Source organism: Paenibacillus sp. BGI2013, assembly GCF_002843485.1.
Classification (GTDB): domain Bacteria; phylum Bacillota; class Bacilli; order Paenibacillales; family Paenibacillaceae; genus Paenibacillus; species Paenibacillus amylolyticus.
Genome location: NZ_PJFA01000022.1, coordinates 1 through 56,621 on the forward strand (window position 1 = coordinate 1; position 56,621 = coordinate 56,621).

At 45.8% G+C, this 56,621-nt stretch carries 70 protein-coding genes, 2 rRNA genes and 1 other annotated feature (1 of these 73 running past the window's edge); of the genes, 71 read left to right on the forward strand and 1 reads right to left on the reverse strand.

What is annotated here, in order from left to right; translation table 11 throughout:
* The 10 genes from CXK86_RS29930 to pssA form a co-directional block, all read left to right on the forward strand.
* A 23S ribosomal RNA gene (locus CXK86_RS29930) occupies positions 1-119 on the forward strand; the annotation flags it as partial.
* A gap of 143 nt (positions 120-262) precedes the next feature.
* Positions 263-379 (forward strand): 5S ribosomal RNA (gene rrf, locus CXK86_RS29935).
* Between the two features lie 178 nt (positions 380-557).
* Positions 558-1,733, forward strand: a complete 1,176-nt coding sequence (locus CXK86_RS29940; protein WP_076254732.1) for a GNAT family N-acetyltransferase — start codon at positions 558-560, stop codon at positions 1,731-1,733.
* Positions 1,734-2,194: 461 nt separating this feature from the next.
* Entirely contained in the window at positions 2,195-2,656 is a 462-nt protein-coding gene (locus CXK86_RS29945) for a CtsR family transcriptional regulator (protein WP_036671579.1), read from the forward strand.
* A gap of 31 nt (positions 2,657-2,687) precedes the next feature.
* A complete protein-coding gene (gene mcsA / locus CXK86_RS29950; protein ID WP_036607138.1) occupies positions 2,688-3,212 on the forward strand; it encodes a protein-arginine kinase activator protein McsA in 525 nt (174 codons plus the stop codon).
* 28 nt (positions 3,213-3,240) lie between these two features.
* The gene (gene mcsB / locus CXK86_RS29955) at positions 3,241-4,311 is read left to right on the forward strand and encodes a protein-arginine kinase McsB (protein WP_036607140.1); all 1,071 of its coding nucleotides are present in this window, start codon (positions 3,241-3,243) and stop codon (positions 4,309-4,311) included.
* Between the two features lie 184 nt (positions 4,312-4,495).
* Entirely contained in the window at positions 4,496-6,958 is a 2,463-nt protein-coding gene (locus CXK86_RS29960) for an ATP-dependent Clp protease ATP-binding subunit (protein WP_101315040.1), read from the forward strand.
* A gap of 272 nt (positions 6,959-7,230) precedes the next feature.
* The gene (gene radA / locus CXK86_RS29965) at positions 7,231-8,598 is read left to right on the forward strand and encodes a DNA repair protein RadA (protein ID WP_101315041.1); all 1,368 of its coding nucleotides are present in this window, start codon (positions 7,231-7,233) and stop codon (positions 8,596-8,598) included.
* Positions 8,599-8,611: 13 nt separating this feature from the next.
* Positions 8,612-9,688, forward strand: coding sequence for a DNA integrity scanning diadenylate cyclase DisA (disA, locus tag CXK86_RS29970; RefSeq protein WP_036607144.1), 1,077 nt, complete (start codon positions 8,612-8,614; stop codon positions 9,686-9,688).
* Positions 9,689-9,733: 45 nt separating this feature from the next.
* A complete protein-coding gene (gene pssA / locus CXK86_RS29975; protein WP_017692048.1) occupies positions 9,734-10,465 on the forward strand; it encodes a CDP-diacylglycerol--serine O-phosphatidyltransferase in 732 nt (243 codons plus the stop codon).
* Between the two features lie 126 nt (positions 10,466-10,591).
* Here the strand turns inward: pssA and CXK86_RS29980 are convergent, their stop codons facing one another.
* Positions 10,592-10,987, reverse strand: coding sequence for a nucleoside triphosphate pyrophosphohydrolase family protein (locus CXK86_RS29980; RefSeq protein WP_017692049.1), 396 nt, complete (start codon positions 10,985-10,987; stop codon positions 10,592-10,594).
* 173 nt (positions 10,988-11,160) lie between these two features.
* Between CXK86_RS29980 and CXK86_RS29985 the strand changes: the two genes are divergently transcribed.
* The 61 genes from CXK86_RS29985 to sat all read left to right on the forward strand — a co-directional run.
* The gene (locus CXK86_RS29985) at positions 11,161-12,246 is read left to right on the forward strand and encodes a PIN/TRAM domain-containing protein (RefSeq protein WP_047841132.1); all 1,086 of its coding nucleotides are present in this window, start codon (positions 11,161-11,163) and stop codon (positions 12,244-12,246) included.
* An 82-nt stretch (positions 12,247-12,328) separates the two neighbouring features.
* Positions 12,329-13,024: a 2-C-methyl-D-erythritol 4-phosphate cytidylyltransferase gene (ispD, locus tag CXK86_RS29990; protein ID WP_036607150.1), complete on the forward strand. Its 696-nt coding sequence runs from the start codon at positions 12,329-12,331 to the stop codon at positions 13,022-13,024.
* Complete coding sequence (ispF, locus tag CXK86_RS29995; RefSeq protein WP_076254730.1) at positions 13,021-13,497, forward strand: 2-C-methyl-D-erythritol 2,4-cyclodiphosphate synthase; 477 nt, start codon at positions 13,021-13,023, stop codon at positions 13,495-13,497. Before ispD ends, ispF begins: the two co-directional genes overlap by 4 nt.
* Before the next feature lie 33 nt (positions 13,498-13,530).
* Positions 13,531-14,988, forward strand: coding sequence for a glutamate--tRNA ligase (gltX, locus tag CXK86_RS30000; RefSeq protein WP_036671577.1), 1,458 nt, complete (start codon positions 13,531-13,533; stop codon positions 14,986-14,988).
* A 538-nt stretch (positions 14,989-15,526) separates the two neighbouring features.
* Positions 15,527-16,186 (forward strand): serine O-acetyltransferase, encoded by a 660-nt coding sequence (gene cysE / locus CXK86_RS30005; protein ID WP_036607155.1) that lies wholly within the window; start codon positions 15,527-15,529, stop codon positions 16,184-16,186.
* Positions 16,187-16,228: 42 nt separating this feature from the next.
* Entirely contained in the window at positions 16,229-17,629 is a 1,401-nt protein-coding gene (gene cysS / locus CXK86_RS30010) for a cysteine--tRNA ligase (protein ID WP_017692055.1), read from the forward strand.
* Positions 17,626-18,105 (forward strand): Mini-ribonuclease 3, encoded by a 480-nt coding sequence (locus CXK86_RS30015; RefSeq protein WP_076254727.1) that lies wholly within the window; start codon positions 17,626-17,628, stop codon positions 18,103-18,105. The genes cysS and CXK86_RS30015 overlap by 4 nt, the downstream gene beginning before the upstream one ends.
* Positions 18,106-18,148: 43 nt before the next feature.
* Positions 18,149-18,895: a 23S rRNA (guanosine(2251)-2'-O)-methyltransferase RlmB gene (gene rlmB / locus CXK86_RS30020; RefSeq protein ID WP_017692057.1), complete on the forward strand. Its 747-nt coding sequence runs from the start codon at positions 18,149-18,151 to the stop codon at positions 18,893-18,895.
* Between the two features lie 5 nt (positions 18,896-18,900).
* On the forward strand, positions 18,901-19,422 hold the full coding sequence (locus CXK86_RS30025) for an NYN domain-containing protein (RefSeq protein WP_036607162.1): 522 nt from the start codon (positions 18,901-18,903) through the stop codon (positions 19,420-19,422).
* Between the two features lie 171 nt (positions 19,423-19,593).
* On the forward strand, positions 19,594-20,238 hold the full coding sequence (gene sigH, locus CXK86_RS30030) for an RNA polymerase sporulation sigma factor SigH (RefSeq protein WP_017692059.1): 645 nt from the start codon (positions 19,594-19,596) through the stop codon (positions 20,236-20,238).
* A gap of 304 nt (positions 20,239-20,542) precedes the next feature.
* Complete coding sequence (gene rpmG / locus CXK86_RS30035) at positions 20,543-20,692, forward strand: 50S ribosomal protein L33 (protein ID WP_072735843.1); 150 nt, start codon at positions 20,543-20,545, stop codon at positions 20,690-20,692.
* Between the two features lie 17 nt (positions 20,693-20,709).
* On the forward strand, positions 20,710-20,901 hold the full coding sequence (gene secE / locus CXK86_RS30040) for a preprotein translocase subunit SecE (protein ID WP_017692060.1): 192 nt from the start codon (positions 20,710-20,712) through the stop codon (positions 20,899-20,901).
* Between the two features lie 21 nt (positions 20,902-20,922).
* Positions 20,923-21,456 (forward strand): transcription termination/antitermination protein NusG, encoded by a 534-nt coding sequence (nusG, locus tag CXK86_RS30045; protein ID WP_036607165.1) that lies wholly within the window; start codon positions 20,923-20,925, stop codon positions 21,454-21,456.
* 68 nt (positions 21,457-21,524) lie between these two features.
* On the forward strand, positions 21,525-21,950 hold the full coding sequence (rplK, locus tag CXK86_RS30050) for a 50S ribosomal protein L11 (RefSeq protein ID WP_017692062.1): 426 nt from the start codon (positions 21,525-21,527) through the stop codon (positions 21,948-21,950).
* Between the two features lie 94 nt (positions 21,951-22,044).
* The gene (gene rplA, locus CXK86_RS30055) at positions 22,045-22,737 is read left to right on the forward strand and encodes a 50S ribosomal protein L1 (RefSeq protein WP_017692063.1); all 693 of its coding nucleotides are present in this window, start codon (positions 22,045-22,047) and stop codon (positions 22,735-22,737) included.
* A gap of 68 nt (positions 22,738-22,805) precedes the next feature.
* Positions 22,806-22,952: a sequence feature (ribosomal protein L10 leader region), on the forward strand.
* Positions 22,953-22,976: 24 nt separating this feature from the next.
* Positions 22,977-23,480 carry a 50S ribosomal protein L10 gene (gene rplJ, locus CXK86_RS30060; RefSeq protein WP_047841127.1) on the forward strand — a complete coding sequence of 168 codons (504 nt, stop codon included), beginning with the start codon at positions 22,977-22,979 and terminating at the stop codon, positions 23,478-23,480.
* A 72-nt stretch (positions 23,481-23,552) separates the two neighbouring features.
* Complete coding sequence (rplL, locus tag CXK86_RS30065; protein WP_017692065.1) at positions 23,553-23,912, forward strand: 50S ribosomal protein L7/L12; 360 nt, start codon at positions 23,553-23,555, stop codon at positions 23,910-23,912.
* Positions 23,913-24,008: 96 nt separating this feature from the next.
* A complete protein-coding gene (locus CXK86_RS30070; protein ID WP_036671575.1) occupies positions 24,009-24,629 on the forward strand; it encodes a class I SAM-dependent methyltransferase in 621 nt (206 codons plus the stop codon).
* A gap of 393 nt (positions 24,630-25,022) precedes the next feature.
* Positions 25,023-28,568, forward strand: coding sequence for a DNA-directed RNA polymerase subunit beta (gene rpoB / locus CXK86_RS30075; protein WP_036671573.1), 3,546 nt, complete (start codon positions 25,023-25,025; stop codon positions 28,566-28,568).
* 113 nt (positions 28,569-28,681) lie between these two features.
* Positions 28,682-32,296: a DNA-directed RNA polymerase subunit beta' gene (gene rpoC / locus CXK86_RS30080; RefSeq protein ID WP_036607173.1), complete on the forward strand. Its 3,615-nt coding sequence runs from the start codon at positions 28,682-28,684 to the stop codon at positions 32,294-32,296.
* 204 nt (positions 32,297-32,500) lie between these two features.
* A complete protein-coding gene (locus tag CXK86_RS30085; RefSeq protein WP_036607175.1) occupies positions 32,501-32,752 on the forward strand; it encodes a ribosomal L7Ae/L30e/S12e/Gadd45 family protein in 252 nt (83 codons plus the stop codon).
* A 150-nt stretch (positions 32,753-32,902) separates the two neighbouring features.
* Positions 32,903-33,325 carry a 30S ribosomal protein S12 gene (rpsL, locus tag CXK86_RS30090; protein WP_017692070.1) on the forward strand — a complete coding sequence of 141 codons (423 nt, stop codon included), beginning with the start codon at positions 32,903-32,905 and terminating at the stop codon, positions 33,323-33,325.
* An 87-nt stretch (positions 33,326-33,412) separates the two neighbouring features.
* Positions 33,413-33,883, forward strand: coding sequence for a 30S ribosomal protein S7 (gene rpsG, locus CXK86_RS30095; protein WP_017692071.1), 471 nt, complete (start codon positions 33,413-33,415; stop codon positions 33,881-33,883).
* A gap of 49 nt (positions 33,884-33,932) precedes the next feature.
* Positions 33,933-36,011, forward strand: a complete 2,079-nt coding sequence (gene fusA / locus CXK86_RS30100) for an elongation factor G (RefSeq protein ID WP_036607177.1) — start codon at positions 33,933-33,935, stop codon at positions 36,009-36,011.
* A 95-nt stretch (positions 36,012-36,106) separates the two neighbouring features.
* Positions 36,107-37,297 carry an elongation factor Tu gene (gene tuf / locus CXK86_RS30105; RefSeq protein WP_017692073.1) on the forward strand — a complete coding sequence of 397 codons (1,191 nt, stop codon included), beginning with the start codon at positions 36,107-36,109 and terminating at the stop codon, positions 37,295-37,297.
* Between the two features lie 436 nt (positions 37,298-37,733).
* A complete protein-coding gene (rpsJ, locus tag CXK86_RS30110) occupies positions 37,734-38,042 on the forward strand; it encodes a 30S ribosomal protein S10 (RefSeq protein ID WP_017692074.1) in 309 nt (102 codons plus the stop codon).
* 46 nt (positions 38,043-38,088) lie between these two features.
* Positions 38,089-38,712: a 50S ribosomal protein L3 gene (gene rplC / locus CXK86_RS30115; RefSeq protein ID WP_017692075.1), complete on the forward strand. Its 624-nt coding sequence runs from the start codon at positions 38,089-38,091 to the stop codon at positions 38,710-38,712.
* Positions 38,713-38,737: 25 nt separating this feature from the next.
* Positions 38,738-39,361, forward strand: a complete 624-nt coding sequence (gene rplD, locus CXK86_RS30120; protein ID WP_076254723.1) for a 50S ribosomal protein L4 — start codon at positions 38,738-38,740, stop codon at positions 39,359-39,361.
* Positions 39,361-39,651, forward strand: a complete 291-nt coding sequence (gene rplW / locus CXK86_RS30125) for a 50S ribosomal protein L23 (protein WP_017692077.1) — start codon at positions 39,361-39,363, stop codon at positions 39,649-39,651. The genes rplD and rplW overlap by 1 nt, the downstream gene beginning before the upstream one ends.
* Before the next feature lie 30 nt (positions 39,652-39,681).
* On the forward strand, positions 39,682-40,512 hold the full coding sequence (rplB, locus tag CXK86_RS30130; RefSeq protein WP_017692078.1) for a 50S ribosomal protein L2: 831 nt from the start codon (positions 39,682-39,684) through the stop codon (positions 40,510-40,512).
* 71 nt (positions 40,513-40,583) lie between these two features.
* Complete coding sequence (gene rpsS, locus CXK86_RS30135; RefSeq protein ID WP_017692079.1) at positions 40,584-40,862, forward strand: 30S ribosomal protein S19; 279 nt, start codon at positions 40,584-40,586, stop codon at positions 40,860-40,862.
* 35 nt (positions 40,863-40,897) lie between these two features.
* The gene (gene rplV, locus CXK86_RS30140) at positions 40,898-41,230 is read left to right on the forward strand and encodes a 50S ribosomal protein L22 (RefSeq protein ID WP_036607180.1); all 333 of its coding nucleotides are present in this window, start codon (positions 40,898-40,900) and stop codon (positions 41,228-41,230) included.
* A gap of 15 nt (positions 41,231-41,245) precedes the next feature.
* Complete coding sequence (rpsC, locus tag CXK86_RS30145) at positions 41,246-41,911, forward strand: 30S ribosomal protein S3 (protein ID WP_036607182.1); 666 nt, start codon at positions 41,246-41,248, stop codon at positions 41,909-41,911.
* A 2-nt stretch (positions 41,912-41,913) separates the two neighbouring features.
* Entirely contained in the window at positions 41,914-42,348 is a 435-nt protein-coding gene (gene rplP / locus CXK86_RS30150; RefSeq protein WP_017692082.1) for a 50S ribosomal protein L16, read from the forward strand.
* The gene (gene rpmC / locus CXK86_RS30155; protein WP_017692083.1) at positions 42,338-42,535 is read left to right on the forward strand and encodes a 50S ribosomal protein L29; all 198 of its coding nucleotides are present in this window, start codon (positions 42,338-42,340) and stop codon (positions 42,533-42,535) included. The genes rplP and rpmC overlap by 11 nt, the downstream gene beginning before the upstream one ends.
* 48 nt (positions 42,536-42,583) lie before the next feature.
* On the forward strand, positions 42,584-42,850 hold the full coding sequence (gene rpsQ / locus CXK86_RS30160) for a 30S ribosomal protein S17 (protein WP_017692084.1): 267 nt from the start codon (positions 42,584-42,586) through the stop codon (positions 42,848-42,850).
* A gap of 35 nt (positions 42,851-42,885) precedes the next feature.
* Positions 42,886-43,254 (forward strand): 50S ribosomal protein L14, encoded by a 369-nt coding sequence (rplN, locus tag CXK86_RS30165; RefSeq protein ID WP_017692085.1) that lies wholly within the window; start codon positions 42,886-42,888, stop codon positions 43,252-43,254.
* A 39-nt stretch (positions 43,255-43,293) separates the two neighbouring features.
* Positions 43,294-43,647, forward strand: a complete 354-nt coding sequence (gene rplX / locus CXK86_RS30170) for a 50S ribosomal protein L24 (protein WP_017692086.1) — start codon at positions 43,294-43,296, stop codon at positions 43,645-43,647.
* A 32-nt stretch (positions 43,648-43,679) separates the two neighbouring features.
* Positions 43,680-44,222, forward strand: coding sequence for a 50S ribosomal protein L5 (rplE, locus tag CXK86_RS30175; RefSeq protein ID WP_017692087.1), 543 nt, complete (start codon positions 43,680-43,682; stop codon positions 44,220-44,222).
* Positions 44,223-44,295: 73 nt separating this feature from the next.
* Positions 44,296-44,481, forward strand: coding sequence for a type Z 30S ribosomal protein S14 (locus CXK86_RS30180; protein WP_013312154.1), 186 nt, complete (start codon positions 44,296-44,298; stop codon positions 44,479-44,481).
* A 32-nt stretch (positions 44,482-44,513) separates the two neighbouring features.
* Positions 44,514-44,912, forward strand: a complete 399-nt coding sequence (gene rpsH / locus CXK86_RS30185; protein WP_017692088.1) for a 30S ribosomal protein S8 — start codon at positions 44,514-44,516, stop codon at positions 44,910-44,912.
* A 30-nt stretch (positions 44,913-44,942) separates the two neighbouring features.
* On the forward strand, positions 44,943-45,485 hold the full coding sequence (rplF, locus tag CXK86_RS30190) for a 50S ribosomal protein L6 (protein WP_017692089.1): 543 nt from the start codon (positions 44,943-44,945) through the stop codon (positions 45,483-45,485).
* 117 nt (positions 45,486-45,602) lie between these two features.
* The gene (gene rplR, locus CXK86_RS30195; protein ID WP_017692090.1) at positions 45,603-45,971 is read left to right on the forward strand and encodes a 50S ribosomal protein L18; all 369 of its coding nucleotides are present in this window, start codon (positions 45,603-45,605) and stop codon (positions 45,969-45,971) included.
* 27 nt (positions 45,972-45,998) lie between these two features.
* On the forward strand, positions 45,999-46,496 hold the full coding sequence (gene rpsE, locus CXK86_RS30200) for a 30S ribosomal protein S5 (protein WP_017692091.1): 498 nt from the start codon (positions 45,999-46,001) through the stop codon (positions 46,494-46,496).
* Between the two features lie 13 nt (positions 46,497-46,509).
* On the forward strand, positions 46,510-46,695 hold the full coding sequence (gene rpmD, locus CXK86_RS30205) for a 50S ribosomal protein L30 (RefSeq protein WP_017692092.1): 186 nt from the start codon (positions 46,510-46,512) through the stop codon (positions 46,693-46,695).
* A gap of 43 nt (positions 46,696-46,738) precedes the next feature.
* The gene (gene rplO, locus CXK86_RS30210; protein ID WP_017692093.1) at positions 46,739-47,179 is read left to right on the forward strand and encodes a 50S ribosomal protein L15; all 441 of its coding nucleotides are present in this window, start codon (positions 46,739-46,741) and stop codon (positions 47,177-47,179) included.
* The gene (gene secY / locus CXK86_RS30215; RefSeq protein WP_017692094.1) at positions 47,179-48,477 is read left to right on the forward strand and encodes a preprotein translocase subunit SecY; all 1,299 of its coding nucleotides are present in this window, start codon (positions 47,179-47,181) and stop codon (positions 48,475-48,477) included. The genes rplO and secY overlap by 1 nt, the downstream gene beginning before the upstream one ends.
* Positions 48,478-48,567: 90 nt before the next feature.
* Positions 48,568-49,212 (forward strand): adenylate kinase, encoded by a 645-nt coding sequence (locus tag CXK86_RS30220; protein ID WP_036607188.1) that lies wholly within the window; start codon positions 48,568-48,570, stop codon positions 49,210-49,212.
* Between the two features lie 3 nt (positions 49,213-49,215).
* Positions 49,216-49,968 (forward strand): type I methionyl aminopeptidase, encoded by a 753-nt coding sequence (gene map / locus CXK86_RS30225; RefSeq protein WP_036607191.1) that lies wholly within the window; start codon positions 49,216-49,218, stop codon positions 49,966-49,968.
* Positions 49,969-49,978: 10 nt separating this feature from the next.
* Positions 49,979-50,287, forward strand: coding sequence for a KOW domain-containing RNA-binding protein (locus tag CXK86_RS30230; RefSeq protein ID WP_036607194.1), 309 nt, complete (start codon positions 49,979-49,981; stop codon positions 50,285-50,287).
* A 3-nt stretch (positions 50,288-50,290) separates the two neighbouring features.
* Entirely contained in the window at positions 50,291-50,506 is a 216-nt protein-coding gene (gene infA, locus CXK86_RS30235) for a translation initiation factor IF-1 (protein ID WP_017692098.1), read from the forward strand.
* A gap of 152 nt (positions 50,507-50,658) precedes the next feature.
* The gene (gene rpmJ / locus CXK86_RS30240) at positions 50,659-50,772 is read left to right on the forward strand and encodes a 50S ribosomal protein L36 (RefSeq protein WP_003333770.1); all 114 of its coding nucleotides are present in this window, start codon (positions 50,659-50,661) and stop codon (positions 50,770-50,772) included.
* A gap of 20 nt (positions 50,773-50,792) precedes the next feature.
* Positions 50,793-51,161 (forward strand): 30S ribosomal protein S13, encoded by a 369-nt coding sequence (gene rpsM, locus CXK86_RS30245; RefSeq protein WP_036607200.1) that lies wholly within the window; start codon positions 50,793-50,795, stop codon positions 51,159-51,161.
* 19 nt (positions 51,162-51,180) lie between these two features.
* Positions 51,181-51,576, forward strand: coding sequence for a 30S ribosomal protein S11 (gene rpsK, locus CXK86_RS30250; RefSeq protein WP_017692100.1), 396 nt, complete (start codon positions 51,181-51,183; stop codon positions 51,574-51,576).
* Positions 51,577-51,712: 136 nt separating this feature from the next.
* Positions 51,713-52,657 (forward strand): DNA-directed RNA polymerase subunit alpha, encoded by a 945-nt coding sequence (locus CXK86_RS30255; RefSeq protein WP_017692101.1) that lies wholly within the window; start codon positions 51,713-51,715, stop codon positions 52,655-52,657.
* A 34-nt stretch (positions 52,658-52,691) separates the two neighbouring features.
* A complete protein-coding gene (gene rplQ / locus CXK86_RS30260; protein WP_017692102.1) occupies positions 52,692-53,057 on the forward strand; it encodes a 50S ribosomal protein L17 in 366 nt (121 codons plus the stop codon).
* Positions 53,058-53,216: 159 nt separating this feature from the next.
* Positions 53,217-53,990: a tRNA pseudouridine(38-40) synthase TruA gene (gene truA / locus CXK86_RS30265; protein WP_076216861.1), complete on the forward strand. Its 774-nt coding sequence runs from the start codon at positions 53,217-53,219 to the stop codon at positions 53,988-53,990.
* 205 nt (positions 53,991-54,195) lie between these two features.
* Positions 54,196-54,633, forward strand: coding sequence for a 50S ribosomal protein L13 (gene rplM, locus CXK86_RS30270; protein WP_024633564.1), 438 nt, complete (start codon positions 54,196-54,198; stop codon positions 54,631-54,633).
* Between the two features lie 19 nt (positions 54,634-54,652).
* Positions 54,653-55,045, forward strand: coding sequence for a 30S ribosomal protein S9 (gene rpsI / locus CXK86_RS30275; RefSeq protein WP_017692105.1), 393 nt, complete (start codon positions 54,653-54,655; stop codon positions 55,043-55,045).
* Between the two features lie 801 nt (positions 55,046-55,846).
* Positions 55,847-56,539, forward strand: coding sequence for a phosphoadenylyl-sulfate reductase (locus CXK86_RS30280; RefSeq protein WP_076254721.1), 693 nt, complete (start codon positions 55,847-55,849; stop codon positions 56,537-56,539).
* Between the two features lie 23 nt (positions 56,540-56,562).
* Positions 56,563-56,621: the start of a sulfate adenylyltransferase gene (gene sat, locus CXK86_RS30285; RefSeq protein ID WP_036607210.1), read on the forward strand. Its footprint extends 1,111 nt past the window's final position; 59 of the gene's 1,170 nt are visible here — the first part of the coding sequence; it begins with the start codon at positions 56,563-56,565; its stop codon lies beyond the right edge, outside the window.

The window sequence follows — 56,621 nt, forward strand, 5'->3', positions numbered from 1 at the left end:
TCAAGATGAGATTTCCCAGTATGTAAGACCCCTTGAAGACGACGAGGTAGATAGGCTGGGGGTGGAAGTGCAGCAATGCATGGAGCTGACCAGTACTAATCGGTCGAGGGCTTATCCAATAGCAAGTGATAATTCGCATGTTTCGTTTCGAATCTAGTTTTCAGAGAACGATCTCTGAAATGAAAATTGGTACATCACAGAACGTGTGTATGATTTTCAGTTCCATATCTGATTTTAAGAAGCTATGCTTCGACAAATCGCGTTTGGTGGCGATGGCGGAGGGGTTCCACACGTACCCATCCCGAACACGACCGTTAAGCCCTCTAGCGCCGATGGTACTTGGACCGCAGGGTCCTGGGAGAGTAGGACGCCGCCAAGCGAAGAACCACTGCCGATGTTATTCGGTGGTGGTTTTTATTTGTTTATTTTAGGGGATGCGGAAGCATCTCTTATTTGACTTTGTAAGAATCCTCTGACACACTCTAAGGGGTACATATATCAGATATCAGGCCATGATTTGGATTGATATAACTCTAGCGAATGGGGTGTAGGACAACATGGAAATTCAGAAATTGACGGTAGATGATTTTGAACCGGCGATGGCACTCTCCGAATATGCTTTTCAAGTAGTAATGAGTGAAGAACAGAAAGAAAAACGGCGGAGTCAATTTTCGTCACAGGATATATGGGGTGTATATGAGGACGGGCAGCTAGGAGCCAAACTTCACATCATTCCTTTTCAAACCTATATTCATGGCAGATCGTTCGAGATGGGCGGTATTGCGGGTGTTGCCACCTGGCCAGAGTATAGACGCAAAGGCTGGGTAGCGGGTCTGCTGAAGCATGCGTTGGAAGAAATGAATCGTAACAAACAGAGCATATCATTCTTGCATCCATTCTCTTTTGGTTTCTATCGGAAGTATGGATGGGAGACGTATGTTGAATTTAAACGTTATAAAGTACCTACAGCTCATTTGCCTCAGAAAAAAGCGACACCTGGAACAATTCGGCGTGGGGATCCGGGCCTCAGCATATTAAAGGAAGTATACAGTGCTTATGCTGAGCGTTATAACGGAACTCTGGTTCGGGATGATGCAAGGTGGGAGAATTCAGTTCTTGTTAATGGGACCAGCCAGAAGGCTGTATATTACGATGAAGCTGATGCAGCACAAGGTTATCTTTTATATGAGGTTAAGGAAAATAAATTTACCATTAAAGAGATCATCTATCTGAATGAAGAGGCTAGGCAAGGGCTGTGGACCTTTATTGCTAACCATGATTCCATGATCCAGGAAGTTACGTTGCAGGCGCCTGCCAGTGATACGCTTGCCTTCCAATTGGATAACCCACGGATTCAGCAGGAGATTGTACCTTATTTTATGGCGCGTATCGTTAGTGTAGAGCAGTTTATATCCCAGTATCCATTTGCAAGCCAGGACTCACCGGTTCAGATTGTACTTCAGGTAGAAGATGCCCACGCTCCATGGAATGAAGGGGTATGGCAATTAAACGTAGCAATGAACGGAACAGCGTCCATATGGAAAACATCGGAGCCAATTACTGATGATCAGATCATTAAGGTGGATATTCAATCCCTTACCGCGGTGCTCATGGGATATCGCAGACCAACGGAAATGGCACGAATCGGAAGAATTCACGGACCGAACACAGCAATCAAGGCTTTGGAACAAGCGATTCCTGAACGGGAAACCTATTTGCTCGATTTCTTCTGATGACTATTCCCACTGCTCCATTTAACTTGATTAGCTTATATAGAAATACGGCGTGATTGAAAGACAAATGGACTTCTCCAGCAATTTTGGGGAGGTTTTTTTGTGTCTGGGGAATATTTCGTGTAAAATCGTAAAAAATGAATAGTGACCCCACTTGGCAAAACCACAAAATATGTTATAATGGTTATAAAGTCAAAGAAAGTCAAAGTCAACTAAAGGTTTAATACTTAAGTAGCTTTCTTTCTACAATCTGATGCATGATCGCCAATATACGGGATTCATTTCATCGGAGGATCAAGGGAATATTAAAGGACCTTCGTGCTTCCTTCGCTCTCCTGTTAACACCTGTGGAAGCAAGATTCGCTGTTTCCCTGATTGGTTAAATGGGTAGAGAAGGTGTACTCTGTGGGGGCGTGTGGGTCCTTATTGACTTAACGTTTCAGACAGTGGAGGATGATTGGATGCGTAATATCTCTGATATTATCGAACGATATCTGAAGAGTATTTTGCATGAAAGTCCCGAAGGAATGGTTGAAATTCAGCGTAATGATCTGGCAGATCAATTCTCATGTGTACCTTCCCAGATCAATTATGTCATCAGCACACGTTTTACACTCGAGAAGGGATACCTGGTAGAGAGTAAACGCGGCGGTGGTGGTTATGTTCGCATACAGCGCATTGAATTACCGGCCCAATCAGCTCTGCATAATCATTTGCACCATAGTATTGGTGAAGAGATCGGGCAGACAGCTGCCGAAGGTCTGATCTATCAACTGGAAGAAGCGCGCTTCTTGAACAAACGGGAAGCCGGGTTGATGCGAGCTGCTGTATCTAGAGAGGTTATATTGGTCAAACTTCCTTACCGGGATCAAATTCGTGCCAGAATGTTGAAGGCGATGTTAATATCTTTGCTCGGTAAATGAAAACTATCGGGGTCAAAGGAGGTACATCAATATGCTGTGCCAAGAATGCAATAAACGTCCGGCGACACTTCATTTTACGAAGATCGTAAATGGAGAGAAGACGGAATTCCATATTTGTGAGTCATGTGCCCGTGAAAAAGGGGAAATGATCCCTGGAACAGCAGGTGGGTTTTCCATTCACAACTTGTTGTCCGGATTGCTTGATTTTGATCCAGCCGGCAAAAGTGGATCGGCAGGAACACCACCTGCAAAAGCTCTTCAATGTGAAGAGTGTGGTATGACGTACGCACAATTTAGTAAGATAGGCCGGTTCGGCTGCAGTTCATGTTATAAATATTTTGACAGTCGTCTGGATCCTTTGTTCAAGCGGGTTCATGGTAATACGTCCCATGTAGGCAAAGTGCCTGCACGAGCTGGTGGTCGCATCAAGGTGAAACGGCAAATCGCTGATCTGAAGCGTGAGCTCCAAGAGAGCATCGCGCAAGAGGAATTTGAAGAGGCGGCCCAGATCCGTGACCAGATCAGAGGACTTGAAAAAGGAATAGCTCAGGAGTAAAGTTTGTCATGAGTAGGAGGGATGCGTAATGCCTAATCTGCGCTTTACAGAGAAGGCGCTCAGCGACTGGATGCGCAGTGATGCGGCTGATTCCGAAATTGTCATTAGCAGCCGTGTCCGGATTGCACGCAACCTTCAGCATGTTCCGTTTCCGATGCTGGCTTCCAATGAGCAATCGGAAGAGGTGCTGAATAAGCTGAGCGAAGTACTTCAATACGATGACGTTCATGCCTTTGGGGATTTTCATACGTTGGATCTGATCGATATTGACGAACTCGACAAACGGGTGCTGGTGGAGAAACATCTCATCAGTCCAAGTCTTGCGAATGAATCCAGGAATGGTGCGGTTATTCTCAGTGAGGATGAGTCAGTCAGTATTATGATTAACGAAGAGGATCATCTTCGTATCCAGTGCCTCTATCCGGGGTTCCAGGTGAAAGAAGCCTGGGAGAAAGCTTCCGCAATAGATGATGCTTTTGAAGCGCACGTGGATTATGCTTTTGATGATCGCAGAGGATACTTAACCAGCTGTCCTACTAATGTAGGTACAGGTGTTAGAGCATCGGTTATGATGCACTTGCCTGCCCTGGTGATGACACAACAGATAGGCCGTATTCTAACCGCAGTTTCCCAAGTGGGATTGACGGTAAGAGGAATATACGGTGAAGGTAGCGAGGCGATGGGTAACCTGTTCCAGATCTCGAACCAGATTACATTGGGACAGACCGAACAGGAAGTCATTGAGAACCTGCATGGTGTTGTGTTACAGATGATTGGTCATGAACGTACAGCCAGAGAACGGTTAATTACCGACTCCAGACTGCGGATTACGGATCGTGTCATGCGTTCTTATGGCATATTGTCTCATGCAGCTATTGTTGATTCCAAGGAAGCTGCACAGCGCTTATCGGATGTACGCCTTGGCGTGGATCTCGGATTGTTGGATGGACTGTCCATCACGGTAATGAATGAGTTGAATGTGATGACACAGCCGGGATTTTTGCAGAAAACATTCGGGGAAGATATGCGCACAGATGAGCGTGACATATACCGTGCTCAGTTGATTCGTGATACGATTAATGCAGCGAAGCAGTCCTAGTTTAGCCTGATATAGTATTGAATTATGGTTTCATGCCGCATTGCGGCTTTTATATAATAAGGCATGTACAAATGCCGAATGACTTTATTCGCAGCACGGCTGCAAACAAAAATGATATGAAGAATACGACGGTTATTTCATTACATGACCTCGTTTTATCCAAAACCATGGAGGTGCAGGAGATATGATGTTTGGAAGATTTACGGAACGGGCCCAAAAGGTGCTCGCACTCGCGCAGGAAGAAGCTGTCCGTCTCGGTCATAATAACATCGGTACTGAGCATATTTTGCTCGGCCTCATTCGTGAAGGCGAAGGCATCGCAGCCAAAGCACTGATCGGCCTGGGACTCGGATTGGAAAAAATTCAGGATGAAGTAGAAACGCTAATTGGCCGTGGCCAAGAGCAACCTACCAACATTGCATATACGCCACGTGCGAAAAAAGTAATTGAACTGTCTATGGATGAAGCTCGTAAATTGGGCCACACTTATGTAGGCACAGAGCATATCCTGCTTGGATTGATTCGTGAAGGCGAGGGTGTTGCAGCACGTGTGCTCAATAACCTAGGAATTAGCCTGAACAAAGCACGTCAACAAGTGCTGCAATTGCTTGGCAGCAGTGAAGCTGTATCCAGCCATAATGGCACACCTGCCAATGTAAGCACACCAACGCTGGACAGTCTGGCACGTGACCTCACGGCATACGCCAGAGAGAATAACCTTGACCCGGTCATTGGACGTAGTAAAGAAATTGAACGTGTCATCCAGGTGCTCAGCCGTCGTACGAAGAACAACCCGGTATTGATCGGTGAGCCAGGTGTAGGTAAAACAGCGATTGCTGAAGGCCTTGCACAAAAAATCATTGCAAATGAGATTCCGGAAACATTGCGCGACAAACGTGTAATGACCCTGGATATGGGTTCTGTAGTCGCTGGAACCAAATATCGTGGTGAGTTCGAAGATCGTCTAAAAAAAATCATGGATGAGATTCGCCAAGCAGGTAACATTGTCCTGTTTATCGACGAATTGCATACCTTGATTGGCGCAGGCGGAGCTGAAGGTGCCATCGATGCTTCTAACATTTTGAAACCGGCTCTGGCCCGTGGAGAATTGCAGTGCATTGGTGCAACAACGCTGGATGAGTATCGTAAATACATCGAGAAGGATGCAGCGCTTGAGCGTCGTTTCCAACCGATTACTGTAGATCAGCCTTCTCCGGAAGAAGCGATTCAAATCTTGCACGGTTTGCGTGACCGTTATGAGGCGCATCACCGCGTGAAAATTACGGACGAAGCAATTGTGCAGGCGGTTAAACTGTCTGACCGTTACATTACAGACCGTTTCCTGCCAGATAAAGCGATTGACCTGATTGATGAAGCGGGTTCCAAAGTAAGATTGAACTCTTACACGATCCCACCAAACCTGAAACAACTGGAAAGCCGTCTGGAAGATATCCGTAAGGAAAAAGACGCTGCAGTTCAAAGTCAGGAGTTCGAAAAAGCAGCAGCTCTGCGTGATACGGAACAAAAAATCCGTGAAGAGCTGGATGTAACGAAGAACCAGTGGAAAGAGAAACAAGGTCGCACCGATTCCGAGGTTACTCCTGAGGATATCGCACAAGTGGTAGCCAGCTGGACAGGAATTCCTGTGAACCAACTGAAAGAAGAAGAGACACAGCGTCTGATGAATCTGGAGTCTATTCTACATGAACGTGTCATCGGTCAGGATGAGGCAGTGAAGTCTGTCAGCCGTGCGGTTCGTCGTGCTCGTGCGGGACTTAAAGATCCAAAACGTCCGATGGGTTCATTCATTTTCCTCGGCCCTACAGGGGTAGGTAAAACAGAACTTGCTCGTGCTCTGGCTGAAGCGATGTTCGGCGATGAAAATGCAGTAATCCGGATTGATATGTCCGAGTATGGTGAGAAGCACTCGACTTCCCGACTTGTCGGAGCGCCTCCAGGATATGTTGGGTACGAAGAAGGTGGCCAGCTGACAGAGAAAGTTCGTCGCAAACCATATTCCGTAGTCCTGCTCGATGAAATCGAGAAAGCACATCCAGAAGTATTCAATATCTTGTTACAAGTGCTTGAGGATGGTCGTCTGACGGATTCCAAAGGTCGCGTCGTTGACTTCCGCAATACGCTGATCATTCTAACATCCAACGTGGGTGCCGAAGCGATCAAACGTAACTCTACACTGGGCTTCACTGCAGTTGTAGATGCAGGAGCAGATTATGACAACATGAAGGGGAAAGTGATGGATGAGCTGAAGAAAAGCTTCCGTCCAGAGTTCCTTAACCGGATTGATGAAATTATCGTGTTCCATTCACTCGAAGAAAAACACATCGCTGAAATTGTTACGCTTATGAGTGAAGAACTTCGGAAACGACTGCTCGAACATGAGGTCGATTTCGAACTCACTGATAATGCCAAGTCTTTCCTTGCGAAGTCAGGCTTTGATCCAGCTTACGGTGCGCGTCCGCTTCGTCGGGCAATCCAGAAGCATATCGAGGACAAATTGTCCGAAGAGTTGCTCACAGGTAACGTAACCAAAGGGGATTCATTGCTCATCGACGAAGAGAACGGTGCACTGTCTGTTACGAAAAAAGACGTGGTCGTTCCGACCAATGAGGAAATCGAAACTAAATAATATTTAGCAAGCTTTGGAGTTAAACTTCAGCTTGTATTGATCCATAATCCTTAATCAAATCCTTCCCGGCTTCGGCCGGGGAGGATTTTTTGCACTTTGGACAGAAGACGGACATGATTATGTCAGGAACATGTGTAAAGTTTGCGATAATCCTTTACGAAAAATCTCAAACAATGGTAAACTTTTAGTAACCCTGCACGTCAGGGAGTTTGGGTGAAATTCGTCGAATAATGCAAAATGCTGTTATAAAATTAAATTATAGGAGTGCTGAAGTGGCCAAAGTTAAAACCAAGTTTCAATGTACGGAATGCGGCTATGAAGCCCCCAAGTGGTACGGTAAGTGTCCGGGTTGTCAGTCATGGAATTCAATGGTGGAAGAAACAGAGACGGTGGTCAAAACACAAGGGAGAAATTCTCCTCTGTTTGACAGTAAAGATAAACCGCTTCCTATCATAGATATAGATAGCGGTCAGGAACCGCGTGTACAGACTGGAATCGGAGAGTTGAACCGGGTATTGGGTGGCGGAATCGTTCCGGGTTCACTCATTCTGGTGGGCGGAGATCCGGGTATTGGTAAATCAACGTTGATGTTGCAGACGTCTCATGCTTTGACGCATTCGGGTTTGCGTGTGTTATATGTTTCCGGTGAGGAATCAGTCAAGCAAACCAAATTGCGGGCAGACCGTCTCGGGGCACTCTCTGCCGAGTTGTATGTACTGTGTGAAACCAATATGGAACGTGTAGAGGAAGCGGTGGATCAGATCCAGCCGCATTTTCTGGTCATCGACTCCATTCAGACGGTATATCTTCCCGAAGTTACCAGTGCGCCTGGTAGTGTTGCACAGGTAAGGGAATGTACGTCAAGGTTCATGCGGATTGCCAAAGGCAGAGGCATTGCAACGGTTCTTGTGGGGCATGTTACCAAAGAAGGTGCCATTGCTGGTCCACGTATGTTAGAACATATGGTGGATTGCGTGCTTTATTTTGAAGGAGAACGGCATCATACGTATCGCCTGCTGCGTGCGGTGAAGAACCGTTTTGGTTCCACCAATGAGATTGGTATTTTTGAAATGGGCGAGGATGGACTTCGTGAGGTGGGCAATCCGTCCGAACTCTTTTTGTCGGAACGTCCACTGGGTGTAGCAGGTTCAACGGTAGTTGCCAGTATGGAGGGGACACGTCCTCTGCTCGTGGAATTACAGGCGTTGATCTCGACGACCCATTTTCCTTCTCCTCGCCGTATGGCAACAGGGGTAGATCTGCATCGATTAAATCTGATCATTGCAGTGCTGGAGAAACGGATGGGCATGTTTTTACAGACCCAGGATGCGTATCTGAACGTGGCTGGTGGAGTACGATTGGATGAGCCCGCTGTAGACTTGGCGGTTGCCGTCAGCATTGCATCCAGTTTGAGAGATGTACCGACCAAGCCGGATGACGTCATCTTTGGCGAGATCGGTCTGACAGGTGAAGTTCGAGCCGTATCACGGGCCGAACAACGAGTGAAGGAAGCCGCAAAGCTGGGCTTCAAACGAGTCATTTTACCAGAAAAAAGCTTAAAGGGCTGGAAACATCCTCGCGGGATACAACTGATCGGTGTGAATACCGTGGCAGATGCACTAGCGGTTGCTTTAGATTAGGGGGCATAACAAGATGAAAGATATGAGCCAACTGGATAATATGAATGAGTTGTTAAGGCTGATCGCACCAGGTACACCTTTCCGCGAAGGTCTGGAAAATGTGCTGCGCGCCAAGACGGGCGCACTGCTTGTTGTAGGATACAGCCCTGAAGTAATGGAAGTGGTGGATGGGGGATTCTCAATTAACTGTGATTTCTCCCCAAACTATCTGTACGAACTCGCCAAGATGGATGGAGCCATTATTCTTAGCGAGGATTTGAAGCGTATTCTTTACGCCAATACCCAGTTAATCCCGGATTCATCTATCTCTTCATCAGAGACGGGGATTCGTCACCGGACGGCAGAGCGTGTAGCAAAGCAAACGGGTAAATTGGTCGTATCCATATCACAGCGCCGGAATATCATTACCTTGTATCAGGGAACACTTCGTTATTCCCTCAAGGAAATCGGGGTTATTTTGACCAAAGCGAATCAAGCGATCCAAACCCTGGAGAAATACAAAGCGGTATTAACACAGTCCCTTACGAATCTGAGTGCTTCGGAATTTGAGGAATTAGTAACGATTCCTGAAGTGGTTAATGTGATTCAGCGTACCGAAATGGTGATGCGGATCAAAACGGAAATCCAACGGTACATTCATGAACTCGGGAATGAGGGACGACTCATTTCCATGCAAATGGAAGAACTTGTGGGTACAACGGAAGAAGAAGCCTGGTTATTGTATAAAGACTATGCCCGTGACGACAGTGATGACAAAATCCGTGAAATTATCGTGGGACTGAAAAGATTGTCGGACGATGAGTTGCTGGATGCACATCATATTGTCCGTCTTCTCGGCTATCCATCATCAGCGGCTACTTCTGAGGATTCGGTTGCCCCTCGTGGATTCCGGGTATTAAATAAGATCCCCCGCCTGCCCAATGTTATTATCCATAACCTGGTGGATCAATTCGAACAATTGCCTCATGTTATTATGGCTACAATTGAAGAACTGGACGAAGTGGACGGTATTGGTGAAGTTCGTGCCCGGACCATTAAGGAAGGCCTCAAACGTTTGCAGGAGCAAATGTTTATCGACAGACAGATGTAAGGGTTTGCCTATATAAAGGCTTGAAATGGATGAGGTGAAACAACGATGCTAACCAGATTCATTCCGAATCTCTTTACCCTGGGTAATCTGTTTCTTGGAATGATGGCAATTTTGCTTGCGATTGATGGAAATTACAGTTTGGCTGCCATTATGGTCATTGTAGCGATGCTGCTGGATGGTTTGGATGGCCGAGTGGCACGTGCACTCAATGCTCAAAGTGAATTCGGTAAGGAACTTGATTCCTTGTCTGACATGGTTTCCTTTGGTGCAGCACCAGCCCTGATCATATTTATGGTGTCGTTTCAAGATTCGATGCCGATCCTCGCCTGGATTGCAACAGCGGCTTTTCCGATTTGTGGAGCCATTCGTCTTGCTCGATTTAATGTTCGTCCGGGAATTCCCGGGTACTTCACAGGTCTGCCGATACCGGCAGCCGGCGGGGTACTGGCCACACTGTCCTTGTTCAATAAGGATATTGGCCCGGTTAGCATGATGATTGCTACGTTGCTGTTATCGTATCTGATGGTGAGTTCGCTTAAATATCCCAATTTCAAAAAGGTCGGTTTGCCACGCAAGGCAATCTGGATTGCACCATGGGTTGTGTTATTTGCCATAGCTGTAGCCGTTATTTTCCCAGAGCAGTTATCCAAATTGATCTTTATTCCGCTGGTGTTATACGCCTTGTATGGAATGAAGCATAATGTGCGAACAGCGGCCTCGCGTAGTCGGGCGAAAAAGCGCAAGGATGAGAAATCTTCCCGTCCTTCCGATCGTTAAGTCGCCTTGGGGACAGACACTATACAAAGAAAGCACGTACTCTCCTGAACTGGAGAATGCGTGCTTTTTGTTTATTCAGATCTATTTACGGTAAAAGAAACCCTTACGGACGACATACATATCTTCTTACGACAGATTAAACATCCCTAACGTTGAACACTTCTGTGATTCGTGATTTACGACCTCTTCCATGTTAATGTCCAGCAGATTGCAGAGAGCCGACATGTAGAACAGGTTACGCCCTAGCTCAGAGCTGATGACCTCTCTGCAGTTCTCACACAACTCACCTTCCACATGCGTTTCCAGCAGGCCCTTGGTTTGAGCGATATCGCTCTCCGGGGCATATTTCTGCTTGGTGGCGTGCAGCTCGATGCAGCCGCATTCGGTAATGGCTTTGGACACGGCACGGTTAACAGACGCTCCGGCTTGTCCCGTTTTGGACAGTACATCAATCAGGCTGCGATGACGCAACAACAGTTCAGAAACTTGATCCTGGAAAGCCTGTAAACTTAGCGTACTCATTTTGCCACTCACCTCGGGATATGAATTGAATTCATTATATGCCAATAATTTACCTACTTTCAACTGACGATTGCAACATTTCCAAAAAGTTCTTCCAGATGGGATTAGCAATTCAGGAATTGGATCATACTGGATATAAAGATCAAGATACATTGAAGGAGGTGCAGGGACTAATGTGGAAAAAAGGCATTTTAACTTTTACAGGATTGTGCGGTGCATGGTTCGGCTACACGGCATATCATCTGGCAGGAAAATCGGTCCCATGGATGGCGGAGTGGATTCAGTCAGCAGGATTACTGGGAGCTGGTATATCGACGCTGCTGGGAGCTGTAATGTTTATGGCTGTATGTAATATTGGTGGAACATTGATGGCAGACAGGCTGCATAGTGGAATTGATTCATTGGCAAAAGTACCTATGAATGAATTGGCTGCAGGTGCTGCAGGTACCGTTGCAGGATTGCTCGTGGCCTTGTTACTTTACCCTGTTGTGGGATGGATGGGGACGGCAGGAGAGGTGCTGCAAGTGGCGCTGACGGTGATTAGTGCTTATTCCGGTTATACCCTTGCCATGGCGAAGAAAGACGATCTGGGGGCCTTCTGGATGTCTGGACGATGGGGTCATCCCGAGGTGGACGAGGATAGACGGATGGAAGAACATAAAATTCTGGATACCAGTGTTATTATCGATGGGCGTATCGCTGATATATGCAAAACCGGATTTATTGAAGGTACGATCGTAATTCCGGAATTTGTTCTGGAGGAGTTACAGCATATTGCTGATTCATCGGATCTGCTCAAGCGGAACAGAGGACGGCGTGGACTGGACATTTTGAACAAAATCCAGAAGGAACTTGATGTAAAAGTCCTGATCTACGAGGGGGATTTCGAGGAAATCTCCGAGGTGGACAGCAAACTGGTTAAACTGGCTAAAGTGCTTCAGGGCAAAGTGGTCACCAATGACTTTAACCTGAACAAAGTGTGCGAACTCCAAGGTGTATCTGTGTTGAACATTAATGATCTCGCCAATGCGGTTAAGCCGGTTGTTCTGCCAGGTGAGGAGATCATGGTGCAGATCATCAAGGATGGCAAGGAGCATGGTCAAGGTGTAGCCTATCTGGATGATGGCACAATGATCGTTGTGGAGGGCGGACGCGAGTATATCGGCATGATGATGGAAGTGCTGGTGACCAGTGTGTTGCAGACTTCAGCGGGACGAATGATTTTTGCCAAGCCGAAACTGTTGGAAAAAGCCCAATAAAGCGGTATGATGGGTAGTGTATCGTTGAATGATATTGTATATCTTTGGACGATAAACTGACAGACAAGGCAGGGATTGCGGCATGGATAAAGGGTGGGGCGTTGTCATTGTGGCAGCAGGTCGCGGAACCCGGATGGGGACGACCGAGAGCAAACAGTTTCTGTTGCTGCAGGACAAGCCCGTTTTCATACATACGCTTGAGGTATTTGCTGCGCTGGACGAGATCCGCGAGATGGTGCTGGTCACAGGAACCGCAGATGTTGAACGCTGCCAGGATTGGGTAAAAGAATACCAACTGGATTCACGTGTCCGTGTTATCCCCGGAGGGAAAGAGAGACAACATTCTGTCCATAAAGGCCTTGAGGCACTTGGGACGGATTGGGTTCTCGTTCACGACGGGGTACGTCCTTTTGTGAACCATGAGCAGATCAAGGGATGCATGGCGGCCGCCATAGCCGGTGGTGGAGCAGCTGTACTGGCGGTTCCCGTGAAGGATACGATCAAACAAGTGAATGCGGAAGGAGTCGTTACGGCGACGCCAGACCGCAGCAGTCTGTGGAGCATTCAAACCCCGCAGGCTTTTCGTCTTTCTTCCCTGCTCTCCGCCTACGAATCAGCTGAGCAGGACGGATTTCTGGGAACAGATGATGCCATGCTGGCTGAACGTCAGGGAATGTCGGTCAAGGTTGTGGAAGGCAATTATACCAATATCAAATTAACAACGCCGGAAGATTTGAAATATGCTGCGTTTTTGCTGGGGGGAGAGAAGAAGCGATGATACGTGTAGGACAGGGATTTGATGTACATCAGCTGGTAGAGGGACGCCCGTGTATTATTGGCGGAGTAACGATTCCTTATGAAAAAGGCCTGCTGGGTCACTCGGACGCAGACGTGCTGTTGCACGCGATCAGTGATGCCATTTTGGGTGCACTGGCACTTGGGGATATTGGCAAGCACTTCCCGGATACCGATCCGGAATTCAAAGATGCCGACAGCCTGAAATTGCTGGAGCATGTATGGCAGCTTGTGAAGGATCGCGGATACCGCTTAGGGAATATCGATTCAACGATTATTGCCCAGAAGCCAAAGATGGCTCCTTACATCCCACAGATGGCTGAGGTTATTGCCAAAGCACTCGAAGCGGATGTAACACAGGTGAACGTGAAAGCAACAACGACAGAGCAACTGGGATTCCCGGGACGGGGAGAGGGCATTGCCGCTCAATCCGTTGTTTGCCTTGTACGTGTGTGATATCATCAATCAATTAGTGACGGAGGGGATCATATGAGCACGGATATTCGTGTGCGTTACGCGCCGAGCCCAACGGGACACCTGCATATCGGGAATGCCCGTACGGCGTTGTTTAACTATTTATATGCCAAACATAATAACGGTAAATTCATTATTCGTATTGAAGATACGGACGTGAAACGGAATATTGCCGGTGGTGAAGAAAGCCAGCTGAAATACCTGAAATGGCTCGGAATTGAGTGGGACGAAAGTATTGACGTGGGCGGAGAATACGGACCATACCGTCAAACGGAACGTCTGGACCTCTATCGTAAATATACGCAGGAATTGCTGGATAAAGGTCTGGCTTACCGTTGCTTCTGCACGGAAGAAGAATTGGAGCAAGAGCGCGAGGAACAGTCTTCACGTGGAGAAACACCGCGTTATTCTGGCAAACACCGTGACCTGACTCCAGAGCAAATTAGTGCGTTTGAAGCGGAAGGCCGCGTAGCGAGTATTCGTTTCCGTGTGCCGGAAGAGCGCACATATACGTTTGATGATATGGTTAAAGGCACAATCTCGTTCAACAGCAAGGAATCCGGTGACTTCGTCATTGTGAAAAAAGACGGCATTCCCACATACAACTATGCCGTTGCTGTGGATGATCACTTGATGAAGATCTCCCATGTCCTGCGTGGGGAAGATCACATCTCGAACACGCCGCGTCAACTGATGATCTATGAAGCGCTTGGCTGGGAGCCACCGCAATTCGGTCATATGACGTTGATCGTGAATGAAAATCACAAGAAGCTGAGTAAACGGGATGAGTCCGTTATCCAGTTTATTGAGCAGTATGATCAGCTCGGCTATTTGCCTGAAGCGATGTTTAACTTTATTTCCTTACTCGGCTGGTCGCCGGAAGGGGAAGAAGAGATCTTCTCGCAAGAGCAACTGATCTCCATTTTTGATACGAAACGTTTGTCCAAGAGCCCTGCGGTATTTGATACCCACAAGCTGGCGCACTTGAACAACCACTATATCAAACATGCTGACCCGGAACGTATTGCCGAAATGGCCATTCCGCATCTGCAAAAGGCTGGACGTATTTCTTCCGAGCTGTCTGCTGAACAAAAAGAATGGGCTTATACTCTGGTACACCTGTACCAAGAGCAGATGAATTCTGCCTCCGATATTGTCGAATTGTCGGAAGTGTTCTTCCGTTCCAATCTGGAGCTTGAAAGTGAAGGAGAAGCAGTGCTTGCGGAGGAGCAGGTGCCAACTGTACTGAAGGCATTTGCGGATAAAGTACAGGCGAGCGAAGAGTTTACTCCAAGCAAAATGGCTGGATTGATCAAGGAAGTACAGAAAGAAACCGGCTTTAAGGGCAAACAGCTCTTTATGCCAATTCGTGTAGCCTTGACTGGACAGACGCATGGACGGGATCTGAACCAAACGATCGTGCTTCTGGGTCGTGATACGGTGATCGAACGTTTGCTTGCACAAGTAAAATAATCTTAGTCGAAGACATTCCGTTTATTTGGAATCTGAACACAGTCCTACGATGGATAGATTACGTAGGAGGCTGTTGTCAGTCTGAGGCCTTTTCGCTATAATAACAACACAACGAATAATTGATATGATGTATCTAATAGAACAGCAAAGATCGGGAGGAGTAGACTGACCCGGACAGATTCAGAGAGGATGGTCCCGTAGCAAAGAGAGATTTCTTTGGATGCGGTGGCTGTGAACCATCCACTGTCCATCAGTCGAAATGCGCCCGTGAGCTGCACAGCCGAATCCGGCCCCGCCTTTGTCGATCATGACATGGGAAAACGTTAGGATAGGTTGTGACGATTGGTTTCCGTTACCAAACCGCTTGAGGGCTCATTCTATTTAAGAATGGACCGAGCAGAGTGGGACCGCGATAAACGCCTCTGCAGCTAAATGCTGCAGGGGCGTTTTTTTGTTTAGGCGAGTGTGCAGTACACTACCAAGGAACGCGCCGTCCGGTAAGCCGGAGGACGGGAACCTGAACAAGAGGGGAACGAGCATGTTCAAGAAGATCAGATCAGATATCCAGGCGGTGTTTGAAAACGATCCGGCGGCCCGAGGTTGGTTTGAGGTGGTATTCACCTACTCAGGGCTGCATGCGATATGGGCACACCGGATCGCTCATTTTTTATACAAGCGAAGATGGTTCTCGGTTGCCCGGTTCATTTCGCAGGTTAGCCGTTTTATGACAGGAATCGAGATACATCCTGGAGCTACGATCGGAAATCGGTTGTTTATTGACCACGGAATGGGCGTCGTTATTGGAGAAACATGTGAGATTGGCGATGATGTCGTTATCTATCAGGGGGTTACCCTGGGCGGAACAGGGAAAGAAAAAGGGAAGAGACATCCGACCATTGGTAATAATGTGGTTATCTCATCCGGAGCCAAGGTGTTGGGTTCATTTAGCGTGGGAGATCAATGTAACATTGGTGCGAACTCCGTTGTGCTTAAGGAGGTCCCTTCCAATAGTACCGTAGTAGGTATACCGGGCAGAATTGTTAAACAGGATGGCCGACGGGTAGATCGCCTCAGTCAGCAATTGCCCGATCCGGTCGTTGACTCCTTGCGCGGTATGCAAAAAGAACTCGAACGATTGCAGGAAGAAGTACGTACACTGCAAAATGCCCGTGAAAATGAGACTGTGCGTGATACGTGATACAATAAATAAAGGCAGTATAGGATGAAAGGATAAGTGACCATGACGCTTCAGATTTATAATACGATGAGTCGTACCAAAGAGAAATTTGTTCCCCAAGAGCCAGGGAAAGTGAAAATGTATGTCTGCGGACCAACGGTATATGACTACATTCATATCGGGAATGCACGCCCGGTTATCTTTTTCGACACGGTTCGTGGATACCTGGAACAGACAGGACATGATGTGAACTATGTGGTGAACTTCACGGATGTGGACGATAAGTTGATTCGCAAAGCAGAACAACTTGGAACAGACGTTCCTCACGTGGCTGAGAAATTTATTGCTGCCTATTATGAAGACATTGAGGGATTGGGTATTCCCAAGGCAAGCAGCAATCCGAGAGTAACGGAAAACATGCCGCTGATCATTGATTTTATCCGTGAGCTAGTTGAAAAAGGATTTGCGTATGAAAATGGCGGTGACGTCTATTATCGCACAGGCAAATTCAGCGAATATGGCAAACTTTCGAAACAAAACCTGCAGGAGCTGCAATTTGGAATCCGTGTGGGTGTGGACGAGCGCAAAGAGCATCCTGAAGATTTTGTGCTCTGGAAGGCTGCCAAACCAGGTGAGATCTATTGGTCCAGTCCTTGGGGCGATGGTCGACCAGGCTGGCATATTGAGTGCTCCGCCATGGCTAGGGAGTACCTTGGGGATACACTGGACATTCACGGGGGTGGACAGGATTTGCAGTTCCCGCACCATGAGTGCGAATGCGCCCAATCCGAGGTATTAACAGGTAAACCACTTGCGAACTACTGGATGCATAATGGATTCATCCGGATTGATAACGAGAAGATGTCGAAATCACTCGGTAATGGTGTTCTGGTTAAAGACTTGCGGAATCAATATAAACGCGAAGCGATTCGTTATTTCATGTTGTCTACCCACTATCGCAATCCATTGAACTTCACGGATGATACGATGGAGCAGGCACAGAACAGTGTGGACCGGATTGCAAATGCGGTAGGTAACCTGAACCATCGTCTGAATGCAGTAACTGTTGATCAGGACATCACAGCAGAGTTTGCGGCAAGACTCGACCAAATTCGTCAGCAGTATCACGAGAAGATGCAGGATGATTTCAATACTCCTGATGCAATTACTGCGATGTTTGAGTGGGCAGGGGAAGCCAACCAACTGTTGCAGCAAGAAGTGGTTAATGCGGCAGACATTCGCGCACTCCTCGAGTTGTTCAGTGAATTGAATGCTGTGCTGCGCATCTATACTGACGCAGAGCCAGAACTTCTGGATGAGGAAGTAGAACGTCTGATTGAAGAGCGTGTAGAAGCGCGCAAGTCGAAAAACTGGGCAAGAGCGGATGAAATTCGCGATGAATTGTCTGCACGTGGCATTCTGCTTGAAGATACGGCGCAGGGCATGAGATGGCGGCGCAAATGAGCGAAGGACATCCAAATACACCAAAACAACAGGACCAGGTCACAGAGGGAGGGTGGTTCCCTTATCCTCCTTCCAGACCTGCGAGGTTGATTCCACCTATTGCACTGGCCTATATTGGTGATGCGGTATATGAGGTAGCTGTTCGTCAATATCTGTTGTCGAAGGCAAACATGCGTCCCAATCATTTGCACCGTAGTGCAACCGGGTTGGTATCAGCGAAGGCACAGAGCCGCATACTTACAACGATTGAGGATGAACTGACAGAGGAAGAACGGGATATCGTCCGGCAAGGGCGGAATGCCAAGTCGGGTAGTGTACCCAAAAATGCAGATGTATTGGAGTACAGACATGCTACCGCTTTTGAATGTCTCATTGGTTACCTCTACAGCAGTGGTCATCATGATCGCATGATTGAACTGATCGGGCTTGGCATTGAGCACGCGGAACAACAATCGCCATCGCCGACAAAAAAATAGAAATTTCAACAAAACAACGCATTACAGAGAGGATCGAACAACGATGGAAGAAGAATGGATCGCCGGTAAACACTCCGTGACGGAGGCGCTGCGTTCAGGCCGGACCATTAATAAAATATGGATTGCCGATACAGCACAGAAACATCTGACTCAACCTATTATCTCGGAAGCTAAAAAGCTAGGTATTGTCATTCAACACGTGGACAAGCGTAAACTGGATCAAACGGTACCAGGCATCCAGCATCAGGGGGTAGTTGCTCAAGCAGCACCTTACGCTTATGTGGAGGTGGAAGACATTCTTGCCGCAGCAAAAGCGAAGAATGAGCATCCTTTCCTGATTCTGCTGGATGAGATTGAAGATCCTCATAACCTGGGGTCTATTTTGCGGACAGCAGATTGCACGGGTGCGCATGGCGTCATTGTACCGAAACGTCGCTCGGCAGCGGTAACCGTGACCGTATCCAAAACATCAGCAGGCGCTGTGGAGTACGTGCCAGTGGCTCGGGTAAGTAATCTTGGTCAGACCATCGATCGCCTCAAAGAGGAAGGTGTATGGGTTGTAGGGACAGATGTCACGGCTCATGAAGGTGTCTTTGGTAATGGGGTCTTTACTGGCCCTGTGGCATTGGTAATCGGAAATGAGAACAAGGGAATGGGACGACTTATTCGTGAGAAATGCGATGTGCTGATCAAACTACCAATGCAAGGTCAGATTAATTCCCTGAATGCTTCCGTGGCAGCCGGGGTTGTCATGTACGAAGTGCTCCGCTCGCGTCAAGCGCAGGAATAGAAGGTATGGCTGATTCCCGTGATGTGCTTCTTGTAGACGGGTACAACATGATTGGCGACTGGCCGGAATTAACCAAACTGGCGGAAAGTGGGCTCGAAGAGGCACGTAACAGGCTTCTCTTTCGTCTTGCAGACTACCAGGCTTTCTCCGGCCGTCGAGTCATTGTTGTGTTTGACGCCTACCTTGTGCCTGGACTCGGTAAATCCTTTACTCAGAGCAAAGTGCAGATCTATTTTACAAAGGAAAAAGAGACGGCAGACGAATGCATTGAAAGACTCGTTCGGGAACTAAGCATGCGAAGACGCCAAATCTATGTGGCTACGAGCGATATGGTAGAGCAACATGTCATTTTTGGACAGGGAGCGCTACGCGTATCTGCAAGGGAGTTACTAATTGAAGTTGAGCAGAACGAAAAAGAATTAAAAAAACGACTGGAAGAAGATCAGGCGAAGACCACGCGTAACACACTCGGGGGTAAGTTAAGTCCCGATGTATTGAAAGAGTTTGAGCGATGGCGCCGGGAATAACAGCACGTTTTTACAAAAATTAGAATATTGAAACTCTTGACATTTATGTTATTGATGTTCTTTTTTAGGCAGAGCGTGGTTGACGGTGTGAGGTACCATCATATATACTGATCCTATATTTCATAGAGTAGAGTAACGGGGTACCTTGCGTTGCAGCCGGAGGGATTGTCTGTGAGTGTCGACCTCAAAGATATCATGTTATCTAAGTATGATTACCAAAGTGACGAAGACATTGTCGAAGCTTTCCGTGAAGGCGAAAGCGAAGCGTTAGAGTTTCTAATTAACAAATATCGTAACTTTGTACGCGCCAAGGCAAGATCTTATTTTCTGATTGGGGCAGACCGGGAAGATATTATTCAAGAAGGAATGATTGGCCTCTACAAATCCATTCGAGATTTCAAAGGGGACAAACTGGCTTCGTTCAAGGCTTTTGCCGAACTGTGTATTACAAGACAGATCATCACGGCGATTAAGACAGCAACACGTCAGAAGCATATTCCGCTTAATTCTTATGTATCTCTGGACAAGCCTATTTATGACGAAGAGTCTGATCGTACGTTACTCGATGTGATTTGTGGAACCCAGGTCAGTGATCCGGAAGAACTTATCATCAATCAGGAAGAGTTTGTGGGCCTGGAAGATAAAATGTCCGAGATTCTGAGTGATCTGGAACGTAAAGTATTGATGTTGTATCTGGACGGGAGATCTTATCAAGAGATTGCAGTAGATTTGGACAGACATGTGAAGTCCATTGATAATGCACTTCAGCGCGTCAAGCGCAAACTTGAAAAGTACCTGGAAGTTCGAGATAATTAAACACATGTTGTCGTTGACGGAAAAGGCTCGGTGTTTGAGTCTTTTTTTAGTGTCTCAAGTTTATAAAATCTAAGAATGTTTATACTAGTAATCGCTCGGTCCAAGCAGGAGAAGAGAAAAACAGAGATGAGAAACGAATGTACGTTGTACGGAAGTAATACCCAATGAATGAAAGACTATTCTTTCATTGACATGGTTATACCCTTGTGATAAAGTGTTTTAGGTAGGCCTAAATTTATGGCTTTTTTTCAGGATCAATTTAGAGACTCTGCTTGAATGTGGAAGTCTTCGGGAGGTGTACATCATGCGGGTAATTATTACTTTGGCTTGTACTAACTGCAAACAAAGAAATTACACTACGACAAAAAACAAGCGTAATCACCCCGACCGCATGGAGATGAAGAAATTTTGCAAGTTTTGTAACGAGCAGACTTCTCATCGCGAAACCAGATAGTTTTTGGAGGTGTCGGCGTGAAACGAAGTTTCAAATCTCTGATTTCCTTTTTCTCAGAAAGCTGGGCTGAACTTAAAAAAGTTCGCTGGCCTAATCGTAAAGAGCTGACCAACTACACATTGATCGTACTTGGTACTGTTGTGGTTATGACGCTGTTTTTTTGGGTCATTGACATTGGCATCTCCTTTGTGATCGAAGCGATTATTTAAGAAGGGTTCCGGTGGCTTGATATGGAAAAAAGATGGTACGTCGTTCATACCTATTCAGGGTATGAGAACAAGGTCAAAGCCAATTTGGAAAAACGCGTAGAGTCTATGGGCATGGAAGACAAGATATTCCGCGTTCTTGTTCCTATGGAAGAAGAAGTGGTAAACAAGGACGGTAAGAAAAAAACCGTTATGCGTAAAGTTTACCCCGGTTATGTCTTGGTGGAAATGGTACAGACGGATGATTCTTGGTATGTTGTTCGCAACACACCAGGGGTTACAGGATTTGTCGGTTCGACAGGTTCTGGGTCCAAACCAACTGCATTGTTGCCTGAAGAAGTGGAACAAATTCTGAAGCACATGGGAATGGTTGAGCCTAAGCCGAAAATTGAGTTCGATATTAAGGAATCCGTGCGTATTAAAGTCGGTCCTTTTGCGAATTTCGTAGGCTCCGTGGAAGAAATTTTGGTAGAGAAAAGCAAGTTGAAAGTGCACGTGAACATGTTTGGACGGGAAACGCCGCTTGAGTTGGAATACACACAAGTGGAGAAGATCTAGTTTCTTCAAGTTTCTTGTGGGAGGGTTGAAAAACCCGTTAACCACTATTTTGCAAGGAGGTGTCAATCATGGCGAAAAAAGTTATTAAAATGGTAAAACTGCAGATTCCAGCAGGTAAAGCAAACCCAGCACCACCAGTAGGTCCAGCTTTGGGTCAAGCAGGTGTCAACATCATGGCATTCTGTAAAGAATTCAACGCTCGTACAGCTGATCAAGCGGGATTGATTATTCCAGTTGAAATTTCTGTATTCGAGGACCGTTCCTTTACTTTCATCACTAAAACTCCACCAGCAGCAGTTCTGTTGAAAGTGGCAGCTAAAGTTGAAAAAGGATCCGGCGAACCGAACAAGAAAAAAGTTGCTACTGTTAAACGTGATGCGGTACGTCAAATCGCAGAAACAAAAATGCCTGACCTGAATGCAGCAGACGTTGAGTCCGCTATGCGTATGGTCGAAGGTACTGCCCGCAGCATGGGTATCACCATCGAAGACTAATTTTCATAAGAAACATGGCTTCGTAAAACCGGTCGATTCGCGACCGGTTGATGTGGGAGGTATATCCGCTAACACCACAAAGGAGGAATAAAACATGGCTAAACACGGTAAAAAATACCTGGAAGCTGCTAAGCTGATTGACAGCGAAGCAACTTACGAGCCTTCAGAAGCTGTAGAGCTTGTGAAAAAGGCAGCTACTGCAAAATTCGATGAAACAATCGAAGCAGCAGTTCGTTTGGGTGTAGACCCTCGTAAGCAAGACCAGGCTGTACGTGGTGTTGTTGTCTTGCCACACGGCACAGGTAAAACACAACGCGTATTGGTATTTGCAAAAGGTGACAAAGCGAAAGAAGCGGAAGCGGCTGGCGCGGACTATGTTGGTGATGCAGACATGATCAACAAAATCCAACAAGGCTGGTTCGAATTCGACGTCTGCGTAGCGACACCAGATATGATGAGTGAAGTAGGTAAATTGGGCCGACTGCTCGGCGGTAAAGGTCTGATGCCTAACCCTAAAGCCGGAACGGTAACTTTCGATGTAACTAAGGCTGTTCAAGAAATTAAAGCCGGTAAAATCGAATATCGTCTGGATCGTGCAGGTCAAATTCATGCACCGATTGGTAAAGCTTCTTTCTCTTCTGAGCAACTTAATGAGAACTTCAAAGCTCTCATGGAAGCTCTGAATCGTGCTAAACCAGCGGCAGCAAAAGGTGTTTATCTGAAGAATGTTAGTCTTTCTTCCACGATGGGCCCTGGCGCACGCGTGAACGCAGCAGCTTTTAGATAATATCTCTTGACAGGCTTGTCCTGTTTTTGATAAGATATAAAAGTTGTGAGTCCGAGTGACTGACCGTTGACATTTGAATATGCTTGCCGTAGACAGTAGGTGCCATTTGGCTTAATTTCCTGCCGAGGTGTGATTATAGAACTTAGAACGATGCAAATCGATGATGAGTATATATCAAGCCTTCGTGATTCTACGGAGGCTTTTCTTAATGGGATAAATTTGATCAGGAGGTGTACAGATTGGCAAACGCAAAAGTGATTCAAGCAAAACAAGAATCCGTTGATGCAGTAACAGCAAAATTGCGCGAGAGCGTTACAACTGTTGTTGTTGACTATCGCGGATTGAACGTTGCCCAAGTAACTGAGTTGCGTAAGCAACTTCGTGAAGCAGGGATCGAATTCCAAGTGCTGAAAAACTCGTTGCTTCGCCGTGCAGCTGCAGCAGCAGAACTGACAGAACTTGAAAATGTTCTTACAGGTCCTACTGCAATTGCATTCAGCGTAGATGACGTTGTGGCTCCAGCTAAAATTCTGAACGACTTCGCGAAAAAGAACGATGCACTGGAATTGAAAGGTGCAGTCGTAGAAGGTCGCGTAATCGGAGTAGAAGAAGTTAAGGCATTGGCAGAACTGCCATCCCGCGATGGACTCCTCTCCATGCTCCTCAGCGTGCTTCAAGCGCCAGTGCGCAACTTCGCGCTTGCGGTTAAAGCAGTTGCAGAAAAAGAAGAACAAGGCGCGTAAGCAACTTGATCTGAATGCTGCTTAGGCGGCAAATGAATTAAAAAAAATAATATTATATATGGAGGTTCACTCATGAGTAAAGAGCAAATCTTGGAAGCAATCAAAGGCATGACTGTACTGGAATTGAACGATCTTGTTAAAGCAATCGAAGAAGAATTCGGCGTAACTGCTGCAGCTCCAGTAGCTGCTGCAGGTGCAGTAGCTTCTGCTGAAGCTGAGCAATCCGAGTTCGACGTAATCTTGACTAGCGCTGGTGCTTCCAAAATCAACGTTATCAAAGCAGTTCGCGAAATCACAGGTCTTGGCCTGAAAGAAGCAAAAGAATTGGTTGACAACGCTCCAAAAGCATTGAAAGAAAAAGTTGCTAAAGAAGAAGCAGAAGCGGTTAAAGCTAAGCTTGAAGAAGCTGGCGCTTCAGTTGAAGTTAAATAATTTAGCTATTACAAGCTAAATGAACAAAACAACAAACCCCTTGACTTATATCAAGGGGTTTGTTGCTGTAATTGTAAATGGAAAGTGAGTGAGGGCATGTCCAATCATTATTATTCGGACAAACCACAAGTGGCGCATGATCGCAGAGCAACTGAAGTGGTTCTTCGCGGATTCAGTCTGCGATTCGTGACGGATGCCGGTGTGTTTTCCAAAAACGGAATCGATTATGGCAGCAGAGTATTGATTGATGCGATAGAGTTGCCATCAGGGGCTCATGTTCTCGATGTGGGCTGTGGATACGGGCCAATGGGTCTTACAGCAGCCAAACTTGTACCGGATGGGCATGTCACCATGATCGATATCAACGAGAGAGCCGTTGAACTTTCCAGGGAAAATGCAAAAGCGAACGGAATTAACAATGTTACGGTATTGCAAAGTAATCTACTGGCTGAAGTAAAAAAGCAAGATTTTGACGTTATCCTAACCAACCCGCCTATACGGGCTGGGAAAGAGACGGTTCATACTATTTTCGAACAGGCACATCGCCATCTGAAGGTAGGCGGTTCGTTGTGGATTGTCATTCAGAAGAAACAAGGAGCCCCGTCAGCGAAAGCAAAATTGGAATCTTTGTTTGGAAGAGTGGAAGAAGTGACGAAGGATAAAGGCTATCGGATTTTCAAAGCGGTGAAATCGGAAGAGGTATCTACTAAAAGCTGAATCCGAGTTTGTAAAGTAAGCAGGGGATCATTTTTTTGCAATAGGACTATTGACTTGAAATTCAGGTCGTGGTATAGTTGTAAAATGTCAGTATTAAGATGCCCTACTTGGCTTTAGCTAACTAAAAATGTCAACCTTTTTTTACGCCGAACGGGCTTATTATGCCTACGTTTGGCGTATAATATGTACATTTTGGGCAAACTGGGGATAAGAATGATTTGGAAAGACATCCGCCGATCAAAGTTGCTCTTTTTTCGAACGACATTTCGAGTAAGGGCTTTTCTTTATTTGTGGATGCATTGCTTTGCTCTGTATGTGTACCATTATAAGGTTACAAACAGAGGTTCGCAACGAAATTTTTAAAGTGAGTAGACATTGAGGGGTGAGTTTAAGTTGGCAGGACATCTTGTTCAATATGGTCGACGCACTCGGCGCAGTTATGCACGAATTAACGAGATACTCGAAGTTCCGAACCTGATTGAAATCCAACAAAAATCCTATGATTGGTTTTTGGAGGAAGGGTTGCGCGAAATGTTCCAGGATATCTCGCCGATCCAGGATTTTACAGGTAACTTGATTTTGGAATTTATCGATTACAGTCTCGGTGAACCGAAGTATACAGTAGACGACGCAAAAGAGCGTGACGTTACGTATGCAGCACCGCTTCGGGTCAAAGTCCGGCTCATTAATAAGGAAACCGGCGAAGTCAAAGAGCAGGAAGTATTCATGGGAGATTTCCCGCTGATGACCAACACGGGCACATTTATTATTAATGGTGCGGAACGGGTTATTGTCAGCCAGTTGGTTCGCTCTCCTAGCGTTTACTTCAGTACCAAAGTAGATAAAAACGCCAAAAAAACGTATACCGCTACAGTTATTCCTAACCGCGGCGCTTGGTTGGAACTGGAGATGGACGCGAAGGATGTTGTTTATGTCCGGATCGACCGTACACGTAAAATACCGGTTACGGTTCTCCTGCGTTCACTTGGTTTTGGCACAGATGCTGAGATTCTGGATCTGCTCGGTAATGACGAATATATCCGCAACACACTGGACAAAGACAACACGGATTCCACGGAGAAAGCACTCATTGAGATCTATGAGCGTCTTCGTCCGGGCGAGCCTCCAACGCTTGATAATGCGAAAAGCTTGCTCGTAGCACGTTTCTTTGATCCAAAACGTTATGACCTGGCTAATGTAGGTCGTTACAAAATGAACAAAAAGCTTCACATCAAAAACCGTTTGTTTAACCAGCGTTTGGCTGAATCACTTGTTGACGCTGAAACAGGCGAGATTATTGCTGAAGCAGGTCAAATGGTGGATCGTCGCTTGTTGGATGAAATCATGCCGTATCTGGAGAAGAGCGTTGGTTTCCGCACGTACCACGTGGGTAACGGTGTTCTGGATGCTAATGATGTTCCTATGCAAACGATCGATGTATTTTCACCAACAGAAGATGGTAAAGTAGTCAAACTGATTGCCAATGGAATCATTGACAAGTCCGTTAAAAACGTGACACCGGCGGATATCATTTCGTCCATCAGTTATTTCCTTAACCTTCTGCAGGGAATTGGTAGCACGGATGATATCGATCATCTGGGTAACCGTCGTTTGCGTTCGGTGGGTGAACTCCTGCAGAACCAGTTCCGTATTGGTTTGTCCCGTATGGAGCGTGTGGTTCGTGAGAGAATGTCCATTCAGGATGCTAACGTAATTACACCACAGGCATTGATCAACATACGTCCTGTTATTGCATCGATTAAAGAGTTCTTTGGTAGCTCTCAGTTGTCACAATTTATGGATCAAACGAACCCGCTGGGTGAGTTGACACATAAACGTCGTTTGTCCGCACTCGGACCCGGTGGTTTGACACGTGAGCGCGCAGGTATGGAAGTGCGTGACGTCCATCCATCCCACTATGGCCGTATGTGTCCAATCGAGACGCCAGAGGGACCAAACATCGGTTTGATCAACTCCTTGTCTACGTTCGCCCGTGTGAATGAATATGGCTTCATTGAAGCTCCATATCGTTGGGTTGATCCGAAGACAGGTATTGTAACCGAGCAAATTGATTACCTGACAGCGGACGAAGAGGACAACTATGTTATCGCGCAAGCGAATGCGAAGCTGAATGAAGATAGTACATTTGAAGAAGAAGCGATCATTGTACGTTATAACAAACAGTCGGATAACATCCTTACGATGCCGAGTGAGCGCGTTGACTACATGGACGTATCTCCTAAGCAAGTTGTATCCGTCGCTACAGCGCTTATTCCGTTCCTTGAGAACGATGACTCCAACCGTGCGCTCATGGGATCAAACATGCAGCGGCAGGCCGTTCCACTTTTGATTCCTAAAGCACCTCTTGTGGGAACAGGTATGGAACACAAAGCCGCGAAAGATTCCGGTGTATGTATTGTCTCCGATTATGACGGAATTATTGAACGATCTACTGCGAACGAGATTTGGGTCCGTCGTGTTGAAGAAGTGGACGGTCAGGAAGTTAAAGGCGATATCGTTAAATATAAATTACACAAATTTATGCGTTCGAACCAAGGAACATGCATTAACCAGCGTCCGATTGTTAAAAGAGGTGCCGCTGTCAAAGCTGGCGATATCCTCGCTGATGGTCCTTCAACGGAAATGGGTGAATTGGCTCTGGGACGTAACGTTGTTGTTGCCTTCATGACTTGGGAAGGTTACAACTACGAGGATGCGATCTTGCTCAGTGAAAAACTCGTTAAGGAAGATGTATACACATCCATCCATATCGAGGAGTATGAGTCAGAAGCACGTGATACCAAGCTTGGACCTGAAGAGATCACACGTGATATCCCTAACGTTGGGGAAGAAGCGTTGCGTAACTTGGATGAGCGCGGTATTATCCGCATCGGTGCTGAGATCAGTGCTGGCGACATTCTGGTTGGTAAAGTAACACCTAAGGGTGTAACAGAGCTGACAGCAGAAGAACGTCTCTTGCATGCGATCTTTGGTGAGAAAGCACGTGAAGTACGTGATACTTCCTTGCGTGTACCACATGGTACTGACGGTATCGTAGTAGACGTGAAAGTATTTACCCGTGAAAACGGTGATGAGCTGCCTCCAGGTGTTAACCAACTCGTTCGTGTATATATCGCTCAAAAACGGAAAATTTCCGAGGGTGATAAAATGGCCGGACGTCACGGTAACAAAGGGGTCGTGGCCCGCATCTTGCCGGAAGAAGATATGCCTTTCCTGCCAGACGGTACACCGGTTCAGATCGTTCTTAACCCACTGGGCGTACCTTCCCGGATGAATATCGGTCAAGTACTCGAGGTTCACTTGGGTATGGCGGCGATGCAACTGGGTATTCACGTAGCAACTCCTGTATTCGACGGAGCGAAGGAGTATGACGTCTTCGATACGATGGAAGAAGCGGGTATGCAACGTAATGGTAAAACTGTCCTGTATGATGGTCGTACAGGTGAAGAGTTTGAACGTGAAGTTACCGTAGGTGTCATGCACATGATCAAACTGGCACACATGGTTGATGATAAAATCCATGCCCGTTCCACGGGTCCTTACTCACTTGTTACGCAACAGCCATTGGGCGGTAAAGCCCAATTTGGTGGACAGCGTTTCGGGGAGATGGAAGTATGGGCGCTTGAGGCATACGGTGCTGCTTATACGCTGCAAGAAATCTTGACTGTTAAATCCGATGACGTTGTTGGTCGGGTTAAAACGTATGAATCCATTGTCAAAGGTGAGAATGTTCCGGAACCAGGTGTTCCTGAATCATTCAAAGTATTGATCAAAGAGCTGCAAAGCTTGGGTATGGACGTTAAGATTTTGAGTGAAGATGAGCAAGAGATTGAAATGAGAGAAATGGACGATGAAGATGACGCTGCGAGCGATAAGCTCAGCCTCAACCTTGAGGGTACAGAGGTCGGAGCGGAATAAACCGCTTCGAGCGCATGATGACCGGCGTTTTTCATCAGGCTCACGTCTTGCTCCGGCTTCGGCCGGAGTGGGCGTAACCTAGATTACAGGAATTGGTTAAGGAGGGTTGCTCCTTGTTGGACGTCAACAATTTCGAATACATGAAGATCGGGCTTGCTTCCCCAGAGAAAATTCGTTCTTGGTCCCGCGGAGAAGTGAAAAAACCGGAAACGATCAACTATCGTACGTTGAAACCGGAAAAAGAAGGGCTGTTCTGCGAAAAGATTTTTGGCCCTACAAAAGACTGGGAATGTCATTGCGGTAAATACAAACGCGTCCGTTATAAAGGCGTTGTCTGTGATCGTTGTGGCGTTGAAGTAACACGTGCGAAAGTACGCCGCGAACGGATGGGCCACATTGAGCTCGCTGCTCCGGTATCGCATATCTGGTACTTCAAAGGTATTCCGAGCCGTATGGGTCTTGCTCTGGATATGTCTCCAAGATCTCTTGAAGAGATTATTTATTTTGCATCATATGTTGTAACTGATCCAGGAGAAACTCCACTGGAGAAAAAACAGCTGTTGTCCGAGAAAGAATACCGCAGCTACCGTGAAAAATACGGTTATGGTTTCCATGCTGGCATGGGCGCAGAAGCGGTTAAAAAATTACTTCAAGACCTTGACATAGACAAAGAGCTCGAGTTCCTGAAAGAAGAGCTCCGGACTGCGCAAGGACAACGTCGTAATCGTGCAATCAAACGTCTGGAAGTTATCGAAGCATTCCGCAACTCCGGCAACAAGCCAGAGTGGATGATCATGGATGTACTTCCTGTTATCCCGCCGGAACTTCGTCCAATGGTACAGTTGGATGGTGGACGTTTTGCAACGTCTGACCTGAATGACTTGTACCGCCGTGTAATCAACCGGAACAACCGTCTGAAACGTCTGCTTGATCTGGGCGCGCCAGATATTATCGTGCAAAATGAAAAACGGATGTTGCAGGAAGCTGTTGACGCATTGATCGATAATGGTCGTCGTGGCCGCCCGGTAACGGGTCCTGGTAACCGTCCATTGAAATCTCTCAGCCACATGCTGAAAGGTAAACAAGGACGTTTCCGTCAAAACTTGCTCGGTAAACGGGTTGACTATTCTGGTCGTTCCGTTATCGTTGTTGGACCTTACCTGAAAATGTATCAGTGTGGTCTGCCAAAAGATATGGCACTTGAATTGTTCAAGCCTTTTGTTATGAAAGAGCTTGTAAATAAAGGGCTTGCCCACAACATCAAGAGCGCGAAACGTAAAGTTGAGCGTGTAAGTCCTGAAGTATGGGATGTTCTTGAAGAAGTAATCAAGGAGCATCCGGTTCTGTTGAACCGTGCCCCTACGCTTCACAGACTCGGTATTCAAGCATTTGAACCGATTCTCGTTGAAGGTAAAGCAATTCGTCTTCACCCGCTCGTATGTACGGCATACAATGCCGACTTTGACGGTGACCAAATGGCCGTGCACGTTCCGTTGTCCGCTGAAGCTCAAGCGGAAGCACGTATCCTGATGCTTGCATCTGGTAACATTTTGAACCCGAAAGACGGTAAACCGGTTGTTACTCCTTCCCAGGATATGGTGCTCGGTTCTTACTACCTCACTATGGATAACAAGGAAGAAAAGGGCACAGGTATGATCTTGCGTACAGTTAACGAAGCTGTATCGGCATATCAACGTGGTACTGCTGGTCTGCATGCGCGTGTAGCTATTCCTGTTAAGGCGCTTGGTAAAACAAGCTTCACGGAAGAACAACAAGAAGGAATGTTGCTGACAACTGTCGGTAAAATTATCTTCAATGAAATTTTCCCGGCAAGCTTCCCGTATATCAATGACGCGACTCGTGCTAACCTGTACCAAGGTACTGCAGATCACTCATTTGTATATGAAAAAGGTGCTGATCTCAGAGAAGCTATTATGAATGCTCCTCTGGCTGGCGGTGTCGGTAAAGAATACCTCGGCTCCATCATTGCACGTTGTTTTGAAATTTATCACACAACGGAAACAGCCGTTATTTTGGATAAAATCAAACAACTTGGTTTCACATACTCTACACGTGCCGGTATTACGGTTGCGGTATCTGATGTTATCGTTCCACCTGAGAAGTTTGAAATTCTTAGACAATCTGAGGAAAAAGCACAAATCGTTACGAATCAGTACCGTCGTGGTCTGATTACGAATGAGGAGCGCTATGACCGTATCATTGATATCTGGTCAAAATCCAAAGATGACATCACTGAGATTCTGATGAAGTCCATGGATCGTTACAACTCGATCATGATGATGGTAGACTCCAAAGCACGGGGTAACAAATCGCAAATCACCCAATTGGGCGGTATGCGTGGTCTGATGGCCAACCCATCCGGTCGAATTATCGAACTCCCAATCAAATCGAACTTCCGTGAAGGTCTGACGGTACTCGAGTACTTTATCTCCACTCACGGAGCGCGTAAAGGTTTGGCGGATACAGCCCTGCGTACAGCCGATTCAGGTTACCTGACTCGTCGTCTCGTAGACGTAGCCCAAGACGTAATCGTGCGTGATGATGATTGTGGTACAGATAAAGGCTTTACGGTAAGTCGTATCCAGGATGGTAAAGAGGTTATCGAAGACCTCTACGACCGTATTGAAGGCAGATACTGCTTCGAGACTCTTCGTCATCCGGAAACGAAAGAAATCATTGTAGGTCGCAATGAATTGATTGACTCCGATAAAGCAGAAGCGATTATCAAAGCAGGTATTACTAAATTGCAAATCCGCTCCGTCCTCAGTTGCCGTGCAAGTCATGGTGTCTGCAAGAAGTGTTATGGTCGCAACCTCGCGACTGGTAAACACGTGGAGATTGGTGAAGCAGTTGGTATTATCGCAGCACAGTCCATTGGTGAGCCAGGAACACAGCTTACAATGCGTACGTTCCATACTGGTGGTGTAGCCGGAGACGATATTACGCAAGGTTTGCCACGTATCCAGGAGTTGTTCGAAGCTCGTAATCCTAAGGGTCAAGCAACGATCAGTGAAATCGATGGTGTGGTTAAAGAGATTCGCGAAGCGAAAGATCGTCGTGAAATCGAAATTCAAGGTGAAGCGGAATCCAAAGTATACGCCGTTACCTACGGTTCCCGTGTGCGCGTAAGCGAAGGCGCGGAAGTTGAAGCGGGTGACGAGTTGACAGACGGTTCCATTGATCCAAAAGAGATGTTACGGATTAAAGGCATACGTGGTGTACAAAACTACATTCTGCAGGAAGTACAACGCGTATATCGTAACCAAGGCGTAGAAATTAACGATAAGCACGTTGAAGTTATGATCCGTCAAATGCTGCGTAAAATCCGTATCGTAGATGCAGGAGATACAACGCTGTTGCCAGGATCGTTCGTGGATATGCATGAGTACGAAAGAGCTAACAAAATTGCGATTCTTAGTGATAAAGAGCCGGCGGTTGCTAAACCAATCCTGCTCGGTATTACGAAAGCATCCCTGGAAACAGACTCCTTCCTCTCGGCGGCTTCGTTCCAAGAAACTACACGTGTATTGACAGATGCAGCGATCAAAGGTAAAGTCGATCAGTTGCTCGGTCTGAAGGAAAATGTAATCATCGGTAAATTGATTCCTGCCGGTACAGGTATGCACCGTTACCGCAGCATCAAATTTGCTGAGCCAGAAGATGGCCAATCTTCAGTAGAAGAACTTGAGCCAGTTTCGGTTGATTAAATATATTTCTCCTCATTAGAGGAGAGTGAAAGTTTTGTGCGTCAGGAGACGGACGTTTGTATGATACAGGCGGACGAATCCTGATGTACGTAAACTTTTAAAAAATGTTTTAGGATTAGCATTGACAATGCTTGCGCTAGATGCTAATATATCAAAGGTGCGTGGGCAGCTGATTGTACATGGTTCTATTCGGAGGAATACACAATGTCTAATGAAAAAGCCTTGCAAGATGCTCATGTCAAAATAGGTACCAAACAGACCATGCGGATGGTGCAGACAGGTATGGCTTCTGAAGTCTATGTCGCAGAAGATAGTGATCCGCAGCTTACTTCCAAAATCATTGCTTTGTGTGAACAACACAATGTAAAATGCACGAAAGTGGATACAATGAAAAATCTCGGCAAGGCTTGCGGGATTGGAGTAGGAGCAGCTATGGCTGCTGTCGTAAAATCATAGGGTAAGGAACGTTTTTGTCCGAGAACTTTTAAGGATTCTCCAAGGCAAAAACTTTTCATTTGTCTTTTTATGAACCGCCTGGGTCTGTGGACTTAGTGCAAAGAGGTTTATAAAGAAACATGAATATTTGAGGAAGGGGGTGGCAATCACATGCCAACTATTAACCAACTGGTTCGTAAAGGACGTCAAGCAAAAGTTGAGAAGTCAAAATCTCCAGCTTTGCAAAAAGGATTCAACGCTTTGAAACGTGAATCTACTAACATCAGTGCCCCACAAAAACGTGGTGTCTGCACTCGTGTAGGTACAATGACTCCACGTAAACCAAACTCTGCACTTCGTAAGTATGCCCGTGTTCGTTTGACGAACCGTCTCGAGGTTACTGCTTATATCCCGGGAATCGGACATAACCTTCAAGAGCACAGTGTGGTATTGATCCGCGGAGGTAAAGTTAAAGACCTTGCAGGAGTTCGTTATCACATCGTTCGTGGAGCTCTCGATACTGCTGGTGTAAACAACCGTATGCAAGCTCGTTCGAAATACGGCGCTAAGCGTCCAAAAGCTAAAAAAGCCTAAACTATTATAGGCAGATAGCCTGAAAGCCTTCTGGTCTAAGTCTGGAAGGTACAGGATCTGCTGAACAAGAAAGAAAGGGGGATATCCATGCCACGCAAAGGTCCAGTTACGAAAAGAGACGTTCTGCCTGATCCGTTATATAACAGCAAGTTGGTTACTCGTTTAATCAACCGCATCATGATCGGCGGAAAACGCGGTGTTGCTCAAAGCATTCTGTATAATGCGTTCAAGTTGATTCAAGAACGTACGGGTAATGACCCTATGGAAGTATTTGAAGCAGCAATCAAGAACATCATGCCAGTCCTGGAAGTTAAAGCTCGCCGTGTCGGCGGTGCCAACTACCAAGTACCAATCGAGGTGAAACCAGAGAGACGTACTGCTCTGGGATTACGTTGGCTCGTGAACTACTCCCGCAACCGCGGTGAGAAAACAATGGAAGAGCGTTTGGCGGCTGAGATCATCGACGCTTCCAACAACACAGGCGCTTCCGTTAAAAAACGTGAAGATACGCACAAAATGGCTGAAGCGAACAAAGCGTTTGCTCACTACCGTTGGTAGGATTCAGTTCACAATAAAAAAACTTCAATTTTGAAGGGAGACCCATTTCATGGCTAGAGAGTTCTCCTTAAAAAATACACGTAATATCGGGATCATGGCTCATATTGATGCGGGTAAAACCACGACAACTGAGCGGATCCTGTTTTACACAGGACGTACGCACAAAATCGGTGAAGTACACGAAGGCGCTGCGACAATGGACTGGATGGAACAGGAACAGGAGCGCGGAATTACGATTACTTCCGCTGCAACTACCGCTGCTTGGAAAGGCCACCGCGTTAATATTATTGATACCCCGGGACACGTTGACTTCACTGTTGAAGTTGAACGTTCCCTTCGTGTATTGGACGGAGCAGTTGGTGTATTCAGTGCGAAAGAAGGCGTTGAGCCTCAGTCCGAAACCGTATGGAGACAGGCTGACAAGTACGGCGTACCTCGTATCGCATATGTAAACAAAATGGATATCATCGGTGCTGACTTCCTGAACGTTGTATCTGACATGCGTGATCGCCTTCAAGCGAACGCTGTTGCGATTCAACTTCCAATCGGCGCTGAAAATGATTTCAAAGGTATCATCGATATCGTTGCACAAAGAGCTCATATGTACAAAGATGACCTTGGTCAAGATATCGAAGAAACCGACATTCCTGCAGAGTTTGCAGATCAAGTTGAAGAACTTCGCAACGAGTTGATTGAGCGCGTTGCTGAACTGGATGAAGATTTGACAATGAAATACCTGGAAGGCGAAGAGATCACAATTGATGAGATCAAAACCGTACTCCGTAAAGGTGTTGTAGATGTTAAGATCTTCCCAGTTATCTGTGGATCCTCATATCGTAACAAAGGTGTTCAACTGATGTTGGATGCTGTTATCGACTACTTGCCAGCTCCAACAGATGTTGCATCGATCACGGGACATCTTGAAGATGGAACTGAAGCAATTCGTAAGTCATCCGATGAAGAGCCATTCTCCGCATTGGCATTCAAAATTATGACTGACCCTTACGTTGGTAAATTGACATTCTTCCGCGTATACTCTGGTGTTCTTCAATCCGGATCATATGTATTGAATGCCACTAAAAACAAACGTGAGCGTATCGGTCGTATCCTTCAAATGCATGCGAACAGCCGTCAAGAAATCACTGTAGTTTACTCCGGTGATATTGCAGCTGCCGTAGGTTTGAAAGATACAGGTACAGGTGATACACTATGTGATGAGAAAAATCCGGTTATCCTGGAGTCAATGAACTTCCCTGATCCGGTTATCGAAATCGCTGTTGAACCTAAAACCAAAGCTGACCAGGATAAACTGGGTGTTGCTCTCGGTAAGTTGACTGAAGAGGATCCAACTCTTCGTGCTCATACTGACGAAGAAACAGGCCAAACGATCTTGGCAGGTATGGGTGAGCTTCACCTTGATATCATCATCGACCGTATGCGTCGTGAGTTCAAGGTTGAAACTACTGTGGGTAAACCACAAGTAGCTTACCGTGAAACATTCCGTGCTCCAGCGCGCGTTGAAGGTAAATTCGTACGTCAATCCGGTGGTCGTGGTCAATACGGTCACGTATGGGTTGAATTCGAACCTCTCGAGCCGGGTACAGGCAGCCAGTTCGAAAGTAAGGTTGTCGGTGGTTCCGTACCAAGAGAATACATTCAACCTGCACTGTCAGGGATTGAAGAGCAAATGAAAAACGGTGTTATTGCAGGCTTCCCGCTTGTTGACGTTAAGGCTACAATCGTAGACGGATCTTACCATGATGTCGATTCCAATGAGATGGCATTTAAAATTGCCGGATCTATGGCGCTTAAAGCGGCTAAAGACAAGTGTAAACCAGTTCTGCTTGAGCCTATCATGAAAGTAGAAGTAACTGTTCCAGAAGAGTACATGGGTGACGTAATGGGTATGTTGAACTCCCGTCGTGGCCGCATCGAAGGTATGGATTCCCGTAGTGGAGCTCAAATCATCCGTGCTAAGGTACCTCTGTCTGAAATGTTTGGTTACTCTACAACTCTTCGTTCCGGTACTCAAGGACGCGGCGTATTCTCCATGGAACTCTCTCACTATGAAGAAGTTCCTAAGAGCATCGCTGAAGAAATCGTTGCCAAAACAAAAGGCACCGAGTAGTTTTCTCACACTGGATGCAAGTGCATAAGAATTAAATTCGGAGCACTTCATTCAGTGAAAACATAAAATTATAATTTTAAGGAGGCCACGTTCAAATGGCAAAGGCTAAATACGAACGTAATAAACCCCACGTTAACATCGGTACTATTGGTCACGTCGATCACGGTAAAACAACTCTGACTGCTGCAATCACAACTGTATTGTCCAAAACTTACGGTGGTGCTGCAATTGCATTCGACCAAATCGACAAAGCTCCAGAAGAGCGCGAACGCGGTATCACAATCTCCACATCACACGTTGAGTACGAAACTGACACTCGTCACTACGCTCACGTTGACTGCCCAGGTCACGCCGACTATGTTAAAAACATGATCACTGGCGCGGCTCAAATGGATGGAGCTATCTTGGTAGTATCCGCAGCAGACGGCCCAATGCCACAAACTCGTGAGCACATCTTGCTCTCCCGTCAAGTAGGCGTACCTTACATTGTTGTATTCTTGAACAAATGTGACATGGTTGAAGACGAAGAGTTGTTGGAATTGGTTGAGATGGAAGTTCGCGACCTTCTTAACGAATATGAGTTCCCTGGTGACGATACTCCAATCACTCGTGGATCCGCTCGTGAAGCTCTGGCAAACCCAGATGGCGAATGGGCTCAAAAAATCGTTGAGATGTTCAAAGAGATCGACACTTACATCCCACTGCCTGAGCGTCAAACTGACAAGCCTTTCTTGATGCCTGTCGAGGACGTATTCTCCATCACTGGTCGTGGTACTGTTGCTACTGGCCGTGTAGAGCGTGGTACTGTTAAAGTCGGCGAAGAGATCGAAATCGTTGGTATCACTGAAGAAACTAAAAAATCCGTTGTAACAGGCGTTGAGATGTTCCGTAAATTGTTGGATTCCGCTCAAGCGGGTGACAACATCGGTGCATTGTTGCGTGGTGTTGACCGTACTCAAATCGAGCGTGGTCAAGTACTTGCAAAACCAGGTTCTGTTAAGCCACACACAGAATTCACAGCTCAAATCTACGTTCTGACTAAAGAAGAGGGCGGACGTCACAAACCATTCTTCACTGGTTACCGTCCACAGTTCTACTTCCGTACAACTGACGTAACAGGCATCATCAACTTGCCTGAAGGTACTGAAATGGTAATGCCTGGTGATAACATCACTGTTACTGTTTCCCTGATCTCCCCAATCGCGATTGAAGAAGGAACTAAATTCTCCATTCGTGAAGGTGGACGTACAGTAGGTGCCGGTTCCGTAGCATCTATCCAAAAATAATTCGGCTTAACGCTGAATAAAGCATATGTAACAGTGTACTGGAACGAGTAACATTGTATTGTAACGAAGCTTCGGAAGAGTTCTTTATCCGACATCGGATAGAGAACTCTTTTATTATGTTTAAAGTTCGGAACCTGCGTCATACGAAATGAACATCATTTACGTGTTTAGAAGGATTGGCAAGGCAGCCTGGATATTGAAGATTAACACTGCAATAAACGAAGTCATTTCATCAGAAAAGATAAGTTTAAATGTTTTTCTTAAATATGCTTGCAATACGCCTATCTTTTCTATATAATAATGAATGTTGTTCTGTGACGTTGCGATGATGTGAGAGGTTACTGGCACACCCGGCCCCTTTGCCATGGGAGAGTGGCTAGAAAATTTTCACGGAGTATGTCCGATAAAAAATTGGGCGATAGAAGGAGGGACTAAAATGGCAAAGCAAAAAATTCGTATTCGTTTGAAAGCTTACGACCACAGAATTCTTGATCAATCCGCGGAGAAAATTGTTGAAACAGCAAAACGTTCGGGTGCTGGTGTATCCGGTCCGATTCCGCTTCCTACTGAAAAACAAATCATTACTATTCTTCGTGCGGTGCACAAGTACAAGGATTCTCGGGAACAATTCGAACAACGTACACATAAACGTTTGATCGACATCGTTAACCCGACTCCACAAACTGTGGATGCCTTGATGCGCTTGGATCTGCCGTCCGGTGTAGATATCGAAATTAAATTGTAATACAAGCTACAACAAAGACCATGTATAAAGGAAAAGAGGTGTCAACATGAAAGCAATCTTAGGAAAAAAACTCGGAATGACTCAAGTATTTACTCCTGAAGGTAACGTCGTTCCAGTAACGGTTATCGAAGCAGGCCCTTGTGTTGTTTTGCAAAAGAAAGACATTGAGAACGATGGCTACGAAGCAATTCAAATCGGTTACTCCGATAAGAAAGAGAAAAATGCTAACAAGCCAGAAGCAGGTCACGCTAAAAAAGCGAACACTGCCCCTAAGCGCTACGTTCGTGAAGTTCGCGGTATCAACATCGCAGAATATGAAGTTGGCCAAGAACTGAAAGCTGACATTTTCGCTGAAGGCGAATTCGTTGACGTAACGGGTATTTCTAAAGGTAAAGGTTTTGCCGGCGTTATCAAACGTTGGGGACAAAGCACTGGACCTATGTCACACGGTTCGCGTTACCACCGTGGCCCTGGTTCAATGGGTTCGATCCAAGCTAACCGCGTTCCTAAAGGCAAACGCCTGCCAGGACACATGGGACATGATACTATTACAATCCAACGTCTTGAAGTAGTTAAAGTAGACGCTGAGCGTAACGTGTTGCTCGTGAAAGGTTCCATTCCTGGACCGAAAAACAGTCTCATTAGAGTTAAAGAAACGGTGAAAAAATAACCACTGAAGAAAGGAGGAACACAAAATGCCAAAAGTATCAGTTTACAATGTAGATGGTAGCCAAGTAGGCGAAGTTGAATTGAACGATGCGGTTTTCGGAATTGAGCCGAACCAACACGTTCTGTACGATGCAGTTCTTATGCAACGCGCTTCCCTTCGTCAAGGTACCCACAAAGTAAAAGGACGTTCTGAAGTTCGTGGCGGTGGACGTAAGCCTTGGAAACAAAAAGGTACAGGTCGCGCTCGTCAAGGTTCAATTCGTTCACCACAATGGAAAGGCGGCGGTATCGTATTTGGTCCAACACCACGGAGCTATGCGTATAAACTGCCTAAGAAAGTTCGCCGCTTGGCGATCAGATCAGCCCTTTCATCCAAAGTGCTTGACAATGACATTATCGTTTTGGACGCTCTCACGTTGAGCACGCCTAAAACTAAAGAATTTGCAGCCATCTTGAGTAACCTCAAAGTGGGACGTAAAGCTTTGATTGTAGCTCCTAGCTATGATGATAATGTAGCTCTTTCCGCACGGAATATTCCAGGCGTGAAATTCGTAGCTGCTGACGGTATTAATGTTCTTGACGTGCTTTCGCACGACAAATTGATCATTACGAAAGAAGCAGTTCAGAAGGTAGAGGAGGTGCTCGCGTAATGAAGGATCCTCGTGATATTGTAAAACGTCCGATTATTACGGAACGTACTGCTGACATGATGAACGACTTGAAATATGTATTTGAAGTCGATATCCGTGCAAACAAAACCGAGATCAAAAAGGCAGTAGAAGCTATTTTCAATGTAAAAGTGAAAAACGTGAACACGCTTCGTGTTCCAGCTAAGCCGAAACGGTACGGACGTTATTCCGGATATACTAGCGAATGGAAAAAAGCGTTTGTAACGTTGACAAAAGACAGCAAAACGCTTGAGTTCTTTGAAACTGTATAATTGAATTTTTGAAGTAAGGAGGGAAACCCAGTGCCAATCAAAAAGTATAAACCAACATCCCCGGCAAGACGGAACATGTCCGTTTCTACATTTGAGGAAATCACCACAAATCAGCCGGAGAAATCGTTGTTGGCCCCGTTGAGCAAACAAGCAGGCCGCAACAACCAAGGTAAAATTACAGTTCGTCACCATGGTGGTGGACACAAACGTAAATACCGTATCATTGACTTCAAACGTACTAAAGATGGAATACCGGGCCGCGTTGCTACGATTGAGTATGACCCGAACCGTACATCTAACATCGCTCTGATTCACTATGCTGATGGTGAAAAACGTTATATCATCGCTCCTAAAGGTTTGAAAGTTGGAGATCAAGTATTCTCCGGACCTGAATCAGACATCAAAATCGGTAACGCACTGCCACTTGAAAACATTCCAGTTGGTACCGTTATCCACAACATCGAGTTGAAACCAGGTAAAGGCGGACAATTGGTTCGTGCTGCTGGTACAGAAGCTCAATTGCTTGGTAAAGAAGAAAAATACGTTTCCGTTCGTCTCTCTTCCGGAGAAGTTCGTCGTATTTTGAAAGTTTGCCGCGCGACAATCGGATCTGTAGGTAACCAAGACCACGAGCTCATCAAAATCGGTAAAGCCGGTCGTAGCCGTTGGTTGGGTAAACGTCCTGAGGTTCGTGGTGTAGTAATGAACCCTAACGATCACCCACACGGTGGTGGTGAAGGTCGTGCTCCAATCGGACGTAAATCGCCAATGTCACCATGGGGTAAACCTACACTTGGTTACAAAACGCGTAAGAAAAATAAAGCTTCTGATAAATACATCATTCGCCGCCGCACGAAGTAATACACACTGTGCATAACTTCGTGAGGCATCTGCGGATGCATAATAGCTATGTTTGAAGGGAGGATCTCCACATGGGTCGCAGTTTGAAAAAAGGGCCATTCATTGATGGCTACATGCTTAAAAAGGTAGAAGAGATGGAAGCTTCAGGTAAGAAGAATGTGATCAAAACCTGGTCCCGTCGTTCTACAATTTTCCCGCAATTCATCGGACACACATTTGGCGTTTACGATGGTCGTAAACACGTGCCAGTGTATGTAACTGAGGACATGGTCGGACACAAACTGGGTGAGTTCGCTCCAACCCGTACGTACAAAGGCCATACTGCTGATGATAAGAAAACAAGAAGATAAATGAATATCTTTAATGTTTGAAAGGAGGTTACACAATGGAAGCAAAAGCACATGCTAAGTTTATCCGGATTGCTCCTCGTAAAGCTCAACTCGTTGTTGACTTGATTCGTGGCAAGCAAGTAGGTGAGGCGGTTGCCATTCTCCGTCACACTCCGAAATCTGCTTCTCCAATCGTTGAGAAGTTGCTTAACTCCGCTATTGCGAATGCGGAACATAACTATTCTTTGGATGTTAACAAATTGGTTATCTCGCAAGCTTACGTGAACCAAGGACCGACAATGAAACGTTTCCGCCCTCGTGCAATGGGACGTGCAAGTCGTATTAACAAACGTACTAGCCACATTACTTTGGTGGTATCTGAGAAGTAGAAGGAGGGGAAATGTGTGGGCCAAAAGGTAAATCCAGTCGGACTCCGTGTCGGAATTATCCGTGACTGGGAATCTAAGTGGTATGCAGGCAAAGACTTCGGTGATCTTTTGATGGAAGACGTGAGAATTCGTGAATTCCTGAAAAATAAATTGAAAGACTCCGCTTTATCTCGTGTAGAAATTGAGAGAGCGGCTAACCGCGTAAACGTAACGATTCACACTGCTAAACCAGGTATGGTTATTGGTAAGGGTGGTTCGGAAGTTGAAAATCTTCGTAACCAAATTACGAAAATTGCTGGCGGTAAAAAAGTACACATCAACATTTCTGAAATTAAGAACCAAGACTTGGACGCTGTTCTTGTAGCTGAAAGCATTGCACAACAATTGGAACGTCGTGTTTCTTTCCGTCGTGCTCTGAAACAAGCAATTCAAAGAACTATGCGCTCCGGTGCTAAAGGTATCAAAACTCAAGTAGGCGGACGTCTTGGCGGTGCTGAGATCGCACGTTCTGAAGGCTACAGCGAAGGAACTGTTCCACTGCACACACTGCGTGCTGACATTGACTACGGTACAGCAGAGGCTCATACTACTTACGGACTTATCGGCGTAAAAGTATGGATCTATCGTGGAGAGGTTCTTCCTACGGCTAAGAAACAAGCTGCTAAGGAAGGAGGCAACTAATCATGTTGGTACCAAAACGCGTAAAACACCGTAAGCAACAACGTGGACATATGAAAGGCCAAGCTAAAGGCGGAACGACTCTGAACTTTGGCGAATACGGTCTGCAAGCTACGGAACCGGCTTGGATTACGAACCGTCAAATCGAAGCGGCTCGTATTGCGATGACTCGTTACATCAAACGTGGTGGTAAAGTTTGGATCAAAATTTTCCCAGACAAACCAATCACTCAAAAGCCTCTCGAGGTTCGGATGGGTAGCGGTAAAGGTAACGTAGAAAAATGGGTTGCAGTAGTGAAACCAGGTAAGATCATGTTTGAACTTGCTGGTGTACCGGAGGAAATTGCACGCGAAGCAATGCGTCTTGCCGCTCACAAACTGCCAATCAAAACGAAGTTCGTGAAACGTGAAGAATTGGGTGGTGAAGCAAATGAAAGCTAGTGAATTTCGCAACCTAACCTCTGCTGAAATCGAGCAAAAGATTGCCGGATTTAAAGAAGAACTCTTTAACCTCCGCTTTCAATTAGCTACCGGTCAGCTGGATAACCCGACTCGCATCCGTGATGTGCGGAAAGAAATAGCTCGTGCTAAAACCATTATCCGTGAGAGAGAATTGGGAATCGGTTAATTAGGGATAGGATGGACAATCCGTCCGTAATCAGGAAGGAGGCCAACAATGAGCGAAGAACGTAACGCACGTAAAGTGCAAACTGGTAAAGTGGTCAGCGATAAAATGGACAAAACGATTGTTGTTGCTGTAGAAACTTACAAAAAACACAACTTGTACCATAAACGCATTAAGGTTACTAAAAAATTCAAAGCGCATGACGAAGAAAACACTGCGAAAATCGGTGACACGGTGAAAATCATGGAGACTCGTCCGCTTTCGAAAGATAAACGCTGGAGACTTACTGAAATCGTAGAAAAAGCGGTTATCATCTAATGCATCAGCAGCATTGCTGAAAGGAGGAATACTAAATGATTCAACCATTTACACGTTTGACTGTGGCCGACAACTCCGGTGCGAAGGAACTGATGTGTATCCGCGTACTCGGCGGTACGGGACGTCGTACAGCTCAAATCGGTGATCTGATCGTTTGTTCTGTTAAACAAGCAACACCAGGCGGCGTTGTCAAAAAAGGTGATGTAGTTAGAGCGGTTGTCGTTCGTACGAAACGTTCTGTACGTCGTAAAGACGGTTCCTACATCGGTTTTGATGAAAATGCAGCGGTTGTTGTAAAAGACGACAGAAGCCCACGTGGAACACGTATTTTCGGACCAGTTGCTCGCGAACTTCGCGATAAAGACTTCATGAAAATCGTTTCCTTGGCTCCAGAAGTTATCTAAAGCTTAATCTCGTGATGTTAGAAACAGGAGGTGTACGAAATGCCAAGAGTGAAAAAAGTTCTGGAATCCCATAACAACAAACTTCACGTTAAAAAGGAAGATACGGTTATGGTGATCAGCGGTAAAGACAAAGGTAAAAAAGGCCGTGTCATCGCTGCTTATCCTCGTGAGAACCGCGTCCTTGTGGAAGGTGTTAACATGGTGAAAAAACACCAGAAGCCTAACCAGCAAAATCCGCAAGGCGGCATTATCGAGAAGGAAGCTCCGATTCACGTTTCCAACGTAATGCACATCGATCCGAAGAGCGGAAAAGTAACCCGTGTAGGTTACAAAGTTTTGGATAACGGTAAGAAAGTGCGCGTTGCTAAACGTTCCGGAGAAATTATCGACTAATTGAACCGAATGAGAAAGGAGGGCTATGATTCATGGCATCAAGAATGAAAGAACGTTACCTGCAAGAAATCGCTCCTGCTTTGATGCAGAAGTTTAACTATACAACGGTAATGCAAGTGCCGAAAATCGAGAAAATCGTTATCAACATGGGTGTGGGCGACGCTGTCCAAAACTCTAAAGTGTTGGATTCTGCAGTAAACGATTTGCAACTGATCGCGGGTCAAAAACCTGTAATCACTCGTGCTAAAAAATCTATCGCAGGTTTCAAACTGCGTGAGAATATGCCTATCGGTGCGAAAGTTACATTACGCGGTGAGCGTATGTACTTCTTCCTAGATAAGCTGCTCAACGTAACGCTTCCTCGTGTCCGCGACTTCCGCGGTGTATCGAGTAATGCTTTTGATGGACGTGGTAACTATACACTGGGTCTGAAAGAGCAATTGATCTTCCCGGAGATCGAATACGATAAAGTTGATAAAGTCCGCGGTATGGATATTGTCATTGTAACAACGGCGAAAACAGACGAAGAGTCCCGTGAATTGCTTACGCAAATGGGAATGCCTTTCGTTAAGTAATGTTGGCATAACGTTTCCGGGTGTCTGGAAAGACTCCCTTTTCTCCGAAATTATTTAGGAGGTGTCAGGCTAAGTGGCAAAAACTTCGATGAAAGTTAAACAACAACGTACACCTAAGTTTAAAGTACGTGCATATACACGCTGTGAGCGTTGCGGACGTCCACATTCGGTCCTGCAAAAGTTCAAAATTTGCAGAATTTGTTTCCGTGAATTAGCTTATAAAGGCCAGATCCCTGGCGTGAAAAAAGCAAGCTGGTAAAAAGTCCTGAACGGGAAGGAGGTTAACTCACAATGACTATGTCTGATCCAATTGCAGATATGCTTACTCGTATTCGTAACGCGAACACTGTTCGTCACGAAACGGTAGAAATGCCTGCTTCAACAATGAAAAAACAAATCGCCGATATCCTGAAGCGTGAAGGTTTCATCCGTGACGCTGAAGTTATCGATGATAACAAACAAGGGATTATCCGTGTTTTCCTGAAATACGGTCAAAATAACGAGCGCGTTATCACTGGTCTGAAAAGAATCAGTAAACCTGGTCTTCGTGTTTACACGAAAAGCAACGAAGTACCTCGTGTACTTGGTGGCCTGGGAATCGCGATCATCTCGACATCTAAAGGTATCATGACGGACAAAGAAGCTCGTCAATCGAAATCCGGCGGAGAAGTCGTTTGCTACGTTTGGTAATATAACGTCACAAGATAGGAGGTGCAACATATGTCTCGTATTGGTCGCAAACCAATCACAGTACCAAGTGGTGTAGACATCACCCTGGACAACACCGTTATTACGGTAAAAGGACCTAAAGGAACTTTGACTCGTGAGCTTCATAAAGACATGAAGGTTACAGTTGAAAATAACGAAATCACAGTTGTGCGTCCTTCCGATAACAAAACTCACCGTTCTTTGCACGGCACAACGCGTAGCGTTGTAAACAATATGGTGAGCGGCGTTACTGAAGGATTCGCGAAATCTCTGGAATTGGTTGGGGTCGGATATCGTGCAAGCAAGTCCGGAGATAAAATCGTTCTGAACGTTGGTTACTCTCACCCGGTTGAAATTACACCGGAAGCGGGAATCGAATTCGAAGTACCTTCGAATACAAAAATCATCGTTCGCGGAATTGACAAAGAGCGTGTAGGTGCTTACGCTGCTAAAATCCGTTCCGTACGTGAACCTGAGCCGTACAAAGGTAAAGGTATTAAATATGAAGGCGAGCGTATCATCCGTAAGGAAGGTAAAGCCGGTAAGAAGAAATAAGATTTCTCTTACCGCCTTTGCGCGGCTTTCGGCTTGCTTGCTTCGTGTGTTTCTAATATACCCCGTGGCTTCTGCTTTGAAGCCAGCGAGGTAACCTGAAAGGAGTGAATCTTTGAGATGATTACGAAACCAGATAAAAATAAGGCTCGTCTGAAAAGACACCTTCGTGTTCGTAAGAAAATCCAAGGAACGGCAGCACGTCCTCGTTTGAACGTATTCCGTTCTGGTAAACATATGTATGCTCAAATCATCGATGATGTTGCTGGTGTAACAATCGCTTCCGCGTCTACCGTAGACAAAGAATTGAGCACTGACATCAAAAATGGTGCATCTGTTGAATCAGCTCGTAAAGTTGGCGAACTCGTTGCTAAACGTGCGAAAGATAAAGGTGTTTCCAACATCGTATTTGACCGTAGCGGTTATCTGTACCATGGTCGTATCGCAGCATTGGCTGAAGCGGCTCGTGAAGCAGGACTTGAGTTTTAAGATATTTTTCAAAAGGAGGTTAACGACTTGCGTGTAGATCCGAATACTTTGGAACTGACTGAAAGAGTTGTAAATATTAATCGCGTAGCTAAAGTAGTAAAAGGCGGACGCCGTTTCAGCTTTAGCGCACTGGTTGTAGTCGGCGACGGCAACGGCTGGGTTGGAGCTGGTATCGGTAAAGCGGGCGAAGTACCTGATGCAATTCGCAAAGGTATTGAAGACGCTAAGAAAAACCTTGTACACGTTCCACTCGTAGGAACATCGATTCCTCACTTGGTAACAGGTAAGTTCGGCGCAGGACGCGTGCTGTTGAAACCAGCATCTGAAGGTACTGGTGTTATCGCTGGTGGTCCTGTACGTGCGGTTCTCGAACTTGCTGGTGTAGGTGACATTTTGACAAAATCTCTGGGTTCTTCGAATTCCATGAACATGGTCAATGCGACTTTGGAAGGTTTGTCCCGTTTGAAGCGTGCTGAAGACGTGGCTAAACTGCGCGGAAAATCCGTCGAAGAGCTTCTGGGTTAAGGAGGGAATTCTCATGGCTAAATTAGAAATTACCCTCGTCCGCAGCTTGATCGGACGTCCGGAGACGCAAAGAACAACTGTGAAAACATTGGGTTTGCGCAAAATCAATAGCAAAGTGGTACAAAACGATAATCCTGCCATCCGTGGTATGATTAACAAAGTAAGCCACTTGGTTGCTGTTAAAGAAGTAGAAGCTTAATATCGGGTTAATCCCACAAATCTTTAAGGAGGTGCAACGAACGATGAAGTTACATGAGCTTTCACCATCTCCTGGATCCCGCAAAGAACGTAAACGTCTTGGTCGCGGTCCAAGTAGTGGTACAGGTAAAACATCAGGTCGCGGTCACAAAGGACAAAATTCTCGTTCTGGCGGTGGAGTACGTCCAGGCTTCGAAGGTGGACAAAATCCATTGTATCGTCGCTTGCCAAAACGTGGTTTTGTAAACCCAACTCGCAAAGAATATGCAGTTGTGAATACTGAAGACCTGAACAGTTTTGCTGCGGGTACTGAAGTAACTCCAGAATTCTTGATGACGAACGGCGTAGTTAAAAACGCTAAATCCGGAATCAAAATCCTGGGTAACGGTGATGTCACTGTGAAGCTGACTGTTAAAGCTAACAAGTTTTCTCAATCTGCTATTGAGAAAATTGAAGCTGCCGGCGGTACAACCGAGGTGATTTAATGTTCAAGACCCTAAAGAATATCTGGCGGGTTGAAGATCTGCGCAAAAGGGTATTATTTACCCTTTTTGTACTGATCATTTACCGCATCGGCTCCTTTGTTCCCGTACCGGGAGTTAACAAAGACGTGTTCGAAGCGACAAATTCTGCGGGTAAAGAAGTTTTTGGACTTCTCAATACGTTCTCGGGTGGAGCGCTCTTCCAGTTCTCGATATTTGCGCTCGGGATCGTGCCTTACATCACTGCGTCTATCATAGTACAGTTGCTTTCCATGGACGTTATTCCTAAATTAGCGGAGTGGGCAAAGCAAGGTGAACAAGGTAAGAAGAAATCTGCACAATTAACCCGTTATTTAACGATTGGCCTGGCATTGATTCAAGCGTTTGGTACGTCGATCGGATTCAACCGCTTGTACAATACAGACATGATTCCTAACGCTACATTTGCAGATTATATCTTGATCGCGATTGTACTTACGGCCGGTACTTCATTCCTGATGTGGCTTGGTGAGCAGATCACCGAGAAGGGCATAGGAAACGGGATTTCGATCTTGATCTTTGCGGGTATCCTATCTACGGTGCCTAACATTATCAAACAAACGATCGAATCCGACTTCATTCAACCTGACCAACTGTTTATGAATATTCTTAAAGGTGTTATCATCGCAATTGTTATTGTGTTGATCATCATAGGGGTCATTTACATTCAGCAGGCGATTCGGAAAATTCCGGTACAGTACGCTAAACGTGTCGTAGGTAACAAAATGTACGGTGGACAGAATACACATATCCCGCTGAAAATTAATGCAGCAGGTGTTATCCCTGTCATCTTCGCATCATCGCTGTTGATGTTCCCGACGATCATCGCCAACTTCTGGGCAGATCGCCTTTGGGCACAGTGGATCGGACAGAACCTGACTACACACAAACCTCTGGGTATGTTGTTGTATGTCGTGATGATCTTCGGTTTCACATTCTTCTATACTTTCGTACAGATGAATCCACAGCAGATGGCTGATAATATGAAAAAGAACGGCGGTTACATCCCAGGCATTCGCCCGGGTAAAGCAACCGAGAAATATCTGACCCGTGTCATGACTCGTTTGACAATGGCCGGTGCCATGTTCTTGGCAGTCATTTCCGTTCTGCCTGTAATCTTGGGGGCACTGTCTGGTTTGCCTCAATCTGCGCAAATTGGAGGAACATCCCTCCTGATCGTTATCGGTGTTGCGCTGGATACGATGAAGCAAATCGAAAGCCAATTGATCAAACGCCACTACAAAGGTTTTATCAATAAATAGGCAATAGGTACCGGTCGAGTGAAGATTTACTTGCCGGCACCTATTGTGCTGTTTGTTGATGTAGGGTAGTCTTGGAGGGAGTGACATAACGTGAACATCCTATTCATGGGCCCTCCGGGGGCAGGAAAAGGAACGCAAGCAGACGTCATCGTGAAAGAGTTCGGTATTCCCCATATTTCAACAGGCGATGCATTTCGTCTCGCGATCAAACAGGGAACTCCCATTGGCATGAAAGCCAAGGAATATATGGATCAAGGATTGCTTGTACCAGATGATGTAACCATTGGCATCGTTGAAGAACGTTTGCAGCAGCCTGACTGCAGAGAAGGTTTCCTCTTGGACGGATTTCCAAGAACCCTTTCACAAGCAGAAGCGCTCGATGGCATTCTGGATCGATTGAACTCAGGTCTCGATCATGTAATCAACTTGAAAGTGGATCGCAACAAATTGCTCGCTCGTTTGACGGGTCGTCGAATTTGTAAAAACTGCGGTTCCACTTATCATGTGGTATTCAATCCGCCTAAGCAGGAAGGTATTTGTGATAAATGCGCTGGTGAGTTGTATCAACGCTCTGATGATAATGAAGAGAGTGTAGGTACACGACTGGACGAGTATATCAACAAAACAGCACCACTCCTCACGTTCTATGAGACTAAAGGTCTTCTTCGTCAAATGAACGGAGAACAGGATATCGATCAAGTTTCTCAAGAAATCGTGTCCTTACTGAGAGGTTAATTGATGATCATTGGTAAGTCCGAAACGGAACTGGGCTTGATGAGGGAAGCAGGGAGAATTGTTGCGGAAACGCATCGTCTCTTGGCAGAGCATATCGCTCCCGGTATTACGACTGGAGAACTTGACCATATGGCTGATCAATATATCCGCAGTCAAGGAGCTGTGCCGTCTTTCAAAGGTTATAACGGTTTCCCTGCCAGTGTGTGCGCTTCAGTCAATGAAGAGTTGGTACATGGATTTCCCGGCAAACGCAAGTTGAACGAGGGCGATATCGTTACGTTTGACATTGGCGCGCAGTACCAGGGGTATCATGGAGACTCCGCCTGGACTTATCCGGTCGGCCGTATTTCCGAAGAAGCCCGTCGTCTTCTGGACGTTACCGAGGCTTCGTTATACGCAGGTCTGGCGCTGGTAAAACCGGACGTTCGCTTGTTTACAATATCTCATGCGATTCAGAAATATATTGAAGATGAAGGGTTCTCCGTAGTTCGTGAATATGTCGGTCACGGCATAGGCGCAGATCTGCACGAAGAACCACAGATTCCGAACTATGGTCTTCCCGATCGGGGACCACGGCTTAAAGCGGGCATGGTGCTGGCCATAGAGCCGATGGTTAACGTAGGTAGACGGTATGTGAAAACGTTGGAAGATAACTGGACTGTCGTCACGGTTGATGGTAAGTTATGTGCACACTTTGAACACACCGTAGCAGTTACACCAGATGGTATGGAAATTTTCACGAAACTGAATGCGTAGGTGATGAGGCATGAACAGTCAGTCTAATCCGCAGCTCGGTCAACTTGTGAAGATCCGTAAAGGCCGCAATGCGGACCAAGCCGCAGTAATTGTTGCTATAGCGGACGGTAAGTTCGTATATATTGCGGATGGAGACAAACGTAAGTTTGATCAACCAAAGAAGAAGAATCTTCTTCATCTTGAGCTCCAGCCCATGATTAGCAGCGAGGTTGTGAACAGTTTAAACGAGAGTGGTCGGGTGACAAATGGAAAGCTCCGTTACGCGGTTCATTCATTTCTGGAATCCACCAACATTCAAGCTGAAGAGAAAGGAGACTGACTAATGGCTAAGGAAGATGTCATTGAAGTGGAAGGTACGGTTCTCGAACCGCTACCGAATGCAACATTCAAGGTTGAGCTTGAGAACGGTCATCAAATTCTCGCTCACGTTTCCGGAAAACTGCGGATGCACTTTATCCGTATCCTGACTGGAGACAAAGTAGTTGTTCAGTTGTCGCCTTATGATTTAACAAAAGGTCGCATAACTTACCGTAAATAGTAGTAGACAGTTGCAATGAACTGTGAAGCTTATGTAGCGGGTTTTGCCCGGCAAAACTTGCGAAAGCTTCGAAGCCGGTTTTACAATAGTAGAACAAGGTCAATGCTTACGAAGAGGGTTTTGCTTAGCAAAACTTTGAGGAGGTAATTCACATGAAGGTAAGACCTTCGGTCAAGCCGATTTGCGAAAAGTGCAAAGTCATTCGCCGCAAAGGGAATGTTATGGTTATCTGTGAAAATCCGAAACACAAACAAAAACAAGGTTAAAGAAGGGGGTGTAGCGTAAAATGGCACGTATATCTGGTGTGGATTTGCCACGTGATAAGCGCGTTGAGATCGCCTTGACTTATATTTTCGGAATCGGTAAAACGACTTCCCAGAAAATTCTGAGCACAACAGGCATCAATCCGGACACTCGTGTTCGTGATTTGACGGAAGATGAAGTCAGCAAATTGCGTGAAAGTATCGATAAAGAGGTCAAAGTAGAAGGTGACCTGCGTCGAGAAATCTCTTTGAATATTAAACGTTTGACGGAGATCGGTTGTTACCGTGGAGTTCGTCATCGTCGTGGTCTGCCTGTTCGTGGACAACGTACGAAAACGAATGCTCGTACTCGTAAAGGTCCTCGTCGTACAGTAGCGAACAAGAAGAAATAATAAGGGGGGATAAGAGAAAATGGCTAAACCGAAAAAAGTCGTACGTACTAAACGTCGTGACCGTAAGAATATTGAATCTGGCGTGGCGCATATCCGTTCCACTTTCAATAACACTATCGTTACTATTACGGATCCTCACGGAAACGCAATTTCGTGGGCAAGCTCCGGCGGCCTCGGATTCAGAGGTTCCCGTAAATCGACTCCGTTTGCTGCACAAATGGCTGCTGAGACTGCTGCCAAAGCTGCAATGGAACATGGGATGAAAGCCGTTGAGGTTATGGTTAAAGGACCAGGCGCAGGCCGTGAAGCAGCGATCCGCTCTTTGCAAGCTGCTGGTCTTGAAGTTAACCTGATCAAAGACGTAACTCCAGTCCCGCATAACGGATGCCGTCCTCCAAAACGTCGTCGTGTCTAATGAGATTTGCCCCTGCGTGTGGTATATTTCCGGCACAATCTGCTAATAATGGTTGTTTAGGCATACTACTACATGTTTTCGCAAGAGAAGGTAAATGTTTCATAGAGGACCGACGTTTTGAAGGAGGGGTATTGCAGTGATTGAAATCGAAAAGCCGAAAATTGAGACGGTAGACGTCAACGATGATGGCACCTATGGGAAATTCGTAGTAGAACCGCTTGAGCGCGGATACGGTACGACGCTTGGAAACTCGCTTCGCCGAATCTTGCTCTCGTCACTGCCGGGTGCGGCAGTGTCTTCGGTTCAAATCGATGGCGTTCTGCATGAATTTGCTACAGTTCCTGGCGTAATGGAAGATGTAACGGAGGTTATTCTTAACCTGAAAGCTTTGTCGCTTAAGATTCATTCAGACGAGGAGAAAGTGCTCGAGATTGATGCTGAAGGCGAAGGAGCAATTACGGCTGGAGATATCCGTGCTGACTCCGATGTGGAAATCCTTAACCCGGATTTGCACATTGCTACGCTCGGACCAGGTTCGAGACTTCACATGCGTATTTTTGCCAATCGCGGTCGCGGCTACGTCCAGGCAGATCGGAATAAACGCGATGACCAGCCGATCGGCGTCATCCCAGTCGATTCCATCTTCACCCCGATCAGTCGCGTTAACTACGCTGTGGAAAATACGCGTGTCGGTCAAGTGACCAACTATGACAAGCTCACGTTGGAAGTTTGGACTGATGGAAGTATTCGTCCTGAAGAGGCTGTAAGCCTCGGCGCTAAAATTTTGACTGAGCATTTGATGCTCTTCGTGGGTCTTACAGACGAAGCGAAAGATGCAGAAATCATGGTCGAAAAAGAAGAAGACAAAAAAGAAAAAGTACTCGAAATGACGATCGAAGAGCTGGATCTCTCTGTTCGTTCCTACAACTGCCTCAAACGTGCCGGTATTAATACCGTGCAAGAGCTGACTACGAAAACGGAAGAAGACATGATGAAAGTCCGTAACCTCGGACGCAAGTCTTTGGAAGAAGTTCAAGAGAAGCTTGAGGAACTTGGTTTGGGACTCCGTACAGAAGAATAGACAGCCGAGTGCTTGAAGTGAAGGAGGGAAAACAATGGCATACCAAAAGTTGGGCCGTAATTCCAGCGCACGTAAAGCTTTGTTCCGTGACCTGGTAACCGACCTGTTCTTATACGAACGCATTCAGACAACTGAAGCGAAAGCAAAAGAGGTTCGCTCTATTGCTGAAAAACTGATCACTAAAGCGAAAAAGGGAGATCTTCATGCCCGTCGCCAAGTGGCAGCTTATGTTCGCCGCGAAACTATCGATGGTGAGCAAGATGCAATCCAAAAACTGTTTAGCGAATTGTCCGGTCGTTACGCTGAGCGTCCAGGTGGATACACTCGTATCTTGAAACTGGGACCTCGTCGTGGTGACGCAGCGCCAATGGTTTACTTGGAACTGGTAGACCGCGCGTAAAACAGATGAGATGAGGAAAGGGGACAGAATCAACGATTCTGGATTAACCCTTTTTTTCTCTTCATTTCGGAATTCGTGCTGTAATAGAAGCTCCGTAAGGGGCTTCTTTTGCTGTTCGGGATAGGGATATGTATAGTATGGAACAAAGGTGTGGTATTAATGCGAAACTTATGTATGACGTTAACTTATGATGGCACTGCCTATTACGGCTTCCAAGTACAGCCGGGTGGGAATACCATTCAGGATCATCTTGAAGATGCGATTCGTGCTTTAACCGGTGAGAAGGTTAAAATTACAGGTTCAGGCCGAACAGATGCAGGTGTTCACGCCCGCAGACAAATCTTCAATTTTCCTACGGAGTCCCAGATCCCGATTGAACGTTGGTGTATTGCACTCAACTCCAGATTACCCTCCGATATTGTCGTTATTGATGCGATTGAAGTTTCGGCTGATTTTCATTCTCGCTATGCAGCGAAAAAGAAAACGTATCGTTATACAGTCAATGCGAATCAATTTCCGGATGTATTCAACAGAAGACTGCAATATCATCATCATGCGAAGCTTGATATTATGGCAATGCAGGAGGGCTTACGACATTTCATAGGGACGTATGATTTCACTTCTTTTGCTTCACGCAAGTCTCAGAAAGAGAATCATGTCCGTTCGGTGTACGAAGCATGGATGGAAGTGGACCGATCAATGTGTAGAGACCATCCGCGCGATCAGGGTGTCATTCACATTTATGTGAGTGGTAACGGCTTTTTGCAGCATATGGTTCGTATCATTGTAGGTACACTGCTGGAGATCGGAGAGGGCAAACGGAAAGCCTCTGATGTACCAAATATGATTGCTGCATGTAATCGATCTGCTGCAGGACCTACTGCAGTTAGCTGCGGTTTAATGCTCTGGGATCTTGAATACAAAAAAGATTAAATTTGGTGAGTGAAAAGCTTAATTAACACTTGCGATTTAATCGCCTATCATGTAATATAAAAGTTGTGTTTTCTTAATGGCTTTCCCACAGCCCCAATTAAGAGTTTCACATCAAATTTACAATCCATCAACACCTAAAGTTATAACTTAACGAACGAAGATAAATGAAAATGATGATTTTGAACATTTTAAGGAGGAACTTTTCATGCGTACTACGTACATGGCGAAGCCTAACGAAGTTGAGCGCCAATGGCACATCATTGATGCTGAAGGCAAAACCCTCGGACGTTTGGCGAGCGAAGCAGCAGCTTTGATTCGCGGCAAACACAAGCCACAATTCACTCCACATGTGGACACTGGCGATTTCGTTGTTATCATCAATGCTGAGAAAATCGTATTGACTGGTAAGAAAATGCAAGGTAAAAAATACTACCGTCACTCAATGCACCCAGGTGGTTTGAAAGTAACTACAGCTGAAGAGATGGTTAAAAACAAACCTGAGCGTATGTTGGAATTGGCTGTTCGCGGTATGCTTCCTAAAACTCGCATGGGCGAGAAAATGAAGTTGAGACTTAAAGCGTACAGAGGCACTGAGCATCCACATGCAGCACAAAAACCAGAAGTTTACGAACTTCGCGGTTAATTAAAAGGAGGACAGTTTCATGGCACAAGTACAATACTATGGGACAGGTCGTCGTAAACATTCGGTAGCACGTGTTCGCCTTGTACCGGGTGAAGGACGCATTGTCATCAATAAACGTGATATTAATGAATACTTCGGTTTGGAAACACTCAAACTGATCGTAAAACAACCACTGAACTTGACAGAAACGCTCAACAACTATGACGTTCTTGTTATTGCTCATGGTGGCGGAATCTCCGGTCAAGCCGGCGCAATCCGTCATGGTATCTCCCGCGCTCTGCTCAAAGCAGATCCGGAATACCGTGCATCCCTGAAAAAAGCAGGATTCCTGACTCGTGACCCACGTATGAAAGAGCGTAAAAAATACGGTCTTAAAGCGGCTCGTCGCGCACCTCAGTTCTCCAAACGTTAATATTAAAAGCCTTTGGCCTCGGTCAAAGGCTTTTTTTTATATTCATGAATATTACGCCATATATTATATTAGTTTGTGCGATAGCTCTCATATCTCTGATGTCTCTCCCCGTGCTTGTGCATTTTTCCTTCATTGCCTTTTCATTGTGCTCTTAATGTCCCTCAATACAGTCCTATAATATGTACGTTGATACATCTACATCTTACTGAACCTCTCTAATCGTTTATATCATTGAATTTGCTCTTACGCTCTCACCCATCGCTCACCACACATTTTATAACAGCTCCTATAAAATCATCGATTAGAACTCATGCGGGATTTCTTGAATGCACTCGGCTTACTGTTTTTGTACTTAATTCTTTGGTGCAAACCCTATCAGTATTTCTTATGGAAACGATAAAAGTCCCTTACATATCAACAGCTAAAATTCGCAACGTTGCTCCCCTTAAAACTTTAGCTTTTCTTCCCTCATTTTCAATCACCCGTTGTTTTTTTGATGCTGTTCTTTACGACAAGAACTGTCCAAACCCAGTAACAGCAAAGGATTCCCAGGCTAAGAGATGTATTTTTACCTGCCTAATGACCTGGGCCAACATCATTGTTTTTATCTCATTAACAGAGAAATGGATAAATTGAACCAAAATATTGTTTGAGAGCGACGATAAAAAATGGGCAAAAACTGATTTATTTTACCATATGGCAGGCATTGACATCCCCAATGAAAGATTTATACTAAACATAATTCATATTAGATTAGTCGGCTTTAGGTGTGTTGAATTGCAGAATGGGGGAAATTCACAGATGAACTTGTTGGAGAAAGAAGATTTGGCACGGAAGAAGGCAGAGGAACTGGAACACGCCAGTCCAGAGGATATTATTCGGTATGCTATTGAAACATTCCCAAATATCACTTTTGCATGTAGCTTTGGTGCAGAAGATGTTGTACTTGTAGATATGGTGCAGAAAATCAGCCCATCCACAGATATTTTTTATCTGGATACAGATTTTCACTTTAAAGAAACATACGAAACACGTGATAAGATGCAGGAGAACTACAACCTTGAATTTGTACGTGTGTCACCTAAGATTACTCCAGAAGAGCAGGCAGCTCAACACGGTGAAGAGTTGTGGAAGTCTGATCCCAATGGGTGCTGTAACATTCGCAAAGTCGAACCGTTAACACGTATTCTTTCTCAGTATGATGCATGGATTACAGGTATCCGCAGAGATCAAGCACCAACTCGTGCAAACTCAAAGAAGGTTGAATATGATTCCAAATTTGGCCTGATGAAGTTTAATCCGATTGCTCACTGGACGACTGAGGATGTATGGCAATATATTCGTGACAATAACGTTGTATATAACCCTCTTCATGATCAGAACTACCCAAGTATTGGTTGTGAGCATTGCACACGTCAAGTTATGCCTGGCGAGGACCCACGTGCCGGACGCTGGTCTGGTAATGATAAAACGGAATGTGGCCTTCATAAATAATAGATATACAAGGAGCTGACAAGATGACATCGATTCTGCCTCATGGAGGTACGCTGGTTCAGCGTATCGTACAAGGAGAAGA

Coding starts and splice junctions, on each gene's coding strand:
- CXK86_RS29940 (WP_076254732.1), top strand. CDS start 558: ATGGAAATTCAGAAATTGACGGTAGATGATTTTGAACCGGCGATGGCA.
- CXK86_RS29945 (WP_036671579.1), top strand. CDS start 2,195: ATGCGTAATATCTCTGATATTATCGAACGATATCTGAAGAGTATTTTG.
- mcsA (WP_036607138.1), top strand. CDS start 2,688: ATGCTGTGCCAAGAATGCAATAAACGTCCGGCGACACTTCATTTTACG.
- mcsB (WP_036607140.1), top strand. CDS start 3,241: ATGCCTAATCTGCGCTTTACAGAGAAGGCGCTCAGCGACTGGATGCGC.
- CXK86_RS29960 (WP_101315040.1), top strand. CDS start 4,496: ATGATGTTTGGAAGATTTACGGAACGGGCCCAAAAGGTGCTCGCACTC.
- disA (WP_036607144.1), top strand. CDS start 8,612: ATGAAAGATATGAGCCAACTGGATAATATGAATGAGTTGTTAAGGCTG.
- pssA (WP_017692048.1), top strand. CDS start 9,734: ATGCTAACCAGATTCATTCCGAATCTCTTTACCCTGGGTAATCTGTTT.
- CXK86_RS29980 (WP_017692049.1), bottom strand. CDS start 10,987: ATGAGTACGCTAAGTTTACAGGCTTTCCAGGATCAAGTTTCTGAACTG.
- CXK86_RS29985 (WP_047841132.1), top strand. CDS start 11,161: ATGTGGAAAAAAGGCATTTTAACTTTTACAGGATTGTGCGGTGCATGG.
- ispD (WP_036607150.1), top strand. CDS start 12,329: ATGGATAAAGGGTGGGGCGTTGTCATTGTGGCAGCAGGTCGCGGAACC.
- ispF (WP_076254730.1), top strand. CDS start 13,021: ATGATACGTGTAGGACAGGGATTTGATGTACATCAGCTGGTAGAGGGA.
- gltX (WP_036671577.1), top strand. CDS start 13,531: ATGAGCACGGATATTCGTGTGCGTTACGCGCCGAGCCCAACGGGACAC.
- cysE (WP_036607155.1), top strand. CDS start 15,527: ATGTTCAAGAAGATCAGATCAGATATCCAGGCGGTGTTTGAAAACGAT.
- cysS (WP_017692055.1), top strand. CDS start 16,229: ATGACGCTTCAGATTTATAATACGATGAGTCGTACCAAAGAGAAATTT.
- CXK86_RS30015 (WP_076254727.1), top strand. CDS start 17,626: ATGAGCGAAGGACATCCAAATACACCAAAACAACAGGACCAGGTCACA.
- rlmB (WP_017692057.1), top strand. CDS start 18,149: ATGGAAGAAGAATGGATCGCCGGTAAACACTCCGTGACGGAGGCGCTG.
- CXK86_RS30025 (WP_036607162.1), top strand. CDS start 18,901: ATGGCTGATTCCCGTGATGTGCTTCTTGTAGACGGGTACAACATGATT.
- rpmG (WP_072735843.1), top strand. CDS start 20,543: ATGCGGGTAATTATTACTTTGGCTTGTACTAACTGCAAACAAAGAAAT.
- nusG (WP_036607165.1), top strand. CDS start 20,923: ATGGAAAAAAGATGGTACGTCGTTCATACCTATTCAGGGTATGAGAAC.
- rplK (WP_017692062.1), top strand. CDS start 21,525: ATGGCGAAAAAAGTTATTAAAATGGTAAAACTGCAGATTCCAGCAGGT.
- rplA (WP_017692063.1), top strand. CDS start 22,045: ATGGCTAAACACGGTAAAAAATACCTGGAAGCTGCTAAGCTGATTGAC.
- rplL (WP_017692065.1), top strand. CDS start 23,553: ATGAGTAAAGAGCAAATCTTGGAAGCAATCAAAGGCATGACTGTACTG.
- CXK86_RS30070 (WP_036671575.1), top strand. CDS start 24,009: ATGTCCAATCATTATTATTCGGACAAACCACAAGTGGCGCATGATCGC.
- CXK86_RS30085 (WP_036607175.1), top strand. CDS start 32,501: ATGTCTAATGAAAAAGCCTTGCAAGATGCTCATGTCAAAATAGGTACC.
- rpsL (WP_017692070.1), top strand. CDS start 32,903: ATGCCAACTATTAACCAACTGGTTCGTAAAGGACGTCAAGCAAAAGTT.
- rpsG (WP_017692071.1), top strand. CDS start 33,413: ATGCCACGCAAAGGTCCAGTTACGAAAAGAGACGTTCTGCCTGATCCG.
- fusA (WP_036607177.1), top strand. CDS start 33,933: ATGGCTAGAGAGTTCTCCTTAAAAAATACACGTAATATCGGGATCATG.
- tuf (WP_017692073.1), top strand. CDS start 36,107: ATGGCAAAGGCTAAATACGAACGTAATAAACCCCACGTTAACATCGGT.
- rpsJ (WP_017692074.1), top strand. CDS start 37,734: ATGGCAAAGCAAAAAATTCGTATTCGTTTGAAAGCTTACGACCACAGA.
- rplC (WP_017692075.1), top strand. CDS start 38,089: ATGAAAGCAATCTTAGGAAAAAAACTCGGAATGACTCAAGTATTTACT.
- rplD (WP_076254723.1), top strand. CDS start 38,738: ATGCCAAAAGTATCAGTTTACAATGTAGATGGTAGCCAAGTAGGCGAA.
- rplW (WP_017692077.1), top strand. CDS start 39,361: ATGAAGGATCCTCGTGATATTGTAAAACGTCCGATTATTACGGAACGT.
- rpsS (WP_017692079.1), top strand. CDS start 40,584: ATGGGTCGCAGTTTGAAAAAAGGGCCATTCATTGATGGCTACATGCTT.
- rplV (WP_036607180.1), top strand. CDS start 40,898: ATGGAAGCAAAAGCACATGCTAAGTTTATCCGGATTGCTCCTCGTAAA.
- rplP (WP_017692082.1), top strand. CDS start 41,914: ATGTTGGTACCAAAACGCGTAAAACACCGTAAGCAACAACGTGGACAT.
- rpmC (WP_017692083.1), top strand. CDS start 42,338: ATGAAAGCTAGTGAATTTCGCAACCTAACCTCTGCTGAAATCGAGCAA.
- rpsQ (WP_017692084.1), top strand. CDS start 42,584: ATGAGCGAAGAACGTAACGCACGTAAAGTGCAAACTGGTAAAGTGGTC.
- rplN (WP_017692085.1), top strand. CDS start 42,886: ATGATTCAACCATTTACACGTTTGACTGTGGCCGACAACTCCGGTGCG.
- rplX (WP_017692086.1), top strand. CDS start 43,294: ATGCCAAGAGTGAAAAAAGTTCTGGAATCCCATAACAACAAACTTCAC.
- rplE (WP_017692087.1), top strand. CDS start 43,680: ATGGCATCAAGAATGAAAGAACGTTACCTGCAAGAAATCGCTCCTGCT.
- rpsH (WP_017692088.1), top strand. CDS start 44,514: ATGACTATGTCTGATCCAATTGCAGATATGCTTACTCGTATTCGTAAC.
- rplF (WP_017692089.1), top strand. CDS start 44,943: ATGTCTCGTATTGGTCGCAAACCAATCACAGTACCAAGTGGTGTAGAC.
- rplR (WP_017692090.1), top strand. CDS start 45,603: ATGATTACGAAACCAGATAAAAATAAGGCTCGTCTGAAAAGACACCTT.
- rpmD (WP_017692092.1), top strand. CDS start 46,510: ATGGCTAAATTAGAAATTACCCTCGTCCGCAGCTTGATCGGACGTCCG.
- rplO (WP_017692093.1), top strand. CDS start 46,739: ATGAAGTTACATGAGCTTTCACCATCTCCTGGATCCCGCAAAGAACGT.
- secY (WP_017692094.1), top strand. CDS start 47,179: ATGTTCAAGACCCTAAAGAATATCTGGCGGGTTGAAGATCTGCGCAAA.
- map (WP_036607191.1), top strand. CDS start 49,216: ATGATCATTGGTAAGTCCGAAACGGAACTGGGCTTGATGAGGGAAGCA.
- CXK86_RS30230 (WP_036607194.1), top strand. CDS start 49,979: ATGAACAGTCAGTCTAATCCGCAGCTCGGTCAACTTGTGAAGATCCGT.
- infA (WP_017692098.1), top strand. CDS start 50,291: ATGGCTAAGGAAGATGTCATTGAAGTGGAAGGTACGGTTCTCGAACCG.
- rpmJ (WP_003333770.1), top strand. CDS start 50,659: ATGAAGGTAAGACCTTCGGTCAAGCCGATTTGCGAAAAGTGCAAAGTC.
- rpsM (WP_036607200.1), top strand. CDS start 50,793: ATGGCACGTATATCTGGTGTGGATTTGCCACGTGATAAGCGCGTTGAG.
- rpsK (WP_017692100.1), top strand. CDS start 51,181: ATGGCTAAACCGAAAAAAGTCGTACGTACTAAACGTCGTGACCGTAAG.
- rplQ (WP_017692102.1), top strand. CDS start 52,692: ATGGCATACCAAAAGTTGGGCCGTAATTCCAGCGCACGTAAAGCTTTG.
- truA (WP_076216861.1), top strand. CDS start 53,217: ATGCGAAACTTATGTATGACGTTAACTTATGATGGCACTGCCTATTAC.
- rplM (WP_024633564.1), top strand. CDS start 54,196: ATGCGTACTACGTACATGGCGAAGCCTAACGAAGTTGAGCGCCAATGG.
- rpsI (WP_017692105.1), top strand. CDS start 54,653: ATGGCACAAGTACAATACTATGGGACAGGTCGTCGTAAACATTCGGTA.
- CXK86_RS30280 (WP_076254721.1), top strand. CDS start 55,847: ATGAACTTGTTGGAGAAAGAAGATTTGGCACGGAAGAAGGCAGAGGAA.